This window comes from Acidobacteriota bacterium (genome assembly GCA_016703965.1).
In the GTDB taxonomy this organism is placed as follows: Bacteria; Acidobacteriota; Blastocatellia; order Pyrinomonadales; family Pyrinomonadaceae; genus OLB17.
Window position 1 is genome coordinate 171,416 of record JADJBB010000004.1, and the last position, 57,528, is coordinate 228,943.

The following is a 57,528-nucleotide window of genomic DNA, read 5'->3' on the forward strand; positions in this document are numbered from 1 at the left end:
AATATCACGGATCTGTTTCGCCCTCGGAGCAAAGAAGGATGGATCAACGGTGTTACCGACGAATCTTACGAGCCCCGGACGGTAGTTGAGGCTCACAGCCGTAAAATCGCCGCCTGCTATAACGCCGGCGGGCGTCTGCCGAATCACATGAACAGGTCCGTTGATCGAGACAATGAACGACGGGTCAAAAGCTCCGTTTGCCTGCAGCCTGATGAGGCCGCCATTAAAGCTCCCACCCACCATGACCTTGCCGTCACTGAGGGCCTTAACAGCTTCGAGTCCGCCGCTTACGATCTGTTGGGTCATTACGAATGATGCATCAAGATCGCCCGACGCCTCGAGGCGCGCGATCTTAGTCCGGCTGACGCCGTCAAACGCCGTAAAACCGCCGACGATCAGTATCCGACCGTTAGGATCAACATCGAAATAGCTAACGCCTCCATTTGGGCCGGCTCCGTCATTAAAACTCGTGTCTAATGAGCCGTCTGCGTTGAGTCTCGCGATGTATTTGACGGGTGATCCATTATATTGCGTGAAACCTCCGGCAATAAGTATCTTACCGTCCGCTAGCACTTCGACCTGGCCGATATCGGCGTTAGCGCCGATCCCTGAATTGAATGTCTGATCGATATTCCCCGAAGCTTCAAGGCGAACGATCTTCCGGCTCGGATATCCGACGGCGGTATTGAAGTAGCCTACCACGACCAGCTTTTCGCCCTGGAAAGCGACGTCGCGAACGATCGAGTCAAAGTCCTGACCCGAAATAAAGCTTTCGTCAACCTGCCCGTCGGCAGCCTGCACTGGCGCTTGAAGATAAACGCCTGTCAAAACAATCAGCGGAATGAAAAATGCTCTGCGTAGGAATTGGGAAGTTAAAAAGTTCATAACTCAGTGCTTTAAAGCAAAATGCGAGTTAGATGGGATGAGTCTGCCCAGCCAAAAGTTGTGAGGAATCGGTCTCAACAACGGTTGGTTCCATGCCCCAAAGGGTTTGGCGGCCTAAACCGGCGAATCGATCAACATGATCCTGGTAAAAAATCTGCTAAAAAGCCAGCCCTTCATTAAAACGGTGCAAGAATTTCTGGCCTCGATCATTCTTGTGCTAATATCTCCAAATATTTTCGCACTCCGATACTCAGACTGCGAAACTGTGGAGCATATTTTCTGAACCTAGACCATCACTAATCATGGAGATAAACGACTGACTATGAAAAGACTTTGGATGTTGGGACTATTTTGTTTTGCATTTACGCTGGCAGCCGCTTGGGATGTTAAAGCTCAGCCGTCTGAGGCCCAGATCAAGAAAGACATGTCCGGCGAACGGACCATTTCAATTACATTTGGCAAACCGGGAACAAGAACGTGGGACACATCTTCGCAAAAATGGATATGGACGCGTGACTACACGACGAAGCTAAAAACCGAAGATCCAGCCGTTACCCAGATCGTAACAGGCTATGCCGCATACAACGCAAACGGTGCCGCTTACACTTTCTGGCGAACCTTTCCAAACTCGAGCAGATTCGAGGGAATTCCGAACCCCACCACGCAAGAGATCCAGGCTTTGATCGACCGATTCACCGTACAGGAGATCTTTGGCAGTTTCAATTACGGCAACGTCGTCGGCAAGATCGAATCTTTCGGCCCGCCTGCCGATCCTAAATTCGACTGGCACACGATGAATTCCGTCTCATTCGACCTCGTCGGGGTTTATACCCAAAAGACGAACGGCATCGGCGGCACCGAACGCGGGCAGAGAACCTTCCGGATCAGACTCTATCGTGACGACAGAAAATCACCATGGAAAAAATTCCTGACCACCAGTTCCAAAGATTGGAAAGCTTTGTAGCCGATACCTCGTATCATCAAATATCAAACGGCGAACCACGTTAACGGTTCGCCGTTTTTTTTAATTCCGACCGGGCAACAAGTGAGGCTAATCACTCACCTCGATCCCCAGTTCCTTCAACTGTGATCCATCCACTTCGCCCGGCGAATCCATCATCAGGTCTTGTGCTGATGCAGTTTTAGGGAATGCCATGACGTCGCGGATATTTTCGGTGCCGCAGAGGATCATGCAAGTTCGTTCGATGCCGGCGGCGAAGCCTCCGTGCGGCGGCGTACCGTATTCGAGAGCGTCGAGGAAAAAGCCGAAACGCTCGCGCGCCTTTTCGACCGACAGGCCGAGGGCTTTAAAATTGAGGGCTTGAATGTCCTTTTGATGAATTCGGATCGAACCGCCGGCGCATTCGTAGCCGTTGATGACCGCGTCGTATGCCTTCGCTCGAACTTCACCGAGCAGATGATGCTGGCTGTCGTCGTTCACCGCCGTCTTAAATTTCTCCAGATCCTCGTCCATCGGCGACGTGAACGGATGATGCGCGGCAGCATAGCTGTCCGTCTCTTCATCATGCTCGAACATCGGGAATTCCGTCACAATCAGAGGCTTGTAAGCCGAACGGTCGATCAAATTTTCCCTTTTGGCAACCTCGATACGCAAAGCTCCGAGCGAAGCGGCGACTACAGATTTGCGGCCCGCGACAATGAGAACGAGATCGCCCTTTTCAGCTCCGGCTGCCGAAACGAGCTGGCCGATCTTCTCTTCCCCAAGCACCTTGAGCAGCGACGAGGTAGTCTCGTCGCCAACCTTGATCCACGCCAACGCCCCAGCGCCATAACGTTTTGCAAATTCCTGCAGATCGTCGAGCTGTTTACGTGAGTAATCGGCCTTGCCCTTCGCAACGATACATTTGATCTCGCCGGAACGCAGGCTGCCAGCCTGCCCGCCTGAATTCAACACCTGCGCAAACGGAGCGAAATCCGTATCTCGCAACTCATCCGAAAGATCGACCAGTTCCATCTCGAACCGCAGATCCGGCTTGTCCGAGCCGTACCGACGCATCGCTTCGGCGTAGGTCATACGCGGCCATTCGGTGGGCAAGTCAATGCCGCCGACCTTGCCGAGGACGTGATTGAACATGCCCTGGATCTCACGATACGCCATTTCCTGATGGGCGAACGTCATCTCCATATCGAGCTGCGTAAATTCCGGCTGCCGGTCCGCGCGGAGGTCTTCGTCACGGAAACAGCGCGCGATCTGGTAATACTTGTCGAAGCCCGAGATCATCGTGAGCTGCTTCAATATCTGCGGCGACTGCGGCAGGGCGAAGAATTTCCCCGTGTGAATTCGCGAAGGCACGATAAAATCTCGAGCACCTTCCGGGGTCGATTTGAGCAAGATCGGCGTCTCGATCTCGATAAATCCACGCGTGTCAAAATACTCACGGATAGCTGAGACCGCCTTCGCACGCATGCGGATATTGTGCTGCAATTGCGGACGGCGCAGGTCGAGATACCGATATTTCAAACGCGTGTCTTCGGCCGCGAGATTCTCAGACCCCGCGACTTCGAGCTGAAACGGCAGTACGTTAGCGTCGTTCAGGATCAGGATCTCGCTCACCTTGACCTCGATCTCGCCGGTCGGCAGCTTCGCGTTTTTGGCCCCTTCGTCACGCTTGACGACCTCGCCTTTGACGGCGATTACGAATTCGCCGCGCAGGTTTTTAGCCTTCGCATGAGCTTCCTTCGCGTCCTCTTCGCTCACCACAACCTGCGTCACACCGTCGCGGTCACGCAAATCGACAAACGTAAAAACGCCAAAATCACGCTTCTTCGCCACCCAACCCATCAAAACAACCTGCTTGCCAACATCGCTGTCACGCAATTCGCCGCAAGTATGTGTTCTCTCTAAAGTTCCAAGTACATCCAACATAAAATTAAAATTAATAGGGATTCAGGGGATGAAGGAGTTAAGACAAATTCAAATTCATCCTTTGCATCCCCTTCATCCCTGTTTATTCACTTCCAAAAACAAAAAACGCCTTTCGATTTGCGACAAACGAAAGGCGGAGCGTCAAACCTAATTAACACTCTCGCCTACGTATTATTATTGTCGTCAAATCGAACTGCGTCCATAACTTCAATCGCGATGATACAAGATTGTGCCGAATCAGTGCAAACTATGTTTCAGCCTTTCTCATTCTATGACTTGATGTAACATAAAAATATGAACATTCTCGTACTAAATTGCGGCAGTTCATCGTTAAAATTCCAGTTGATCTCAACGAGCCTCGAGCAGATCGAGCGTCGTGACGATCGAATGCTCGCGCGCGGTCAGATCGAACGCATCGGCGGAGCGGCGGTCTTAACTTTTCAAACGGCGGGGCATGATGCCGTCCGTTCGGGCAAGCCGATACGTGATATGCGCGCCGCACTGGACGCCATCCTGCAATGGATCGGTAGTGAAGATACTAATATCGACGGGATCAGCGGCCTGTCCGATATCGATGCGGTCGGACATCGCGTTGTACATGGCGGCGAGCGTTTCATCCAGTCCGCTCTGATCGATGACGACGTGCTGCGAGGTATCGATGACTGCATTGAGCTCGCCCCGCTTCACAATCCGGCCAATGTTCTGGGCATCCAGGCGGCAAGGTCGATCCTAGGTAAAGGCATTCCGCAAGCGGCGGTTTTCGATACGGCGTTTCATCACACTATGCCAGAATCGTCCTATCTCTACGCCATTCCCTATCAATTTTACAGACGGCACAAAATACGCCGTTACGGCTTTCATGGGACATCGCACCGTTACATCGCGTATCAATACCGGACGCTTAATCACATTCCCCGCGAGGAAGTAAAGATCATAACCCTGCATCTCGGCAACGGAAGCTCTGTAGCCGCGATCAAAAACGGCAACTCTTTCGACACTTCGATGGGTTTCACGCCGCTCGAAGGCCTTGTGATGGGCACGCGTTCCGGCGATCTCGACCCCGCGATTATCGAATTTATCTGCGAAAAAGAAGGCATGACGGTTCACGAGGCAGATCTGATGCTAAATAAGGCGTCAGGCTTGCTCGGCATCTCGGGCCTGACCCACGACATGCGCGAACTTATCGCCGAAGCGGAGGATTCCGGCGACCGACGGGCGCGGCTCGCCATCGAGATATTCTGCTATCGCATCCGCAAATACATTGGCTCATACCTGGCCGCAATGGATGGAGCCGACGCGATAATTTTTTCGGGAGGGATCGGCGAGAATTCAGCTCTCATTCGGTCTAAGATCTGCCAGGGTCTGGAATGGTTTGGAATTGCTGCGGATGAAAACAGGAATGCAGAATTAGTATCCGGAGTAGAAGGCTTTTTTAACCAAGAAGACTCCCGCGTCAAACTCGGCGTTATCCCGACCAACGAAGAGCTCCTCATAGCCCGCGATACGGTCAGGCTGATCAAGGGCGTGATCTAGTTAGGGCCGGGGATCAGAAATAGAACCGTGCGAAGTAATACAGTATCGGTGCCCCAAAGAGCAAACTATCGAGCCGGTCGAGGAATCCGCCGTGGCCGGGGATGATCGAGCCGGCGTCTTTTGAGCCAGAGCCGCGTTTCATCGCGCTTTCGCAGAGGTCACCGAGAACGCCGACGGCGGCGAGAACGATGGCCAGCGGGATCGAGAATTGGTAACGCAGTTCGGGAAAGAATGTCGCGGTCGAAACAGCAGCGAATGCTGCGGCGGTGATCAGGCCGCCGATGAGGCCTTCGACGGTTTTGCCGGGCGAGATCGCCGGGGCGAGTTTGTGTTTACCGAGGGCTCGTCCGGCGAAGTATGCACCGGCGTCGGAACCGAAGATGATCAGGAAGAAGAAGCCGAGAAGTTTTGTGGAAAGGCCCGGTATCGATTCGAAACCTACGCGTGTAGCAACAAGAAATCCGCCCAAAAACACGACGTAAAATATCCCGAGCAGCGTTACGCCGATACCCGTGAGCATTTTTGAGAAATCCTTTTGAAAACGAAATGTCTGTGAGATCAGGACCGCGATGATGATCGCCGCGAGCGTCGCCACCAACAGATCCGGAGCCTTCGCAGGAGCATCGAAAAGGAAGCCAATAAACAGCGCCGCCGATGCGAGATAACCGATCGACGCATCAGCCTTTAGCTCAAGTTTTTTCGTAAGCGAATAAAACTCGAACAATCCCGCCGCCAACGCAAACCCCGCGATCGCCACAAACAGCCAAACCAACTGCGGAACCCACAGCGGCAGAATGATCGCCGCGATCACGATAGGCAGAGCGATAAGGGCTGTAAGAATTCTCGTTTTCATAGTCTTAAACGCAATTTAACAGGGATGAAGGAGATAAAAAGGGTATGCAAAAACTATTTTCTCATCCCTTTCATCACCTTTATCCCTGTGAATAAACTACTTAACTCCGCCGAAACGCCGGTCCCGTTTCTGGTAGTCCAATATTGCCTCAAATATCCCAGGCCGGCGGAAATCGGGAAACAGCGTCGGCGTTATGTAGATCTCGCTGTACGCTAACTGCCAGAGTAGAAAGTTCGAGATGCGAAATTCGCCGCTGGTTCGGATCAGCAGATCGACCTCCGGCAGGCCGTGGGTATATAGGTTTCGCTCTATGTCGGCCTCGGTCAGGTGGTCGATCACGTCATTTCGCCGCTCGATATCGGCAAAGGCGAGGCGTGCAGCACGGACGATCTCGGCTCTGGCTCCGTAATTAAGAGCGACGTTCATGACCATGCCGGTGTTTTCGGCGGTCATCTGCTCGGCTCTGGAGATCTCCTTACGGACGTTTTCAAACAGTCCGTCGATATCTCCGATCGCTCTGAATCGAATATTATTTTGGTGAACTTCTTTGAGATCGGTGCGAATGTAGCGAATAAGCATCCGCATCAGCCCTTTGATCTCGTCCTGCGGTCGCTTCCAATTCTCAGTGGAAAACGCGTAAAGCGTCACCGCCTTGATCTCAAGCCGCGTACACGTATCGATGATCGCCCGAACCGATTTAGCTCCTTCGCGATGGCCGAATATCCGTGGCCGGCCCTGATGTTTTGCCCACCGGCCGTTGCCGTCCATGATAACAGCGATATGCCGGGGCATCCGCGCCGGATCGATCCCCGCCAAAAGACGCTCTTCGGCAGAATTCGGTTTAATTATCCCGGCAAAATTCTCGTGCATCGTGCATTTCTTAACAACGGATTTACGCGGATTAGCACGGATTTAATGAAATTAATCTGTGTAGATCCGTGTTAATCCGTTGTTCAAATCCTTTTCTCGAACGTTCGAATAATTGCGTCTCGATTTATCGGCCCGTAAATATGCGGATAGATCCCGCTATCGGTTGACGGTTCCTTTATCATCCGCGACATTAGCCGGTCGCTCTCGATCTCGAGTATAACCACGCTTTCGACGCCTGAGTAATATCGTCCGATCACGCCGTCGAGCTGTTCCTCGAAGCTGCAATGAATAAACCCTTCAACAGCCAAACTCGCGTGCCGGTAAAGCCCCGTATCAAAAGCCGCCCAAACTTCCGGTAAAACTATGTGGTAAATGAGCATTCCGTCGGAACGCAGGCTGCCAGCCTGCGTGTGTCCGGTTCGCCGATCGCGCGTTGCCGGCAATTTCCTTTGCGTGAAACGCAGGCTGGCAGCCTGCGTTCCGGCACTTAATCGTACTCGACCTTATGCAGCGTCAGCCCCTGTGCCGATGCCGTTTTGCCTGCCAGGTCGCGGTTGCCGGTGACGATCGCCGTCTGAATTGTATCACTATCTTTTTCGCCACGCCCGACCTCGAGCATCGTGCCGACGATCGAGCGGACCATGTACCGCAGAAAACCTGTCGCTGATATGCGAAACTCGATCATCACGCCCTGCGCCTGATCGTTCCACCTCGATTCCACGGTAAAATCGAGCACGTTTCGGACCCGCGAATCGCCGTCGGATTTCGCTGATGCGAACGCCGTCCAGTCATGCTCGCCGAGGAACAAACGAGCCGCTTCGTTCATCCTAGCCACGTCGAGCGGCCTTGTTTCGTGGTGGGCAAACCGCCGCCAAAATGGTGACATCACCGGAGCATTCACCACGCGGTAAATATACGTTTTGCGCTTCGCCGAGAATCGGGCGTGAAACTCGTCCGGAGCCTTTTCTGCTTTCATTATCCTGATGTCTCGCCACAGATTGCCGTTGATCGCGTGCTTGAGCCGCTCGGGCGTGAATTTGCTGTGCAGATGAACATTCGCAACCTGTCCCTCAGCATGAACACCTGCGTCCGTTCGCCCTGAGCCAACAACCGCGACATCCATGTCAGCGATCATTCCGATCACACGCTCCAGTTCGCCCTGGATCGTCCGGTCGTTTTCCTGCACCTGCCAGCCGTGAAAGTCGGTGCCGTCGTATTGAATGAGAAGTCTGTAGTTCATTTAAGGATACAAGAGCTTAAAACGCTCGCAGCAAACGAGTGATGTTTCGTCAAAATCGATCTCGAGCTGGGCTGCCTCCTGCGAGAAATACTTCCAGTGGACATCACGCCAATATTCCAGCGTCTGATCACCCTCGCCTTCATCTGATGCAAATTGCGGATCAACATCATTGAACGGCAGATGCCTGATCTCCGTTGTTTGGATCACACACATCGGAGCTCCCGCAAGATCAGTGACAACGCTGTAACCATCAGCGATCGGAGCCTCGTCCGGTATTATCTCATTTACCGCAACGAGGCTCGCGGTCGCAAATTTCTTGCCGGAAATGACCAATTCAGCAAGCTCCCTCGCCATTTCCGCCGTGTTACCAAAGCACCAAACTTGAAAAGGCTCGGCCCTCGGTATCGACGGGTTTAGTAAAAGAAAGTCGTTCCAGAATTTCTGAACCTCAGATGTCATGACTTGCGGCTACCGGGTTTTACAGCTTCAAGCCCGTCGGCACACATCGGACAGCTGTCTGTAGAAAAGCTAGGAACATCGAGACTGACGAGCGAGATCCGCGGCACGCCGACATCTGCGGTTCTATTTGAGCGATCAATTATCGAAGCGGCAGCGACAACCTTCGCTCCGCAACTTTGCAGTGCCGCGATGCATTCACGCGTTGATCCGCCGGTCGTGATGACGTCTTCGACGACGAGAATTCGTTCTCCGGGCGAAACAGTAAACCCTCGCCGAACTGTCATCACACCTTCCTGACGCTCTGTCCAGATGAATCTTTTTCCTAGTGCCTGAGCAGTCGCAAATCCGATCACGAGCCCACCGATCGCCGGCGACGCGACCGTGTCGATCTCGTCTGCCGAATAATGTGCCGCTATCTCTTTACCGAACGCGGCCGCATCGTCAGGATGCTGCAGGGCAAGAGCACATTGCAGATATTTCGGGCTGTGCAGGCCGCTCGATAAAATAAAATGCCCATCGAGCAAGGCATTGGTTTCCGTGAAACGTTTGAGAACATCCATTCGATATAGACTAACTCAACACTCCTTCCGACTCAATAAACTCAGGAATTTCTGCTAGACTTTTAATCAATGACGCCGTACCCGAATCTGATCTCTGAGTCGCTCCTGATCAACGAAACCGTCGCTCTGCTCCGCTCGTTCGGCGGTAAGGCTTCGGCTGTCAGCGTGGTCGATTTTGTTATGAAGATCCGCAAGCCCGACCGCAATCTTGCCAGATTACTCGCCGCGGACATGATCGCGGGCGATCCTCGCTTGAGGATCGATGGCGACATGGTCGAGCTTTGCGATGACGAATTCGAGGGCCGGGAGTTGATGGAGACAGAATTTGTCGTTTTCGATCTCGAAACCACCGGAGCCAAAGCTCCGCCCTGCCGCATCACGGAGATCGGTGCGTACCGAGTAAAGGACGGTAAGGTTCAAGAGGAGTTTCAAACGCTCGTAAACCCGGAGACACCGATCCCGCCGTTCATTACTTCGCTGACAGGAATTAGCGACGAAATGGTTCGCCATGCTCCGTTGTTTGCGGATGTAGCGTACGATTTTCTTGATTTTATCGGTGATTCGATACTTGTCGCCCACAATTCGGGTTTTGATATGCGGTTTCTGAATCACGAGATCAGTCGCATTTTCGGCAAGTACAAGCTTCGCAATCCGTGCCTCTGTACAGTGCAGCTTTCCCGAAAACTGCTGCCCGACATCCTGAATCACAAATTGAAGACCGTCGCCGAGCACTACGAGATCGAACTGGTAAATCATCACCGCGCCAGCGCCGACGCCTATGCGACCGCCCATATTTTCGTGAATCTACTAACAAAACTGAACGAGAACGGCGTTAACGACCTCGCCGCGATAAGAGGTTTGGGCTCGCGAAAGCATCGGTATGTGAGATAGCCGGGCTCCACCGCAGAGCGGTGTGATGAATTTAGCCGTGGGTTTCAACCCACGGTCGGACGCATCGAAGTTCGCTGTCGCGTCAGCGACAATTGAGATTCAACCGTCGCTGACGCGACGCGGTTATTTTTTCCGCTTTCCGTGGGTTGAAACCCACGGCTAAATTCGTTAAATCGCTACGCGATGAAGAGTTAAAACTCCGAATTCTGAAGGTGGAACTCCAAACTAGAAAATTATGTTAGACGAAAGAATGCCTGAGGGCGTCAATAAACAGCAATTAGACATCCGCCCTACTCCGCGTGAGGAAATGGGCTTGTTCCCGCTCGACGCGTTTCCGTATGAGTTTGTGGGTAAAGAGATCTGGGTCGAATTCGATATGCCGGAGTTTACGGCGATCTGCCCTTTCTCAGATTTCCCGGATTTCGGCGTGATCAGGCTCAAATACGTGCCGAACAAGCTCTGCGTCGAGCTAAAAAGCCTCAAGCTTTATATCAATTCATTCCGCGACGTAAAGATCTTTCACGAACACGTCGTCAACGTCATCCTCGAGGACTTCGTCGCCGCCTGCGACCCGCTAAAGGTCGAGATCGAGGGCGATTATCACGTGCGCGGCAATATCAAAACGGTTGTGCGTGCGAGTTACACAAAGCCTGCTTAATTCGCCGCGATAAATCCATAACAAGTGCAGGCGAGGCCTTCGAGCGTTTTGCGGTCGATGACCGTTACATGGCCGCGGACGTAGCTGATCAGCTTCTGCTTTTGCAGTATCCCGGCGGCCTTGTTTACGGCTTCGCGTCTAACGCCGAGCATGTAGGAGAGAAACTCCTGCGTAACCTGAAAGTCTTCGGACCGCATGCGGTCCTGCGTCATCAGCAGCCAGCGGGCAAGGCGCGATTCGATGGAGTGAAATCGCGTACACACAGCCGAACGCGATATCTGCATTAGCATCGAATACGTAAACAAACGCATGATCCGCGGCAGTTCATCGCTGAAAGCGCATTCTGCGTTAAAATTCTTCGCCGTCATCCTCTGAGCATTCCCGCTTCCCTGCACTACGGCTCGATTGTTTGACAGTTTGATCCCAAGAAAGACACCCAAGGCGGCCATGCCTTCGTTACCGACCATGGCGATCTCCATTGTTGTGGTCGGGCTCGTTGCAACCAATATCGAGATAATGCCGGTTTCGACAAAATAGACGTGCTTCATTTCCTCACCCTGATCGTAGACATTCTCGCTGTACTTCAGCTCGTAAGGTTCGAATTGAGGCCGGACGCGGTCGTAGGCAATTATCGGCAGAGCTGCGAGCAGCTTATTGGAAGATCTGGTGGTTTCTGGCATCGGGCACTCCTTGTTCGGGCCATGTTGTAAAAACAACAGACGGCACAAGAAGTAGATCGTTAGTTCATTTCCGATGTCGAATGGTGAAATTTTCAAAGTTGACTGCTTGAACGCTATCAACTTGCGCAACCATAACAGGTGTTAACCGTTTTGTCTGTATACCTATACGAAAGAGCGAGATATTCCCCGGCCGAGCAGGCGATTGTATTCGTCGTTGACGACCTTGTAACACTCGCAAACCGCATTTTCGAGGCCCGGGCGGTCTATGATGGTCATTGTTCCCCGCACACTTTGTATTAGTTTTCGAGCCACAAGCTTTTGCGCGGCAAGCGTAACGCCCTCCCGGCGCACTCCGAGCATATTTGAGATCAGATCGTGGGTCATCACGAGCTTGTCAGAATCCAAACGGTCGTGGCTCAGCAGAAGCCAGCGGCAAAGCTGCTGTTCGACGGAATGCAGACGGTTGCAAACGGCAGTTTGGGAGATCTGTGCTATCAAGGCCTGCGTATAACGAAGCAACAACCTCTGAAACGGGCCGCCAAGCGTAAATTCGGCCTTCATCTCGTTCGCCCTCATTCTCAGCACATTGCCTGCGCTCTGGACGATAGCACGGTTAGTCGTCGTCTCGCCGCCCATGAACAGTTCAATTCCGAGAATGCCGTCGTTACCGACAACGCCGATCTCGGCCGTTGCCCCGTTTTCCATGATATACAACAGCGAAATGATCGCCGTCGTAGGAAAATACGTATAGTCCATCTTGGCGCCCGACTCGTGCATCACCTTGCCCAGAGTAAGCGGTACGATCTCGAGTTTAGGCAGGATCCGTTCAAATTCACCTATCGGCAGCGAGGCCAACAAGTAGTTCTTTAAGGCATCGGTTCTTACGGCAGTCGGCATTTTTCCCTCTTTGTTCCGGGTCGAGTTCAGCAGCTAAATTACCTGAACGAGTTTAACTTTGTTGGAACAGGGCCAGAATACCATACCTATCCATCTTATGTGTGCGATATCGCACACCCGTTAACAGCCGGCCAAATTGCCGGAACGCAATTATGTTTTAAGAGTGTTCGCAAGCGCACATACACGGCCGATCTTCTTTGTTTAACTAAATACATCAGCCGGAGCCGCAAGGATGAAAATTGAGTGCCATACCTTACTTGCACTCAGATAACGCTCTCGTGTTAACCAAATTCGCTAGGCGAAGGCTGTTTTGGACAAGGGTCTTATACTGGCAGTAACGCTGCGTGGAAGGACGGTAGATCTTACAGGAAGCCGTCCTTCGTTTTTTTCCGCTGGAGGTTCTGAGATGAAAATGATCCAGTTTTCAATGTACTACGTTAAGCTGCAGTTCACCGTTGCGTTCGGCCTGTATCGAACCTCACTCCCGATGGATGTTAACTGGCGTTGGCGCTTCTGGCAGCAAAGGAACAACGCGCAGCACCGGCCGAATTATTAGAATTACTGGAGAAAATCATGCTGATCGCCGCTAATAGCCAGACTAATGGCATTCGACCTGAACGAATGAGGGGCGATAGGGCAACGAGCTACAGCAATTTTATTTCGGCGCTGGCGAAAAGGATCACGGCCAGCCGCGAGGAATCGGAGGCGGCAAAAAAGGAGATCTTTGCGGATATAAGGCGATATGCATCGAAAAGCACGGTCGCGACGACCACAGATAGGTTCGAATCATTGATCGCTCGCCGCCGGCTGGTTCGGTTTCTGAGCATATCAGATTCGATATGCTGAATCATTTTGTACTGATCGTACTGACAAGGGGTGGAAAAGGCAGGCGTTTAGGATTAACTAAACGCCCGCCTGATCCAATTTTGGGTGGGACTGTCCAAATGAGTGCGGACAGCGTTATATGGCATGTGATGGTGCCGTAAACGGGAATGCCCGGGAACTAAAAGGCCCGGGCATCTCAATATATTGTCTATTGGCCTGTTGTCAGTGGATGGCTGCCATGACAGCGGGCGATGCTAACGAACGCTTTGAACAAGCTCGCTCGACGAGGCTGACTATTTCGCTTTCTGCCGGTGTACTGCCTTTGGGGTCGGCGTTGGATATTTCGGAGATGATCAGGAATTTCGATTTCTCAAGCAATGTCTGCTCACGAAACGATAATTTCTTTTCGTGGCTCAGGAATGTGAGCATTTTGAGCACTTCGGCGGTCTGAAAAATGTCGCCCGTTCGCAGCTTTTCCGTGAACTCACGCGAACGCGTCTTCCAATCACCGGCGTACGGCTCAAAATCCTCGCCAAGCATATCGATCAGTTGCCGGCACTGCGACCTCGAGATCAGCGGGCGCAGGCCGACGCTGTCCGCATTGCATTCGGGAACGAATATCGTCGAGTTGTCGTGTAAAACGCGAAGAGTGTAACCGCTGATCGAGAGGGCCCCGAAAGCGTGCACGCTAAACTCCTCGACCTGGCAAACGCCTTGGTTCGGGTAAGCTACCTTTTGACCTATCGTTAATTGCATGACCGCTTCTCTCCCAATAACTTGAGAACGACGCGATGCGTATCGGACCAAAAACTGGAGTCCGGCGCAGGGTTGGTCTGTCAAGATTAACGCCATTATAGCATGTCTCGCCCAAGACTGGAACAAAAATTTCCGTGCAAGTCCGATGCAAAAGCCCGCGCGTCAGCAAGGGTGAATCTGCAAAAAAGATCCCACATCTGTCACAAACCTCACCGTCGTGGTGTTTTCATTTCGTAACGCGATAAGCGAACAAAATATCTTACAAAAAACCGGAGGTTTCAATGCGAAACAATTTCAGATCCCTGGCTCTTAGCCTTTTATCTCTAGCATTCATAATCATAGTTATCGGAAAGGTCGTGATCGTCGCCCAGGCACCGATCACGGGCAAATGGACGGCAGATGCCCGGCCGGGCAAACGCGACGACGGCAAGATCCAGCTCAATCTCAGCCGAACCACCCAAGGCGATCGCCGAAATGAATTTGGTTCGAGCTTCGCCTATTCTGAACTGCAGGGCCTGAGCCAGGCGCAGACGGAGAACGGCGGCGTGAATTTCAAGCTCGCCCGCGAGGCCGGCACCGTCAATTTCGAGGGCTCGTTCTCGAACGGCAAAGGCTCGGGCACGTTCCGTTTTGATCCTGACTATCGTTATTTCAGTGCGATGAAGCAGCGTGGTTTTGATTTTGAAAAGTCGAACAGCAGGAACAAAGGTGAAAACGATGTCGAAGGCCGCATGCTCTCGGCCGCGATGCTCAACGTCACGACCGCTCTCGCCGATGATCTCAGATCGGTCGGTTTCGGCGACCTCGATGTCGATGACCTATTCAAAGCCACGATCTTCAAAGTCGATTCCAAATTCATGGCAGAGATGAAGGCCACCGGCTTTCCAAACCTGACGATGGAAGACCTCGTAAAGGCACGCATCTTCAAGATCGACGCCGATTTTGTCAGAAAGGTCACGGAAATGGGCTTCGGCACCAAAGACTTCGAACAGCTCGTCAAATACAGCATCTTCAAGGTCACGCCCGAGTACCTCGCCGAAATGAAAGCCGCGGGATTCGACAACCTCTCGTCCGAAGAGGTCGTAAAATTCCGCATCTTCAAGGTAACGCCCGAGCTGCTCACCGATCTCAAAGCGGAAGGCTACGGCAAACTCTCCGCCGAAGAAGTCGTCAAATTCCGCATCTTCAACATCGACCGCGACTTCATCCGCCGAGCCAGAGCCGAAGACCCGAACATCTCGGTCGAAGATCTAGTCAAACTAAAGATCGGCGTCCGCCGCATGAAGACCAACTAAAACCTGTGATCTTTCCTCAATGATCCTAGATCCCCGGCTGTCCGCCCATGCGGACAGCCTTTTTTGACTGGAGGGCGAGCATCCTACTCGCCGCTAAAAACCAGAGGATCTAAGGTCATTTCCCAGTAAGCCAACACAATCAAAAAAAGACGGCGAGCATTCTCACCGTCTAAAAATATCCTCCATATTGGTCATTACGCGACCGCCGTGAAGATCAATGAATCGTTCTGCCGGATCATTGTAACCCAACAAAATCAACATCGCTGAGCGAATCGGTCACGTTAACAACCCGCGAGTTAAAGCGGTAACGGCTTGAGCGGACGGCGATGACATAGCTCTGGCCGCCGGTTACGTCCTCGAAGCGGTAGATACCGAATGAGCCCGTAACGAACGTCCGTCTGTTTCCGTTCGGATCGGTCATCGTCACCGTTGCTCCTCTCACGCCCTGGCCGGATGCGTTCAGGACGCGGCCCGAGACCGCCACACCGGCCGCAGTTGTTCCGATGACGACGTTGCCGCTTTGGTAGGTGGTCGTGAGCAAAGCTCCCTGGGCACTCGAAACGCTTTGAGCGGTCGGCGTCGATGAGAAGCTCACGGGGTACGTTCCGGCCGCAGCGTTGGCAGGAACTGCGAACGTCACGGTGATCATCTGCCTTGCTCCGGCCGCGTAGGTGTTGGTCGAGTCGACCAGCACGCCGAGGCGTCCGGCTGCCGTCTGGCTCGTGTTCAGTCCGAGATTCGAACCTGTCGGAACACCGCCTCCGATTGCAGCACTGACGTAGGTCAGGACCGACGCCGGATAGTTCACCGTGTAGCTGGCGGATGCTTCGTTACCGAGCGAATCCAGCATGAACGAGACCGTCACTTGCTGTCCGGCGATCGCCGAAGCATTGACCGCACGGATCACGCGTCCGCCCGTGCCCTCGGCCGTCTCGCCGCGGGCCGCAGCCGGAGCGGTCGGGCCGCAGACTGGTTTGGTGGTGATCGGTACGCCGTTGAGTACTCCGAGGTTGTAGCCGCGGATGACGGTCACGTCGCCGGCCTCGATCTGGGCGTTTCCGCAGGCTCCCGGAACGTCGAGATTGACGTCCGCTGCCTGGAACTGAGCTCCCGCCGGGATCGCCGGCAGGTTGCCGAGAACGACCTGTCGGATGTACGAAACGTCGTTCGACAGGACCTGATTGTCGCCCAGCGGGCCGCCGCTGCCGTCGACCACGTCGCCTTCCGGCCGCGTTGGAAGCGGTGTCGGTGTCGGCGTCGGGGTTCCGGCCGGAGTTGGCGTCGGTGTCGGCGTTATTCCACCGTCGTCGTTGACGATCGTTCCGGTTCCGGTCGCTCTGCCGATGATGCCGTTCGAAACGGTCGTCATGTCGACGAGGAACGTCTCATTCGGCTCGACAGCGGTGTCGCCGTTAACCAGAACGGTGACTGTTTTCGACGTCTCGGTCGGTAAGAATGTGACCGTACCGTTCGAGACCGCCGTGTAATCGCCAGGTGCCGTTGCCGTCTGGTTCGCCGTGGAATAGGTCACCAGCGAACTGAACGAAGTCGGATTGCCCGAACGAGTGATCGTAAACGTGAACGGCGTCGTTCCCGCATTACCTTCGTTCGCCGAAACATCATTGATCGAGAACGAAGGTTCAACGTCGTCGTTAAAGATCGTTCCAACCCCGTCGCCGCCGATAATGCTGCCGCCGACCGGATTCGAGAGTCTCATAAAGAACACTTCATTTGCCTCGAACGTGATGTCGCCGTTAACCGTAACGGCTATGGTCTGAAGCGTCGGCGAATTCGAAGTGAAGGTGATCGTTCCGGAACGCGGCACATAATCGTTGTTAGCGGCTAATGCGGTTCCGTCAACAGTGGTGAAATCAACCGTTCGAGCCGGTTGTCCGAGACCCGGCAACTGAGTGATCGTGACCTCAAAGATAAACGCGGTCGTGCCCGAATTCGTCTCGTTACGCGTGACCGAGTTAACCGCAAACAGAGGCCCAACAGGGATCGGCGTCGGAGACGGCGTTGGAGACGGCGTCGGCGTCGGCGTCGGCGTCGGACTTGGAGTCGGACTTGGAGTCGGCGTCGGCGTTGGCGTCGGAGTCGGAGTCGGCGTCGGCGTCGGCGTCGGAGAAGGCGTCGGTGTCGGCGTCGGTGTTGGCGTAGGCGTCGGCGTCGGCGTCGGCGTCGGAGTTGGAGTTGGAGTTGGAGTTGGAGTCGGCGTTGGCGTTGGCGCGACACCTTGAACTTCGAACGCACCGATATCCGAGCCATTTCCGTTCGGAGCGTTTGCAACTAGGGGATCATCGACCGGACGAGTCAGATTTCGTTGGTCAGAGGATACATCAGGAGCGGTGGCTCCTTTATCGATAGCCGGACTTCCGGGACTGAGGCTATGAGTTAATGTCGGCCCGCCGTTATCTGCCAAAGGCATAAGGAGCGGGTCGATCGGGGGTTTGTGGAGTACCAACGATGTCGTTGGTACCACTGGAGAAACCAATCGAACTGCCGGCATTGCCGATCAGGTTATATCCGAGCGAATTGAATTGCCCTGCGACGTCAGACGCACCGTTACCGTTTTTAGCAATTAGCGACGTACGAACGTTCGGCCCTAAGCCTGTTACATCACCGCGGTTCATTAGGTTTTCAACATAGACACCTCCACCAACTGATCCGCCAAAGTTGTCGGTAATGGTCGAGTTGGTCAGCGATATCTGGGATCCGGGACCGCCGTAGATACCGCCACCCAGTCCGGCGTTGCCGCCGTCTCCACGAGCCGCACCATTGGTCGAGTTTCCGGAGATGGTCGAATTGACCACGTTAAGCTGGCTAGCAATGGCCAGGTCCGGGCTATCTGGACGGCTGAGGATCCCACTAAGGTATATTGCTCCCCCGTTGCCGCCGATCGTTGTGTTGTTGTAAAGGGTGGAACGCGTGACATTTGCAGTTCCCAGAAGGAAAATAGCTCCGCCACTGAAGCCGTTAGAGTTGCTGTTCTCGATCGTTGATTCGACAAGATTGAGGGTCGAGTTAAAGTGCACGAAGATCGCTCCACCGCCCGAGAAACCTGTCGGGGCATCTGCGCCATCAGGCCGATCCGGGAGCGGGCTCCGGCAAACACCCAACAGCGATCGGGTGATCGTCAAACTCGTGCCGACAGATGTGGCAATACATCCGCCACCGTATTCAAGTCCGTCGAGTATCCTGAGCGACCTTAGATTTACATCCAGGGTTGGTTCGCCTTCAGGTGATTCACCATCCCTCAAATTCGAACCGATGTAGAAGATGCGGCTCCTGCTATTACCGTTGACAATTACCGAATTTGTCTCTCCATCGATGGTCAACGGCTTATCGATCGCGATCTCACCTGATGTCAGGAGGATCTCAAAATTCCCGCTAAACCTGATCGTGCTGAAAGGACACGCATCAATTACCGCCTGACGCAAGCTGCCTGGGCCGCTGTCGTTCGCATTTATAACGACCGGGTCAACCACACATCCAGCCGGCGTCGGCGAAGGAGTCGGCGTCGCTGTCGGTGCCGGAGACGGAGTAGGCGTCGGAGTAGGCGTAGGCGTCGGCGTCGGCGTCGGCGTTGGTGTCGGCGTTGGCGTCGGCGTCGGTGTCGGTGTCGGAGTTGGTGTCGGCGTTGGCGTTGGTGTTGCAACCGTACAAGTAGAACAAACCAACGAGTTCATCACCATCGTTATAGTATCGATCCGCCAGTTTGGATTCGCGTTTACAGCCGAGCTATCCCACCCGGCTCTCCATCTCAACCTCACTGTCTGACCGTTGAAAGCCGGAGGAAGATCAAGAGTCGAGGTGATATAAGTTGCTTGAGCCCCAGACCACGCGGATTGACCGGCAATAGGATTACCAAATCCAGTATCGATCGTAGAATTGTATCCGCCAGCGGAAAACACGCCGCCAACGCTTGTTACATTGCTGTAATTTGTTCCACCATCAGTACTGATCTCGAGAATTCCACCGTCAAAAGTAGATTCGAAGTTTCTAGTCTGTCTGAAACTGATCTGCGAACCACTTCCAGCCGGAATAGCGATCGCCGGCGAGATCAAACTATTTGATGCTACAGTAGAAACACCGTTGGTAAATGCCGCATTAGGTGCAGTGTCAGGCGTCGTCGCGGTCGTCGCAAACAACGCTGGCGGTGTGCCAGTCTGCGCAGTTGTCCATCCGGCTGGCAGAGCCGGAGCCGTTACTCCATCGAAATTCTGCGAGAAAATATTGGTCGTTACAGTGGTACCTGTTGGAATTGTATAAACGACATTTCCAAGATTAGAGGCTCCATCCTGATGGGATACGGTTGCCGTGATGCTAGTTCCACAAACCAGAGATGGATTTGCCGTGAAGGTAAAGTTGCGTGAGACCGCTGCTCCGCCCGCAACGATAGCTCCGTAGGTTTGTGCACCTGACGGCGAAAGGACACCGCCCGAAACCAGGAGAGTGCCGACATCATTTGCAGTATCAGAGGTTCCGACGTTCGAGACGGGGAACGCCATAGTAACGGTTTCGCCAGGGTCGACCACGCCGTTCGCGGGCAGACAGCTTTCCGAGATCAGAGTTGCAGTTCCCCCGGAAAGTACGGGAATAGCAGCGACCGCTACGTTTGAATTGAAAACAACGAGTGCAAAATTCTGGTCGGTGGTATCCGCATTACCCAATACGCCATCGCCATTGATGGCTGTGCCGATAACACGAACAGTGATCGGCCCGGTTGTTCCGGCTGGCAGAAAAACGTTCTCTACGTTATTCCGATTGTCTGCTGCTCCGCCGGTTGTAGACGATCCACCCGCGAGGACATTTCCTTTATAGGTATTTCCACCGACAAGAACTTCAAGATCAAGATTGTTGACGAGAGACGGGTCAGCCGTTCCCGGCGGGTCGGTCCAAACCAGTGAAACGCGCACCGGGCGTGCGCCGTCAGCAACGGTACCGGTATAAATGTAGCTATTTCCAGTCGAGGGGATAACTAGTGATTGATCGACATACGTGATCGTGGCTCCGGTACTCAAAACGTTCTTTAGATTTATCCGGCCCCAACCTTCCGATCCGTTGGGGCGTGCCGCGGTCGCTCCGGTTCCGGACATATCAACAGTACCATTGATGAGAGCGGCCTTTACCATAGCAGGGCTTGGATTGACGCCACTATTAGAGGCTTTCCACGACTGCGTAAACAGTGCGGCTGCACCCGCAACCTGCGGTGAGGCGTGCGAGGTCCCGCTGCTGATACGGTGGAAGGTGTCGATATTTCCGAAGAGAGAATCAGGACCAGACCGTCCGCCGGTAACCGCATCGCCGGGAGCTGTGATATCCGGCTTGACGCGTGTGTCAGCGGCAGGCCCGCGGCTCGAGAAATCGGGAAGCTGTTCTAGATTATCGGCCGCTCCGGTACTACCGCCGGCACTTGGCGATCCTGAACGCACGTTTTCCGAAGCCGCGACCGAGATCATGTTCTTCGCAACCTTCGGACGGGTTAGGCCGGTAGCTCCCTGATTACCCGCTGAAAAAACAACCACGAGCGGATCGATGGTTCCGGCACTCGAAGAATCGCGGACAAAGCCATCAAACTGAGCTGCAAACGAATCGTAAACATTACCATTAGTTCCAGAACCCCAGCTGTTATTGCTGATGTATCCTTTGACGCTGTTGGGCCCGTTAGTCGTAACTGTGTCGTTCGCAGTGTCGGCCTCGGTTCCTGTGTATCCGGCCCGCAAAAGCGGGATGTTTATAATATGTGATTTGGGTGCAATGCCGAGGCCGTAGTTGTAGCCGAGCGGATCCAGGACCGAGAAGGGAGCGTCACCCGCGATGATCGATGCTTGTAAATGTCCATGTCCGGCAGCACCTGCTGTTGCACCGCGAAGTGGGCCATTAACCGAATTACTGGCAGTTACGTAAAACCCTCCGTCTCCAGGAATTCCAACGCCGTCATCAACGACCGAAACAGTAACGTTAGAACCGTTTGCTCCGAACTGCGTGAGCGGATCATAGCCTGGTCCCGAAATGGTCGTCGGTCCAGTGTAGTTTCCGGCAACGATCTGCGCGGCACGCTCGTCTTCCTTAGTTGGCTTGCTGTAAGACTCGACGGATACAACGCCAGAGATATTTGCGAGGTCTAGCGCGCTTTCGACAGGAACCTCAACTCTGACAACATTGAAATAGTTGTTTGGCAACTCGATAAAATAAGGATTCCTACCGCGGTAGGATGAGGAGATCTCATTGGTGATTCCCTCCCGCCCGGCACGTTTGAAAATAGCAACATCAAAAATTGCGGTTCCCGCATCCGAAACCTGCAGCCTCGATATTCCAGGCTGCGTTGCCGTCGCGTTTCTCGCACTGTTAACCTGGTCTTTTACGGCTTCGGAAAGCTTGTCCTCGGGAAGAAGGCTGCCAACCCACCGCACCATTGAATGGTTGGCGACCCGCTGAATAGCCTCGCCGCTTCCATACACGAAATAAGCTTGGTGCGGAACGTACTGAAGCACTTCAACGCCGGCTTCCCTGATGCTGTCTAGCAGTTGGTCGCTCGAAGTTGTGCCAAACTGAACAATATAATACCCGCTCTCATTCGATTCAGGTGTCCCGTCTGGCGAGATCGTTCCACGCGGCTGCTCAGCGATCGGGTCAAACTTTCTTCCTGGCGTGTTGATCGTAGTTTCAAGTAGCTGGCTCTCGAGACCCGCTGAATCAAGCGAAGTTCCTTTATCTGCCGCAATGACAACGAAAGAACCGTAATCACCAACAACGCGGCCGAAGGAAACAGCAAGTTGACGGTCATCGTCACTATTGACTCTCACACGGACGAGATCTTTGGAGGCATCGCGAATATCACGGGTTACTCCCCGGCCGATACCAGCACCTGCGGTCGAGTTATCAGCGTCATTGCCTCTTCGGCTCTGCGCATCTGCCTGCCAGGCGATAACAGCAAAGGAAAAGATCCCTAAAAGCACGCCAATTGATAACAATAAATTACGATTCGAGGCTAAAAACGACCCTGATCTCATTTCCATTTAGATTCCATCTCCAGAAGAATTATCCCGACGATCCATCCATGTGCCTTTACTGAACGCCAGTCGAGTTCCACGAACCGAAAGTTTGAACTTGCCAATATTGTTTTGCGGGGATTATGCTCCTAAATTCATCTAAAGTCAAGACTTAAGTATTCAGAGGAATAGTGGAAAACGATATCATCGAATATCGTGGAGACTTAGCCGAAAAGGCAGTTTGTGTTGATCAACAATTGAGCCAATGTGATTTTCGGCTAAAAGGGGTTTGAGACGGGCTGGGCGCGCGGGTCGATCAGCCAGACCACTTTGGCCGGAGATCTTACTGCTTTTCTACTTTGACCAATGTGGCAAAGCCGTTCGACCAATCTTAGCTTTTTGTGTGACCAATCGGGCAAAGTCCTTTGACCAAAGTCAGTAACGACGGCGGTTTGGCGGGAAGCGGGGTTAAATTCGAAAAATTCGGTGCTGGACAAAAGTTTTCACAAAAATCTCGGCCGAAAATAGCGCGGTTTTGCGCTCTTCCCGCCTACTCGAACTGCTTTCGAAATTCCTCGAAGGTCTCCTTCAGAGTATCGATCTCAGCTCTGAGGGTGGCGACTTCTTCTTCCAGCTTTTCGACCCGCTCGGTGTCGGCTCCGCCGCGCGAGGGTCGGGCAGCGTGGGCGACGGCGAGCGCCTCAATGTCGATCGGGCCGGAGAGCAGATGGGCAAAGCGGGCCTCTTTCTGGCCGGGCTGGACCGGTAGTTTTACAACCAGCGGATCGTCACGGCGGATCAGCCCGTCAAGCGTTTCTTGTATCTCGCCAAGGCCCGAAAACGAGTACAGCCGCTCGGTGCGGGTCCGCAGCTCGCCCAGTGTTTGCGGGCCTCTCAGCAGCATTATATCCACCACCGCCGTCTCGGAAGGCTCGAGTTCGTAAACCGTCGGCAGCATGTGTTTGTACTTCGGCACACGGCTCGTACTTCCGTAAAAAACGTAAACCAGATTACGGTCGCGCAGGGCTTCGAGACATTGCGTGACGGTGGTCTCGTCATAGTGGACGACCGGCTCGCGGTTGTTTTTTTGATTACAGGCGTTGACCAGCGCGTTAAGCGTCAGCGGGTAATATTCCGGCGTCGTGAGCTGCTTTTCGACCAGCGAACCGAGGACGCGGGCTTCGATCTCATTGAGTATTTCGGGCATGTGATGAGTTAACTTCCTAACGTGTTTTCTCGTTTATATCTAGTAATTTACAATTAAAGGCGTGGATATTCTAGTCGCACGAACAAAGGATGAGATGCAGACTGCTTTTGATAAGCTTTCGAGTGCCTCAGTGCTAGGCTGCGACACCGAAACCTCAGGCCTTGGAGCCCGTACCGGACGGCTGTTTTCCGTGCAATTTTCCGACGGCGAATTCAACGTCCTGGTTCCCGTCAGCGAGGGCATCGAGCTTGGGCTATTTGCTGCAATACTTACCGATCCGGCGATAGTTAAGATCTTTCACAACGCCAAATTCGATCTGGATTTTCTGCGGGAGAATGGCTATTCGGTCGAGAATGTTTACGACACCATGATCGCCGAAAAGGTGCTGACACGCGGTGCCAACCAGTCCGCTTCTTTGGCAGAAACGCTGTATAGATATTTCGCGATCGATCTTGATAAATCTCAGCGGGCAAAGTTCAATCGCAACTGGGACGGCGTTTGGACTGACGAACTCGTGGACTATGCCTTATCGGATGTCGTGCATCTGCCGCAGCTTCGGGCTGAGCAGCTGGCCTGGATGGAAAGGCTCGGTTTGCAAGATGTACTTGCCGAGCATTTGGCCCGTGTTATTGCGACGCCAACTTTTCAAGATTCTGCTCGGTGTGGCGACGGTGATGCTCGCCGTGATAGATCGTAAAATAAAGCATTTCGCGAATAGTCAGTTTCCCAAGCAGCGGATGCGGAAGTACGAGTTTGTCGAGCTTTTCTTCGTCATACTTCTCAATACTTTTTGATAGACGTTCGATCTGCCCGCGAAGGTCCGCCAAAAGCTCGTCTTTTTTATTGTACAGGATCGCTTCGGGTCGAAACGGAGCGGGTGCTGATCCTCCGCCGGCTAATTCCGATTGGTATCGAGCAACGAGTTCGTCGTAGCTCGACGATGCATGGTCAGCCTTTCCGAACATAGCTATTAGAGCGAACTCGGGAGCCTTGAGCCCTTTGTTGAGCGGGGCGACGGAACGGCAAAGGTGATCGAGCTGCTGGCCCGGTGTCCATTTCGTTCCATCGGGCGAAAATGTGAATTCCGCTTCGGGCATTTCTGCGATAAGGTCTAAAAACGCCGAGTAATTTTCATTCAATTTATTAATTATCGTTGATCTATCCATTTAACCATCTCTCTTTGAAATTACCAGCGATGATACGCCGGATGCCCTTCTTTCACTGCGACAAAAGTACCGCGGCACGTGTCGCAGACCTTGCCGTTAGCGATCAATTCAGCCTCAACGGTCGCTCGGTCTTCGGACGAATCTACGACCCTCGCCTTCAAAGTTATCTCAGCATCCGCTGGGGTCGGCCTTAGCAATTTGACATGAAAATCCGCCGTTACGGTACAGTCCGGCTTATCCTTTCCGTCGCGTTTCATTAGAAAATACGTCGCTGCCCAATTTGAATGGCAATCGAGCAGAGCGCCGATTATTCCGCCATTAAGCATTCCGGGAAACGCCTGATGGTAAGTTTCGGCGTGCCAGGTTGCAACCAGCTCATCACCAACAGCAAAGCTGCGGACATGCAAACCTTTTTCGTTTGCCGGCCCGCAGCCGAAGCAGATGCTGTTTGGTGAATATTCCTCTTGCAGAGACCGTTCTGTTTCCATATCAGTCTCAGATTATCACAGACTTTATGTCTATTCGAGATCGAGTTTCTTTGGAAACATGATCGACAATACCGACGAGATCGCGATCGTTCCAATGATGATCCCGAGCGACCACGTTATCGGGAATTTACCGCCGAATGCATCGTTCAGCCAAACCATCTTAAGTCCTACAAAAACCAGCACTACGGCCAAACCGTATTTCAGTAAGTGAAACTTATCGATCGCACCCGCCAGCATGAAGTACATCGAACGAAGGCCAAGGATCGCGAAAATATTTGAAGTAAAAACGACCAGAGGCTCCTTCGTGATCGCAAAGATCGCCGGGACCGAATCTACCGCAAAGATCACGTCTGTCAATTCAAGAAACAGCAACGCAATAAAAAGCGGCGTTGCGTAGAGACGACCGTTCTGACGAGTAAAAAACTTCTTGCCGTCGAGATTCGGAGAGACCGGCATGAACTTCTTGAAGAGCCGGATAAGCAGGTTCTTCTCGGGTTCGATCTCCTTGTCCGAAGCGAATACCATCTTGATACCGGTGATGATCAGAAACGCTCCGAACAGATAGATAACCCAATGAAACTGCATCAACCACGAGCCCGCCCCGATGAACAAGGCTCTAAAAAGCAACGCTCCGACGATGCCATAGAATAGAACGCGATGCTGGTAGACAGCGGGTATCGCAAAATATGCGAAAACCATTACGAATATGAAAATATTGTCGACCGAGAGCGACTTCTCGACGACATACCCGGTAAAGAATTCAAGCGAGACATTCCACGCGGACGTCGATGGATCGAAGCCCGGAACGCTCATCAGCCGCTCGTCCTGGGGGAATTTCCAGGCGGCGTAATAATAAAACAGCGTGTTAAAAACGAGGGCCAGCGAAACCCAGACGCCGCTCCAGGCGGCGGCTTCTTTGAAGGAAACAGCATGCTCTTTGCGGTGAAAGACACCCAGGTCAAGGGCGAGCATGCCAAGGACAAAAACGGTGAAGGCGGCGTAGAACCACCAATATTCAGCAAACGGAAACAGTATCATTACGTGAAACTCCTATCAGTCAATAGTTCACGCCCGCAAAAGAAAAAAACCTCGCGCGGACAACAAATGTCGCGCAAGGTCTCGATACTGTTGCCAATGAGCCGGAACGCTACTCGGAACGTTCGTATTGACGGCTTCACCGGACCTCGATAAGGGCTATCTACTCCCCCTGCCTGCTTTAGATAATACCAAACTTTGAGAAAATCGCAAACCCTTCTTTTTGCCCATTATGCCGCTTGCAAAGATAGCTGTTTGCCCATAGTATATTGCGAGAAACACAGCATCCCCGAAATAATATGGAGCAAATTACCGTTCCGAAACAGCGCACCGTTCTGGACATGAACGGCTATCAATGGACTGTCCTCTTTGCCGCATGGCTCGGCTGGGGATTCGATATTTTCGACAGCCTGCTCATGAACTACGTGGCCCCCAGTGCCGTTCCAACTTTGCTTGGGCTGCAGATCGGCACACCCGAGGCTCAATCCGCAACCTTGTGGTGGACCGGGATATTCACGTCGATCTTGCTGATCGGTTGGGCGGTTGGCGGAATTATTTTTGGCAAAGTCGCGGACCGAATTGGCCGCACAAAGACGCTGCTTCTTACGATGCTGCTTTATTCTATCGGAACTGCGGCGTGCTCATTTGCGCCAAATATCTGGGTATTGCTGCTTTTCCGAATTGTCGCAAGCCTCGGTATCGGCGGTGAATGGGCTGCCGGAGCCGCTATGGTGGCTGAGGTCGTACCGGAAAAACGGCGAGTTGAAGCCGGTGCGTTACTATATACGGCAGCTCCGTTCGGGCTGTTTCTGGCGACATTTGTCACATATCAGGTGACCGGAGTTTATTTTACTGATCCCAGCACGTCATGGCGGTACGTCTTTCTTTTCGGTCTACTTCCTGCGGGTGTCGCGTTTATCGTTCGGCTTTTTATTAAGGAACCTGAACGCTGGAAGAAACTTGAGTCCGGTGCCCACGCGAAGATCAGCGAGCTGTTCTCAGCAAAATACCGAGCCCTGACGATCAGCGGATTCTGCATGGCAGTAACGGCTCTCATCACTTGGTGGAGCGGCAACGCTTTTATCCCGATCGTCGCCAAGGGTCTCGCCCAAAGGGAATGGACCGAACTGACCGCGGCAGGAATTACCTCGCTGCCCTCGATGGAAGTAATGGGCCAGCAATGGATCAGAACTGCGACGAACGCTTTCAATCTGGGCGGACTGATTGGAACACTTTTGACAATTCCAGTTGCGAAAATGCTCGGCCGAAAGAAAATGTTCTTTATCTTTTATCTGGCTGCGGCCGTGTCAATAATGGCGGCATTCGGGCTCAACCTTGCACCGCACACACGGCTGTATTTCTACTTTCCCATCGGTCTGTCGGTGTTCGGGATATTTGGAAGCTTTACGTTTTACCTTCCGGAGCTCTTCCCGACGCGGCTGCGAGCGACGGGTGCAGGATTCACGTATAATGTCGGGCGATTTATTGCAGCACTTGGCCCCTTTCTCGTCGGCAGTATTGCCGCGAGCGGAGCAAATGCCCTTGATAGTGCTATCACCGTTCTTTTTTGGATCGGTCTCGTACCCCTTGCCGGCCTTGCCGCATTACCGCTCGTGATCGAGACAAAAGGCCGCGAGCTTATCGACTGACCGAGCGGTCAAAGCTCAGTTAGTTTCTACCCGCTTGACCGGAATCTTATCTAGCGTTTTGGTTGTGTGGTCGGTTACGCTCGATACAGGAGTCCGGAACTCTTCGAGCTGAGCTGTTGTTCGGGGATTCAGTAGTTGCTGTTCCGGCAGATCAGTGGCCGAGTATCCTGATGCCTTCAGGCGAGCGTCGATGAGTTTGGGCACTTGTCGAACCAGCGAAAAACAGATCCCAAAGATCGCGCCAAGATACGCGATAACGATCATAACGACAACTTCTGTTTTAACGGCATTCCCCAGCAGAACTGCAACGAGCCCAACCAAGATACCCATCCCGAACATCACGATCAAAAAAAGCGTCGTCAGGATGTTGTCGAGCATTTTGCCGGGCGTACCGTCCTTGTCCTCAACCTCCGAGGAGAGCTTTGCTCCGCAGGAATTGCAGAACTTTAGAGCACTCGTCAATGAATTTCCGCATTTTGGACAGTACATTTCAGTTAATTCTTGTTTACGAGTGACGGGCTGATCTTATCGTCCAGCCAATTGGTAAGGTCGTCGATCGATTCGATATGTATCGGCTTTCCTTTCCACGCCTTGTACGCAAAGATACAGAGCATTACCGTGGTCACGATCTGAAAAGCGACGTTCCCGACCTCGGCAACGCCCGTAATATTTCCCACCATCCCAAGTATCGACGTAATAATTAGAATCGCAACGTGGGCCGCAAGACCTTGCGCCGCATGAAAACGAACCTTCGCCTCGCTCTTTGGAACCAAAAACAAGATCAATAAACCCGCTATCATCCCGATAAACCATGGAATGTACGGCAAAGCCGTCATCACGTTTTCCGGTAAGCCGATCTTTTCGACCTTTCGTGATAGCGACTGATGCATGTTAGCAAAACCAACGGTTTGGTACTGAGCATTATTCGGCGTTGAGTACCCGGACATCCTCGCGTTCTCCAGAATGCGGGTCTGCTCCTCGCTGCTCAGCGGCGGCGGGGCAAACTGGCGCGTTTCGCCGCCGTGATTCGGCAGTGTCTGTGTCCCCATCGGCTCAGCGGCCGCCCTCGCCTTTTCAGGAAAGTCGGGATCCAGCGGATTTGTGTCGTACTTGGTTGCCATCTCTTGGAATTGTTACGAAATAATAATGCTGATTGTTCGAAAAAAACAGTATTTGCGTTGTCTTACGCGATCTTTATACTGCGGTCGCCTTTGGCGACATGGCTGCGATAAATTCATCCCAGTGCCTGAGAGCTCTCTCAACCTGAAAAATATGCCGTTCCCGCTTATTGCGATATTTCTTTCGCAGCTCCGGCGGCAGTTCCTGGATCAATCCAAATGTTATGTTCACCGGCTGAAAATTCTTCGTCTCGACATTCGAAACATAGCGGCACAAAGCCCCGATCGCCGAAGTCTGCGGAGCTGTGATCATCGGCTGATCACGCAGAACTCTAACCGCATTTATTCCGGCGAGCCAGCCGGTCGCGACGGATTCGACATAGCCCTCGACCCCGGTGATCTGGCCGGCGAAAAAAAGCCGAGCGTTCGTTCGCGTTTCGAGCGATTCATTGAGTATCTTTGGGCTGTTAATGAACGTGTTGCGATGGATCTGGCCGAACTGCAGAAACTCGGCGTTCTCCATTCCCGGGATCAATTTCAGAACACGTTCTTGTTCGCCGTAACGGAGATGGTTCTGAAAGCCGACAAATCCGTACGCGTCCGCCATGAGATTTTCCTGCCTTAACTGTACGCAGGCGTAAGGCTCTTCGCCGGTTCGCGGATCGGGCAAACCTTTTGGCTTCATCGGGCCAAAACGCAATGTATCAACGCCGCGGCGGGCGATCTCCTCGATCGGCAGGCACGATTCGAACCAATGAGTCTCCTCAAAACGCTTTAACGGCACGGATTTAGCGTGGATCAGTGCGTCGTAAAAAACGTCGTATTCATCCGGCGTCATTGGACAATTGATGTAATCATCGCCCCCCTTGCCATACCTCGCCGCCTTAAAAGCGATCGTCATATCGATCGAATCCGCCGCCACGATCGGTGCGATCGCGTCGTAGAAATACAACTGATCGTCGCCGGTAAACTTCATTATCTCAGCCGTCAGGGCCTCGCTCGTCAACGGTCCGGTCGCGATGATCGTGATCGGATGGGGAGCATCCTGCTCGCCCTTTGGTATTTCCTTGACCTCCTCGCGGACGATCTCAATATTAGGGTGTGCCTCGACCCATTCCGTTATCAACTCTGAAAACTTCCCGCGATCAACCGACAGAGCCGCCCCGGCCGGAACCTTTGTTGCCTCGGCCGCCCTCAAAACCATCGAACCGCCCCGCCGGAGTTCCTCTTTCAACAGATATGGCGCCGAGCCCGGTTCGTCCGTCTTTAGCGAATTGGAACACACGATCTCGGCCAACTGATCCGTCCGATGCGCGGGCGTCTGCTGCACTGGGCGCATCTCAAACAGGCGAACCTTCGCCCCCAATTCCGCCGCCTGCCACGCCGCCTCAACCCCGGCAAGCCCGCCGCCGATCACATTTATTGTTTCACTCATTCTTAAATTATAGATCAATAAGCTGATCAGGTTTTGAACCCCGAATCATTCGGTCGCATCCAGTTCTTCTTCTAGCAGCTGCCGCTCATAGAGGTCGGCATACTCGCCATCGAGAGCGACCAGTTCGTCGTGGGTACCGCGTTCAATGATGCGGCCGCCAGAAAGGACGCAGATCAGGTCGGCGTCGCGGATAGTCGAGACGCGGTGCGATACGATTAGCGTCGTGCGGTTTTCCCGCACGTCGCGAAGGTTGTGGAGGATCGTTTCTTCCGTGTAGGTATCGACCGCGCTTAGGGAATCGTCGAGTATCAAAATACGCGGCTCGCGCATTACCGCACGGGCGATCGCGGTTCGCTGCTTTTGACCGCCGGAAAGCGTGATGCCGCGTTCGCCGACGAGCTGCTCGTAACCGCCGGGAAATTCGGAGATTTCGTCCGCGAGCCCGGCAATTCGGGCGGCCGTTTCGACGGTCATGCGAACCGGGCCGGAACCGCCTGCGTAAGCGGGCGGTAGATGCTGCAAATTTGTTGACGCTGTGGCCCCGTTCGCAATTGATCCGTCTGCTTTCGAGTTCGCTTCAACTTTCTTCGCTATTCCGTTCCTTCCGCCCGCTAACACAGGCGGTTCAAACCCTGATTCCACGCCAAAGGCGATATTTGCCGCCAAAGTATCGCTGAACAAAAACGTCTCCTGCGGCACAAAGCCGATCGCCTTTCTCAATTGCGCTAGCGGAAATTCACGTACCGGCTTTCCATCGACCATAACTGAGCCTTCCGGTGCGTCGAGCAGACGCGGGATGAGGCTCATAAGGGTCGATTTGCCGCTGCCGGTCTTGCCGACGAATGCCACGGTTTTTCCGGGCTCGATCGTGAGGTTGATGTCTTTTAGAACGAGATCTGCGGCCGCAGAGGATACAGAGGGAATGGAGACGGAATTATTGTTCCCAGCCCCCTCTGTGTTCTCTGTGGCCAACCTTTTATAGCTGAAATTCAAGCCCCGAAATTCGATGCGGCCTTCGACAGGAGCCTGTTCGCGGGCGTTTTCGCCGTCCTTGATCGTCGGTTCGGTTTCGAGGATCTTGTTAAATCGCTTGAGCGAAGCGGTGCCGCGTTGGTACAGGTTAACCACGTAGCCGAGGGCGATCAGGTACCAGATCATTCGCTGCAAATACAAGATGAATGCCGTGAAATCGCCGGCCGTGATGTCGCCGCGAACTGCCATCGGGATCCCAACGGCAACAATTATCACGAATCCCAGCCCGATAAAGAAAAACAGCAGCGGCCGCATTGCCGCCGCGTATCTCACGAGCCGCAGGTTTTGGGCGGCGTATTCGCGGTTTAAAACCTGGAACTGCTCGATCTCTGAATCTTCCTGAGCGTATGCACGAATTACGCGGACGCCGGTCAGATTTTCCTGGGCCCGTGCCGAAATATCGGAAAAATATTCCTGTATCTTCTCGAACCGCTTATGGATCCGCTCGCCGAGGATCTTGACGGTGATCGTGACGAGCGGCAGGGGGATCATCAGGAGCAGCGTGAGCTTAACCGAGATGTTCAGCATGATCGGCAAAGCGATCGCCAAAGCAAATATCGCCTGAAAGCTGTAAAGGATCATCGGCCCGACGATCTGGCGAATGGCCGCGAGATCGTTCGTAGCCCTTGCCATAAGGTCGCCGACGCGGTTCGACTGAAAATACTCGAGCGGCTGATCAACGAGCGACGCGTAAAAATCCTCACGCATATCAAATTCGATGTGCCGTGAAGTATTGATCAGCAACCGCCGCTGCAAGAACAGAAATATCCCGCTCATTCCGCTGATGCCGAGGATCACGAGCGGATAATAGATTACCTTTTGGCGTGTAACTTCCCGCCCGAGATCATCGACCGCCTGCCCAACCATGTACGGAATAAAAAGCCCGAACGCCATCGACACCAAGATACAAAGGATCCCAAGCAGGATCGTCCCCTTGTATGGCTTGAAATACTTGGCAAATTTCTTGAGCTGTTCCATGACTGGAGGGTGAGCATCTTGCTCGCCCGTTTTTTAAGATCTTTATCTAACTTCTAATTCGACGAGGGTGAACAAGATGCTCACCCTCCGGTCAAATACGAGTATGTGTTGATATTGCGGTCGCGATCAGATCGCCGTTTTCGTTGTGAACGTCCGCGGACACGGTGAAGATGCGTTTTCCGGCGCGAACCACCTTTGCGGTACAGATGAATGTTCCATCGATGTGCGGCCTAAGATAGTGGACGGTCAGGTCAATGGTCGCCGTTCTCTCGTCCGGAGCAACGCGGGTTCTAACGGCATACGCCATTGCCGTGTCGATCAGCGTCGCGGTGACACCGCCGTGCAGAATGCCGCCGGGATGGCGGAGGTCGTCGCGCATGTCGATCTTGATGACTGCGAGATCAATCTGCAGAGCGACCAGCCTCATGCCCATCAGTTTGGCGAACGGCAGATCGTGCAGCGTTTTTGCCGCCCGCTCACGCTGCTCGGCGGTAATACCGGTGTTTTGAGTTCTTGACATCTCTAATTACGGCTTACGTCTCACCGCCTACTACTTTGCTCCGGTCAACAGCTTTTTCATGTCTTCGACCGAAACTTTCTTAAAGTCTTTCGGGAAAGCGAAAAGCGTTGGATCGACCTCATTCTTAAAGCCGGAAAGTTCGATCGTTCGGTCGAGTAGCCGATTTGCTCCGTCGTTCTTGAACAGTTCTTTTTTGACCGGCCGTCCGAGCTTTTCGTCAAAATGGATCACGGTCTCGATATTCTTTGGCGGCGCCGGAGCGATCCGGTATTTTGTGATCCCATTTTCAGTTCCCATTTTCTCGTAAGCGGCCTTTTCGCGTGAATTTATCAGCCCAAAACTGATCTCGGTGGCCATATTTTCACGCTCGTCGAATCCATGGCTCGCTGGGTACTCCGCATACGACTTTGAGGCGATCGATGCCACGTATTCCTTGTCGGTATGCATCGATGATACCTGCTCGGGACTGCCGTAAGCCGAATCTATCCGCCACCGGGCGCCGTCGCGAACGATAAAGAACTTTTCAACGCCGGTCGCCGATGTCTGCCAAACCTCGGTCTGGTATTTCTCGGGTTCGGCATTTTGGAACGGAGGCTCAGTCATCACGGCACCAGCTGTGTTTAGCTCAGTGTTCTCGCCCGTCGAAACTGTCCTGCACCCCTGGAAAATGAACGTGAAAGTAAGGGCCAAAACGGCAATACTGGCCGGCTTTATAAAATAAATTCGCATACCTGGATTTTAACACGGCAGGCAGCATTTGTTGCCCCGCTTCACGGCAGCGGCTTTCGAAATGCGTCGAGAGTCACCAATTTGTATCCGGCCGGAATGGAGAAAACGGCATCATTGACCTCAAATTTCAGATCGCGAAGCTCACACGTCACCTTCACCTGCAAACCCGACGCGTCCTGTACTCCAAGGAATTCCTGCTTCACCATCATCCCGCTTGCCTCATCAATGTAGATCAGGATCGAGCCCTTTGCCCCGGAAGTCTCTTTAACCTTGAACTTCCGAAACTTTCCATCGAGCCCGAGATCTTCGAACTCACGGTATTCCTTTGCGCGAAAGAAACTCACGGCGATCTCATCAGATCCGGTTGCTGCCGAACCGGCTTCGCTGTCCATAACGGCGTAAGTTTTCTTTTCGTGGTCGACGACATAGACCTTGTCGTTTCTGATCTTGCTTGATCTTGGAACATCGCCGGCAAATGTATCGAAGCGGCTTTTTTCACGATCTCGTGCAATGAACCAGCGGCTCTCAACACCGAAGCTTGTGACAACCATTTCGGCCTGATAAACCTCCGGCTCCTTTACCGGAAATGGGAACTCATTCTTCGTCTCAATCTTGATCTCAACTGGTTTGTTCTCATTTGTCGCGGCGGAGCCGCAAGCCTGCAGAAGAAATGCAAGCAAACCGGCGAGAATGAAGTATTTACGGGAATTTGACAAAAACATCTGGGTGGTTAAATTTTAACATATCAATTTTGGTGGACAATAACGGAGATAATCTAAGGCGTTGGCAACGAAAGTTCCTGCTCGGAGCGGCAATGATCGCTCCGATCGCTCCGTTTTTGCTGCTTCAGGGCCAGATCGTCCGTTGGAAGGTTGGAGTTTTACCCGATGCAGAGGGCGACAAATTTGGGAGATATGGTGAAGGTGAGAATGCCGCCAAACTTTTCGTCATCGGCGAATCGACCGTCGCCGGGCTCGGCGCTCGAAATCACAAACTCGCTCTCGCCGGACAGTTTGCCAAATACTTAAGCGAACATATTCACCGCCCTGTTGATTGGAATGTCATCGGTAAAAACGGGGTCACCGCGCGGCGAACGATCGAGGAGCTCATGCCGCACATGCCGGACGGAAAGTTCGACTATATCCTCGTCGGGCTCGGCGGCAACGATGTTATGAAGATCTCCAGCCCCGAGAAATGGCGACGAGACATGATCGAGCTGCTTGGCATTTTGCGGGAGAAGAGCCCCAACGCGATAATCTTCCTCTCGAACTGCCCGATGATCATCCATTCGCCGATCATGCCTTTCCCGATCAAGCCGATCTTGTGGAATCTCTCGCAGATGCACAACGATAATATTAAGGAATTTACCCGCGATATTGACCGTGTTTTTTACTATCCGCAGCCGGTCGATGTTCGCCTCGAAGGCTTTTTCGCCGACGGCCTGCATCCCTCCGAACAAGGCTACCGCGACTGGGCAGAGGCGATGATCCGTTACTTCGTAGCAAACTATAAATGGTGAACGCAGACGAGTTACGCGAAATGGTCAGCAGCCAGCACGAATGGCTGCTGGTGCGTGAACTCGGAAAGTCATTTCCGCTCGAAAGGCATGAGATCGAGGTCATCGATGACGGCGAAAAAGCGCACTTTGGCTTTCTTGACGACAACGGCTTTCATTCCTGGCGTCTCAACGGCTTTAAGCGGGACGCGGATGAGATCGAGATAGATGTCGCGGGTTCGTTCGCCAGAAACCGCGAGACGATGCGTCTCATTCCTAGAGTTTCTGCGTCGGTCCTCGCCGCTGAGATCGAGATTGCACGGCTCAAGATTGCTGATGAGATCGCGGGTCTGATTCCTGCCAATTTCCCCGGAACTAAGCTCGGCCGCGTTGCTCTGAATGAGGCAACTGGCCGCTTCGCTCAGATCAATTTTGATTTGCCCGACAAAACTCCGATGGCCGCGATCGCCGATGTAACTGCTTCGCTTACCGTAGAAACGATCTTCACCGCCGCGATGCTCTGGCTCGACAAACTCGGCCTGCGAAAGAAAAAACCGATTCTCGACATCTGGATCATCTGCGAAAAGCGTCAGGCGAGAAATGCACAGAAACTTCACGCCCTGCTTACCGAACGCTGGAAATCGAAGATCACCATCATCGAGATCAACCGAAAGGCCGATCCGCCAACTTTAGTTGAGTTGCCCAAACGCAAGATCCGCGAACTTTGGCGTGAAAAAGCCAATAAATTGACTCTGCCGAGCGGCCAGCCGCCGAGTAGAATTGCGGAAAGCATCGCCGAACTTTCGCCCAAAAAGATCGACATCATTTATTCCAAACACGGCGAAACGCTACGATTCTTTGGCCTGCCATTTGCCCGCGTCCGGACGATGATGGGAATCGAAAGAGCGTGGTTCGGTGTGGGGCGTGAGCGGCGGTCATTGACGAATGAGAATTGGGACGACTTCGCGAAATTCGTCGCCGAACTCGACCTCAACCGCTCCTTCGAGCCGCCGAACAAACGCCACGAATTCTACCGCACCGCTCCCGAAGCCTGGCTCGAATCGATCCTGCGCCGCGACATCACTTTGCTCGACGCCAATCTCGTTCTGTCGCCCATCTACAATCAGTTCCGCTCATCCGCCGACAAGATCGATCTCCTCGCCCTCCGCCGCGACGGCCGCCTAGTCATAATCGAGCTAAAAACCCAACCCGACCGCGAAATGGTCTTCCAGGCCGCCGATTACTGGCGAAAGATCGAACTCCAACGCCGCCGTGGGTTGCTCGCCGCCGCAAATCTGTTTGATGGCCGCGAGATCGCGGACGCCCCAGCGATCATTTATCTCGCCGCTCCGGCATGGAGCTTTCATCGGGATTTTGAGTATTTTGCGAGAGCCGTTTCACCTGAGATCGAGCTGTGGCGATTTGAACTGCACGAGAACTGGCGAGAGAAGGTAAAGATCGTCACACGACAGGATTATCGATAGAGGAGCCGAAAAGAATTTTGACCGCGAATTACGCGAAAAGACGCGAATAAGAAGAGATATATATTCGTATTTGTTTGCGAAATTCGCGGGCAAACACTCCTATCCGACAGGATTTACATACCGATAACCGACTCCCCGCACGGTCTGCACGATCTTAGGATTGTTCGGTTCGTCTTCTAAATGTTTGCGTAAGCGGACGATGAAGTTGTCGATTGCCCGGGTGTCGGTGTCTTCCTGGAGATGCCAGACGTCTTCGAGGATCTCTTTGCGCGAGACGGCCCGGCCTTCGTTGTCGATGAGATATTGGAGCAGTTTGGTCTCCATCAGGGTCAGCGGGATCAGTTCGGTGCCGTTGCGGAGTTCGAGATTTTCGAAATCGATCGTGCGGCTATTGACCGATATCTGGCGGCCCGTTTTCGCAGCCTTCGCTTCGTTACGCGACCATCGGCGGCGGCGGAGAAGTCCATTGAGACGGGCGATGAAGATGTTTAGATCAAATGGTTTCGGCAGATAATCGTCGGTTCCAGATTCAAATCCCTGCAATACATCCTCAGGCCGGCCGCGAGCCGTGAGCATCAGGATCGGCGTGTAATCGAGCCGTTCACGCAGAGTGCGAGCCACCTCAAATCCATCGACCGTCGGCAGCATCACGTCCAAGACGATCGCGTCAAAAACCTCCGTCTCGAGCAGCTCCAGAGCTGGAGCTCCGTCGCCAACGACCTCGACCTCATGCCCCTCGGCCTCAACATTAAACCGCAGCCCGTCGGCCAGGTGCTGTTCGTCTTCGACAATAAGAACTTTCATAAAATGGGTGATCGTTGATGGTGGGTCGTTGTTCGTTGTTCGTTGTTTCTGAAAAACAACTATCAAAGATCGGCGATCAACGATCAACTGATCGGCAACTGTACAAAAAAAGTCGTCCCTTTTCCCTCGCCTTTGCTTTGCGCCCGGACTCGGCCGCCGTGTTTGGCTATTACGGAACGCACGATCGCGAGACCAAGGCCCGTGCCCTTGACGGCTCCAGTAGATTTGTTGGGGACGCGGTAAAACCGTTTGAAAATGCGTTTCAGGTCGGCTCGCTCCATACCGATACCGCGATCGCGGATGTAAACTTCCGCTTTGTTTCCTCTCGATGTTTTTATTCTGACGGAGATCCTCGGTTCGGTGCCTGAGTATTTTACTGCGTTGTCGAGTATGTTGGCGAAGGCGGTCTGCAGTTCGCTGCGGTCGCCAACGACTTTTACCGCCTCGGCCGGTTTTGAGAATCTGATCGCTGATTCGGCGAGGTGTTTCCGGGAACGCACGATTCCAATAGTTTCTTTTAGCAGTTCAGAGATATCGATCTCCGCGAGATTCATAGCCCGCTGCTTCTCTCGCGTGCGGCTCGCCTGCAGGACCTGTTCGACGGTACTCAGCAGACGTTCGTTGTCCTCGAGCATTATGTCGTAAAACTCAACCTGTTTCTCTCTAGGGAGATCTCTAGCCTTCAATGTTTCGAGATAGAGCTTGATCGAGGCGATCGGCGTTTTGAGTTCGTGCGTAACGGAGTTTAGAAACGCGTCGTGCTGCTCATTTCTGCGTATCTCGCGCACCAAGAAAATAGTGTTCAGTATTAATCCCGTTATTATCAGCGAGAAAAAAACGACACCAAAAACCAACAGAGCGACTTCGCGGATACTAAGCAGGATCCAGCCAATATTCAGGGCAATCGCCAGCACGGACAGGCTGATGCCGAGTATCAAAAAGAATATAGCAGTTCCGCGCCGACGCATATCTTTAATGGTAATTGCAAAATGGTGAATGGTAAATGTCATCAGACATTCACCATTCACCATTTATCGCTAATCACTGTTAATTAAGCCGCTTTCCGCATCTCTTTCGGCGATTCCGATTGGGTAGCGAGATCATACGCATAAACGTTTGATATAAGGCCTAGCTTTTCCATGATCTGCAGTTGGTACCAGTTGATATCAAACTCCTTCCAGGTAAAGCCATGCTTCGCCGAACGCGGGAAAGCGTGGTGGTTATTGTGCCAGCCTTCGCCAAATGTGACAGCGGCGACAAGGCCATTGTTTCTCGAGTCGTCACGCGATTCGAACCGGCGGCTGCCCCAGATGTGCGTGACCGAGTTAACCATCCACGTGAAGTGCCAGCTAACAACGATACGCAGAACGACCGCCCACAAAACCATCGACAATCCGCCGAACGCGAACAATCCGCCCGCGAGGATCAAGGTCGAGACGTAATAATATTTATCGATGAACACCAAATATGGGTCTTTCATCAGATCGGGCGAGTAACGCTGACGTACTGCCTCAGGCTGATTCTGGCCGGTTCCCTGAAATATCCAACCTATATGAGCCCACCACGCACCTTTATTAGGGCTATGCGGATCTTTGTCGGTGTCGGTAAAGGCGTGATGCAAACGGTGCGTCGTCACCCAGGAGATAGGGCCGGACTGCAGTCCGAGGGTTCCACAAGTGGCCAGAAAACGCATCATCCATTTTGAGGTCGTAAAGCCGCGATGCGTCAGCAAACGATGGTACGCGATGCCGATTCCCCAGCTCGACGCGATCCACCAGATGATCAAGGTAGCGGCAAGATTCTGCCAGCTAAATGTAAACAACGCCGCGACAGCCGCAATGTGAAAGAGAGAAACGGCAATGATCGTATGCCAGTTGTATTTCCCGGCCCGCGACGGCTCAAATTCAATAACGTTTTGCATTTCGTAAAAAACCCTCAGTATGAAATTGTTCGATAGGCGGAGCTTTTCCGCACACTTTTACCTTAACAGGTTTGTTTTCCAGTGATTGTAAGAGTTTTGTAACAGTTATTATGGCAATAAGTGCTTTTGAATTATTAGTGTCGAGCATCTAAAGTATTTCTTGCCCGTCCTCGAAAAATGGCCCGAAAAAGTAAGCCCCAGATCTGGACCGAGTACGCACTTGCTAAGGCGATACTTGTTTTTCTCGGTATCCTGCCGCGAAAGGCGGCCGTTTCTTTTTGTTTTGGGATCGCTGGGCTCGGCTATCATCTTTTTAGCAAACTTCGCCGCGTCGGTCTGCGGAGTCTGGAACTTGCCTTTCCCGAAAAAACGGAGACCGAGCGAGAGGCGTTGCTAAAAGCCTCTTTTCTCGGTTTCGGCCGCACACTTGGCGTGGTCGCCGGATTTGCGCGTGTCTCGCGTGAAAATGTCGGTGATCTGATCGAAACCGACTTTGACCCCGAATTTGAAGCGGAGTTTGCACGGCTTCGGGAACAAAAACGCGGCATCCTTATCTTGACCGGGCATATTGGCAACTGGGAATTGTTTGCTTTGGCATATTCGATGTTCTTCGGCCCCGCAAATCTGCTATCGCGAAAAATGGACAATCCGAAGATCGACGCGATGGTCGAAAACCTTCGTTCTAGCTTTGGCAACCGGCAGATCGACAAGATCAACTCAGCCGGCCCGATCCTTCGAATATTAAATAAAGGGGAGACCGTGGGAATTCTGGCCGACGTTAACACTCACCCAAAAGAGGGCGTTTTCGTACCATTTTTCGGTATCGACGCGTGCACGACGGCCGGTGTTGCGATGCTCGCGCAAAGAGCGAACGCCGTGATCGTTCCGCTTTTTGCCGTCTGGAATGAAGAAAAAGGAAAATACACGATGATCAACGAAAAGATCATCGAGCCAGCAAATACCGGCGACCGCAAGACAGATATCGAGACCACGACCGCAGAATTCACTGCCGCTCTCGAACGCGTCATCCGTATATATCCCGACCAATGGATATGGATCCACCGCCGCTGGAAGACGCGACCACCAGGCGAACCGGAGCTTTATGACAACATCTGAACCGAAGATTTGCGGATCCTGTGGCAACTCGTTCGGCTGCGGAGCAAAAGCCGATGGCTGCTGGTGCGTGAACGTTTCGCTCCCTCCCGAAATTGCTGACGACCTGAAGCTAAAATACGAAGACTGCCTGTGCCCGGTGTGTCTGACGGCCCTCGAAACGCTGCCATCAATCGTCGTCACATATCCGAATGGTGCAACGGAGATCATAGCCGGAGCCGTTCGCGCTGACACGGAGAATTATCACGAAGGAATGTTCGATTTTTACGACGAACGAGGCACACTCTTGAAACAGATCAGTATGAGTGCGAATATCGATTGGAAATTGATCGGCCCGAAAAATTCCGAAAATACAATATGAAAATGAAAGCCCGCTTTACTCTCGGTTTTGCCGTTTTTGTTTTGCTGGTTCAGCTCGCAGCCGGACAGCAACGTCTCATGGTTGTCGGCGGCGGAACGCGTCCGGCTGAGGCCACTAAAAAATTCGTCGAATGGAGCGGAGGAACGAAGTCGAAGATCCTCGTTATCACGTGGGCGAGCGGTGAAGAAGATTCGAGTTATGACGGAACGCAAAAGGTCTTTATGGCAGCGAATCCAGGTTCGGTTGAGCATGCGGTCGTGAAGCCACTCGATGCGGAAAGACGGGCGAAATTCATCGAACAGCTAAAAAACGCCACCGGTGTTTATTTTGGCGGCGGCGATCAGAATCGGATCATGGATGTACTAAAAGATGAGGAGCTTCTAAAACTGATCCGTGCCAAATACGCCGCCGGGACACCGTTCGGCGGAACGAGCGCCGGAGCCGCAGTGATGTCCGATCCGATGATGACGGGCGAAGCAGATCTCAAGATCCTCGATGGAAAGAAAGTCGGTGTCCGCCCGGCCATCGGGTTTGTGCCCGATGTGATGTTTGACCAGCATTTTCTTCTTAGACAAAGGCACAACCGCCTCTTCGGCTTCGTAATGGAGAACCCTAGATACCTCGGCATCGGCATTAACGAAGGCATGGCCGTGATGATCGAAAACAACCGCGATCTCACTACAGTTGGTCCGACGCAGGTGATGTTTATCGATGCGAAAGACCGCAAAGGGGCGATGTTGGTCCACTTCCTTAATGCCGGAGAACGATTTGACCTCAAGAAGCGAAAACCGATAAAAAAGTAGATACCAGCATGCTGGTCTTTACGCCTTTAGTGTTGGCGTAAAAATTCTAAAACTTAGAGGTTAGTATGAAGAGCTCCTTTATTTTCCTGTTTCTTTTTTCCTTTCTTATCGGTCAGGTCGAAGTTTCAGCCCAGCAGCCGACCTCGCCAAAGAAGACCCTGAACAGCGACCCGAACATGGCTCAGATCGTCTCGTCAGATATCGATCTGTTTTGGAAAGCGTATGACAAGGCTAAACCCGAAAACAATATCAATGTCTTTCGCGATGAATATCTGAGAAATGGCAGCATCGGGCTCAAAGATTTTACCGAGGCAAGGATCGAATCCGCGTGTGAACTGGTCGCAACAATCGAGGCACGCCCTAAATATTACGCATCGCTTCGGGATGTTTCGCAAAAAGCCAGCACATTCAAAGAGCCCATGCGTCAAGCGTTTCGCAAACTCAAAAACATTTATCCCGACGCCGTATTTCCTGATGTTTACCTGCTGATCGGCCGAATGAACTCCGGCGGAACTTACACAGAAAACGCATTGCTCATCGGCGTCGATATGTATGGAATAACACCGGCTACACCCAAAGATGAACTGAGCGATTGGCACAAACAGGTGCTCAAGCCCATCGACGAAATTCCCTACATCGTCGCCCACGAACTGATACATTATCAGCAAAAATATCCGAAAGGCGACCGCACGCTTCTATCAGCCTCGATCGGCGAAGGAAGCGCGGATTTTATCGCTCAGTTGATCGCAGGCAATCATATTAATAAGCATCTTCACGATTTCGGTGACCCAAAGGAGCGTGAGTTGTGGCTGGAATTTAAGCAGTCAATGACGACAAACGACACGTCGCTCTGGCTCTATAACGGAAATAGGGCGAAAGACCGACCCGCAGACCTCGGCTACTATATGGGCTACAAGATCGCCGAGGCGTACTACAAAAATGCCGCTGATAAGAACCAGGCAGTGAGAGATATTCTTGAGATCAAGGATTTCAGCGCTTTTCGCGCGGCGAGCAAATATGAGGCAAAATTCGGATCCACGAACTAACTCCCCCACGTCACAAACATTGCGATCGCCGCCGCAAACATCCCCGAGTCGGCAAGCCATCCGACAATGTTTGTCCACAGCCCGTTCGTTCGATCTCCCATAACTTTCTTGTTGTTCGCAACGAGCATCACGACGACAAGCAGCGGCGGAGCGACGACGCCGTTGATCACCGCCGTCCAAAACAACGCGCTGATGGGATTGATCCCGGCAAAATCGATCAGCACGCCAACGAGTGTCGAAGCGGCGATAATGCCGTAAAATTTCTTAGCATGGCGCGGTTTCTCGTCGAGCCCTGACGGCCAGCCAAATGTCTCTGCAACTGCATACGCCGCCGAACCGGTCAAAACCGGGATCGCGAGCAATCCCGCGCCGACCAGTCCAATGCCGAACAAAACGGTCGCAAAATGTCCTGCGAGCGGGCGTAGAGCCTGAGCCGCCTCGGTCGCTGACTGAATATTTGTCTGTCCCGTGACATGGAGCGTTGCTCCTGCCGAAACGATCACGAAATAAAAAACAACATTGCAAAAGAGCATACCGACGATGGTATCGATCTTCTCTTTTCTAATTTCGACATCGGTCGCGCCTTTCCGCTCGGAGAGGTTCGCCCGGCCTTCGCTCTTCTCTTCCTCGACCTCCTCGCTTGCCTCCCAAAAGAAAAGATAGGGCGAAATGGTCGTACCGAGGATTGCAACTATCGTGGTGATGTATTCACTCGTGAATGAGATCTGCGGCAGGAAAGTGGCTTTTGCGACCGCGTACCAATCAGGTTTGGCAAGGAACGCGGCGATCACATAAGCAAAAAGTGAGAGTGTTAGCCACTTAAAGATCTTCATGATCAGCCGATACGAGCCCCATATCTGAAGAACGACGATCGCGATAGCGATAGGAATGACCATCGCCGCGATCGGGATGGGGACGAACATATTGATCGCTGCTGCGATAGCTGCAATATCGGCTCCGGCGTTGATCGTATTCGCGATCACGAGACCGAAAACGACTGGAAAAAGTAGCTTTTTCGAATAATACCGATTCAGTACGCCGGCAAGCCCCCGTCCACTCACCATACCGATCTTCGCACAAATATGCTGGACGACAACCATCAACGGCAGCGTCACGATCGCGGTCCACAGGGTTGCATACCCGAGCGCCGCCCCAGCCTGCGAATACGTCCCGATCCCCGAAGGATCGTCATCCGAAGCACCGGTGATCAACCCGGGACCGAGGCGGTCGATTAGACGCTTTACTGGATTGTCGTTTCGATCCATAGGTTTATTGACAAAGAATAGCAGAAAAACTATCAACCAACTTCTTGGTTCGCAGGTAAGATTTTTGGAATTGTTTTCGCGATATTTCTGTGATATAAACCCCGTTAATCAAGGGCAATATGGATCTTTGTCTTTTGGCGTGACTGCCAAAAGGTCTTCTTAAGGAGGGATCGTTAATGAACCGATTCTCCGACCGTATTTCATCACTAACTGTTCTTACGCTCATCTGCCTCGTTGCATTGACGTGTCTCTGGCATGACCGCAATGCGGTATCGGCCTCTTATCGGCCAGCCGACCGGATAAATTTCGCTGCGTTTTCAAAGAAGATGTCTACTGCGATCGAAACAGTAATGCCCGGGATGCCGTTCTATGGCAGTAGATTGCCGTCGAATCAAATGGTGATGCCGCTCAATTTTGCCTTTACATCCTTGGATATTCCTGCAAACCCTATAACTACAGATCCGATGTCAAAGACCAAGTTCATGGCCTCTTGGACGATCTATTTGAACAATGACGGAGAATATCTCAGAGTTACACCCGCAAATGGCTTGATAAAGGAGTTCAAGGATAAGAACGACCTGAGCAGGTGCCCGTCGGCAAGTATCGACGCAGGGATCTCACCCTTTGGCGAAGCGTCATGCAGCGCGTCGAGCAGTTCGGGCCAAACGGGAGCCTCATCGCTCATGGGGCCATTCTATTCCGGTTCGGCCTGGATCGCAGTCCGCAGGCCGTGCGGTCTTTTGGTCGTAACAGGGCAGCTGAATACGCATTCGCCCCCTACACGCGGTCGTGAACACAAACAGGATTCGGTCAACGAGATCAAGGCACTCGCGTCGAAATACGCGAAGGACATTATGGCGGATCTACTGATGGCGTTCGACCCCATTTGTTCTGGAACGGGGGCCGCTCCAATTCCGACACGTACGCCGCCGAGATCGACCACTCCAACGCCCGCTGCGACACCTACGAGAACGCCGTCCTTGCGAATGCAAAAACTGGTTACCTACTACAACGCCCAGCACAACGATAGCGTCACAGTTGTTTCCGATGAGGCGATGCGCGGAGCCGAGGCCGGAGGCTACCGACGTCTGCGCGATGCGGGCGGTTTTGTATTTGTTGACCCGGTTCCGGGCTCTATCGCCCTCAACCTTTGGTACAACTCCAGCATCGGCGACTATTGCCTGACAACCGCAACCGATCACGCTCCGCTAACAAACAGTGGTTATCAATATGTTCGCACTGAGGGCTATGCGTACCCAACCCGGCAGCCGCGTTCCATACCGCTCAAGCTTTTTTGGAGCACCGCTCGGGGAGACTATCTTACTACGGCATCGGCCGAAGCTGAGGCTGACGCGCTAAGGAGCGGCTATGTTTTCGTAAAAACCGAGGGGTATGTTGCTATACAGTGACGAGAATACTAAAACTTTCGAGCCTGCGATTGGACGGCGGTAATTGCAACCGCATCCACAATATCCTCCGCCTTGCAGCCACGCGATAGATCGTTGCAAGGTCGGTCTAAACCCTGAACGATCGGTCCGATCGCGGTTCCGCCCGTTAGGCGTTCGGTTAGTTTGTAGGCGATGTTGCCGGCGTTTAGGTCGGGGAAGATGAGGACATTGGCTCGGCCGGCAACTTCGGAGCCGGGGGCTTTCGAAGTGGCAACGGACTGAACGAGAGCTGCATCGGCCTGAAGTTCGCCGTCGATCGCGAGGTCGGGCATTCTAGCTTTTACGGTCTTTGTGGCTTCGACGACTTTGTCAATGAGCTGATGCTTTGCACTTCCTTTCGTCGAGAAAGAGAGCATCGCGACACGCGGTTCTACCTGCAGCAAGGCTCGGCACGAATCGGCCGACGCCATTGCGATCTCGGCGAGTTCGCTGACATCAGGGTCGATCACGACGCCGCAATCGGCATAGATCATCGCCCCGTTCGCACCGTATTTTTTGTCCGGCACGACCATCAGAAAAAAGCTCGACACCGTCTTAAAGCCCGCTCTTACGCCAATGCATCTGAGAGCTGCGGCGACTGTGTGCGCGGTAGTGTTCGTCGCCCCCGCAACCGATCCGTCAGCTTTGCCTTCGCGAACCATCAGATTTCCAAAATATAGCGGATCTTTGACCGCCTGCTCGGCTTCCTCAAGCGTGACGCCTTTCGCCCGCCGAATCTGATGATAAAGCGTCGCGAGCTTGCCAAAATCACTCGATTTTCGGTGATCGATGATCTCGACGCCGTTGAGATTTGAACCAGTTTCAGATGCCAGCGAGCGGATCTTCTCTTCGTTCCCTAAAAGAGTAATTTTCGCGATCCTCTCCGCCGTGCATATCGCTGCGGCTTGAACGGTCCGAGCGTCTTCGCCCTCAGGCAATATAATGTGTTGTAGATCGGCGGCGGCCCGTTGGCGAATTTGTTGAAGGATCATAGGGGTTGGTTCGTTGATCGTTGTTGATTGTTTGTTGTCAGCCGAGTTTTCTCGCAACGAACAACGATCCACAAACAACCATCAAGCGACAAATTTACCATACAACCATTCTGCGCGAAACTTGCTCAAACATCCGCTATTCTTTAAACTTCGGGAAAGGCAAAAATATGAGCAAGAAAGAGCCCAAAAACAAGCTGCAACGTCGCGAAAAGTCTGAATTGAAGAGCCGTCTGCATGGCTTTCTTATGTTCCTGCCGAACATGGTCTTACTCCTCGGACGGCTTCTTAAGGACGCTCGGGTGCCGATCGCTGAAAAGGCCCTGTTTGCTGCCGCGATCGTTTATGTGATCTCACCGCTCGATTTCATTCCAGATGTTTTCCCGTTCATCGGGCAGGTTGATGATCTGTATGTTGTTGCATTAGTTCTGCTTAGGCTTGTGAATCGATCCGACGAAGCGGTCGTTCGCGAGCATTGGTCAGGCGGCGGCGACATCGTTGCATTGTCCGATCAGATCGCTAATATCGCTCCCAAATTCTTGCCGAAACGCGTGTCGCGAGTTCTGACATCCCGTGTTGAACTTGCTCCGGCAGGACAGATCCTGCGCGGCGTTTCAAAAAAAGAAGGGCCGCTTGTTCGCGAGATCGCCGTTGACGAGAAGATCGAGATCGACGCCCGTTCGCGGATGGCAAATTAGGTTCAAAAATGTTTTTTCGATTTCGGCGTAAATAGTTGATTTTTCTGTGGATTCCCGACCTCTTTGTACATATATTCACTGAAAGCTCGTATTTCATTGAGTTGAAATAAAGTGACACCGCCTGCTGGATTTTCGCTATACTATTTTAAATAGCGAAAGCCCGGAAGAAGAATTCTATGTTTGAACGCTACACGGAGAGGTCCCGCAGGGTGATCTTTTTTGCCCGATACGAAGCCCTCCAATATGGTTCGCAAGTAATTGCGCCGGAGCACATCCTGCTCGGCCTCATGCGTGAGGATAAGACATTGTCTGCCCGCTTCTTCCCGTTTAGGCATGTACTTACCGTTGATTCGATCCGCCGCGATGTCGAGGAACGGATCGTCCTGAGGGATCGCATTCCGCAGTCCTCCGAACTTCATCTTTCACCCGCGACCAAACAAATTCTATTTTATGCTAACGACGAAAGCCGTCAGCTAAAGAACCGTCACATCGGCCCTGAGCATCTGCTGCTCGGCATTGTCCGCGAGGAGAAAAGTGTCGCGGCTGAAATACTTTTTGGTTACGGGCTGCGCTTAAATGACGTTCGCGACGAGATGACGCGGCAGAGCGGGGTTCCGGGCGTTTTAACCGGCAAGCCGGAGAATCCAAAAACGCCGAGCCTCGCGGAATTCACGCGCGACCTAACCATCGACGCCGCCGAAGGCCGTCTCGACCCGCTCGTCGGGCGCGAACAGGAACTCGAACGCATCATCGAAATTCTATGCCGGCGCACAAAAAATAATCCCGTGTTGATCGGCGAATCCGGTGTCGGCAAAACCGCCATCGTCGAGGGCCTCGCTCAGCGGATCGTTGATAAGAACGTTCCGACCTTTCTCGAAAACAAACGCATTCTTTCGCTCGACCTCTCGCTCATAGTAGCCGGAACAAAATACCGCGGCCAGTTCGAAGAACGGTTGAAAAAAATAATGGCCGAGCTGAAGGAAAGCGATGAGAATATCGTTTTCATTGATGAGCTGCACACGCTCGTCGGAGCAGGTTCCGCAGAAGGCACGCTTGATGCGGCAAATATTCTGAAGCCCGCTCTGTCACGCGGCGACATTCAATGCATTGGGGCAACGACGCCTGGCGAATATCGCAAGACGATAGAAAAGGACCGTGCTCTGGAACGCCGTTTCCAATCGGTCAAGGTCGAGCCACCAACAGAAGCCGAAGCCATCGAGATCATTCAGGGTGTCGTCGAGCGGTACGAAGCGTTTCATCAACTTCGGTATTCCAAGGACGCTCTCATTGCGGCTGTTACTCAATCAAATCGTTATATTCCCGACCGTTTTCTGCCCGACAAAGCGATTGACGTTCTAGACGAAGCCGGGGCTCGTGCCAAATTGCGATACCAGCACGAAAATCGTGGCGAACCATCGTGGAAAGAAGCGGTCGAGAACTGGAAACGTGCCGCCGCGAGCGAAGATCAGCTGATCTCCCTGGAATTACGCTCGCTCGAAGATTCGTTCTTCGCGGTCGAGGTTTCTAAGGATGATGTCGATGAGGTGATCGCTCGCTGGACCGGCGTTCCGGTATCATCCGTAAAGCAAAAAGAAGCTGAAAAGCTGCTCACCATCGAAACGGCCCTGCAGGAGCGGATCATTTCGCAGCGTCCGGCAATTTCTGCCCTTGCGCGCGCTATCCGTCGCTCACGAGCCGGACTCAAGAATCCGAGCCGTCCGGTCGGTTCATTTCTTTTCCTTGGCCCGACCGGCGTCGGCAAAACTGAGGTTGCCCGCTCGATCGCTGAATATTTGTTTGGCTCCGAACGAGCTCTGATCCGCTTCGACATGAGCGAATTCATGGAGAAACACGCGGTATCAAAATTCATAGGCTCGCCTCCGGGATATGTCGGCCATGAGGAAGGCGGACAGCTTACGGAAAAACTTCGCCGCTCGCCTTACGCGGTCGTGTTGTTTGATGAGGTCGAAAAGGCTCATCCCGATCTGTTCAATGTGCTGCTTCAGGTTTTTGAGGATGGTATTCTAACCGACGCCCTTGGGCAAACCGTGGATTGCAAGCACGCGATCTTCATCATGACCTCAAACCTGGGTGCACGTGTTATCCAGAAACGCACTTCGCTCGGCTTCCAGGCAAATGCCGCCGCAACCCGCGAGCAGATCGAAGACGAGGTAATGTCGCACGTCAAACAGACATTTGCCCCTGAATTTATCAATCGTCTCGACGAAATCATTCTCTTTGACGAGCTGAACGACGAAGATCTTTTCCAGATCCTCGACCTTCAGATCGGCCGTCTCAACAAGATCGTTGAGAATCGGGAACTGAAGATAATTCTCACCGATGACGCCCGAAAGTGGCTCATCCACAAAACCTGCGGTGACCGCAAATACGGCGCCCGTCCGCTCAAACGAGCCCTGCAAAAATACGTCGAAGACGAACTCTCGGAGGCACTTATCCAGGGCGAAGTCACCAGCGAAAGTACCGTCGAGATCTACGCCGCAACAGACAAACTTGCCTTCCGCGAAGTCCGTGCGAAAAAGGCCGCAAAAGAACTTACACAAAAAGCCTAATTAAAGCGCGGGCATTCGTGCCCGCGCTCAATTCCGTTTTCCCTAATTTCCCTGTATAATTCGAAAGTTTGCTAGTCAGTTCTCGAGGGCAACCTGCGCGTTATCTCGAGAATCAAACTAGGCAAGTAAAATCCGACTTTGATACGCCGTTATTGTTGATTTATCTTATTATTCTGCAAGACTTTAGCGGCTAAATGAAAAGCCTTTCAGGGGCTTTGAAATTCGCATTAATAGGGAAGTTTCCGGTTTATGAACAATCTTCGCGCACTCGGATATGTCGTCTTGGTGTCGGCAATCCTGGCTTTTCCGGCAATTGCCAACACCAAAAGCAGTGCGAAAAAAGACATCGCTCCGGCCGCTGCTAAGTCTCAACAGATCGTCGAAAGCGTCGATATTCAGGGCAACCGCCGTCTTCGTGACGACGATCTGCTCTATTTTACCAAGGTCCGTGCCGGTGACGTTTACGATCCGGCCGCTCTCGAACGCGATCTCCAGGAACTACTCTCGCTGAACTTCTTCGATAAAGTTAAAACGCGTGTTCTCGTCGAAGACGGCATTCGCGGCGGCGTTAACGTGATCTTCGAAGTAGTTGAATTGCCTATCATTCGTGATCTTCAGTTCAAAGGGGCGAAGGCTTTAACGGAGGCTGACATTCTCAAAGAGTTCCGCGAAAAACGCGTCGGCGTTTCTAAGGAAGCCATCTACGATCCTGTAAAAGCTCAGGGAGCTAAAAGGATCCTTCGAGAAATGCTTGCTTCCAAGGGATTTCCGAATGCCAAAGTGGAGCTCGAGGAAGAGGCCGTATCTGCAACCTCGGTCGCTATCACCTTTAACATTGAACAAGGATATCGATCTCGAATTATCGAGATCGACTTTGAGGGAAACCAGAAATTTAAGGATGGCGAACTGAGGGATGCCCTGACGTTGGTAAAGGAAACCGGCTTGATCTCGAGAGTTAAGGGTATGGACATACTCGACCTGCGAAAACTCGAGTATGACCTGCAAAAGAATGTCCGTGCTTACATGTGGTCGAAAGGTTACTTCCAGGCTCGTATCGGAGAACCTGAGGTCGTTGGCCTCGGCTATAAAAGAACCGGATTCCCGCTGTTGAAAGCCTTCCCGCTGCCACTTGTCACTTCAAAAGACGACACCCTCAAGATCAGGATCCCGGTCACGGAGGGCAAGGTTTTCCGCGTCGGTGACCTTAAGGTCGAGGGCAATTCGATCTTCTCCGAGCAACTCATCCTCGCGTATGTCGGACTTAGAAAAGGCGAGATCGCTGATGGAAAAAGACTCCAGGATGCGATTTATGAAGATCTGAAAAAAGCCTATGGCCAGCAAGGCTTTGTTCAATACACGGCAGAATTTGACCCGCAATTCAAAGACAATCCGGCAAAGCCGGATGAAGGTATTGTCGATATCACGATCACCATCGAAGAAGGTAAGCAGTTCACGCTTCGACGTCTGGAGTTCACAGGTAATACGTTTACCCGTGACAAGGTTTTGCGTCGTGAGGTTCTTATAAATGAAGGCGACATCTATAATCAGAATTACCTCGATATCTCGGTCGCCCGCCTCAACCAAACTCAGTATTTTGACCCGATCGACAAGGACCAAGATGTCGAGATCCGCACGGATGAAGAGAAAGGCGACGTCGACCTGATCGTAAAGGTCAAAGAAAAAGGCCGTCAGCAGATCTCGTTCAACGGCGGTTTGTCGGGCATCGGCGGTTCGTTCTTCGGCCTCGAATATTCAACCAACAACCTCGCTGGAACGGGTGAGATACTGTCATTCAATATGGGAGCTGGCAACCGTCAGCAGAGCCTGCAGTTTACGTATCAGCAGCCTTATTTCCGCGATCGTCCAGTCTCAGTTGGTTTCTCGGTATTCGCGAGCCGCTATAAGTTCTTTGGCGAAGGCACATACCTGACACAGAACCAGGACATCTTGAATGATCTCTACAATCCGTATGGAACTGTCACTACGGACGAGAGCAACCTCTTTACCCAAACAACGTATGGCGCAAATGTGTTTGCTACTGCACCGTTGTCGGAGTTGTTCTTTAAGAAACGACGCTTTACGCAGTTCTCACGAGTTGGCCTGACTTATCAGTTGTCAGCGACAAGCATTGCCGATCCTGAAGTCAATGCGAGTGCTGATCCGGCGGCTACCATTCCGGTCATCTATCGCCAGCCGAATATCATCACGAGCCGCATAACTGGAACGTTTGCGTACGACACGCGCCAGCCAGCAGCCAACGGTATTGACACGCTTAACGGTAAATCGCTCTCGATCACGGCCGCCTTCGCTGGGCTCGGCGGTGACGTCAGAACGTACCAGCCGAATATTACCTATTCGCAGTTTATTCCGGTCAGAAATAAACGGTCCAAGAATCCGCACATCCTTGCCTTCAGAATTCAGGCCGGAACTATCGGAACCTGGTCCATCACGGACAAGATACGAAATGCTAACTCGATCTCGTTCGTCGGCGGCGTCCCGGCATATGAGCGTTATTACTTAGGAAGTGAGAATGATATTCGCGGTTACAATTCGCGTTCTATCGGGCCCGTCGCCCCGTTTGATACTTACGTAACGAGCCGGAATGTTGTACTTACGACAAACTCCTCGGGAACTCATGATACAAACACCGGCTTGCCGACCCGAGACGTTAACGAGCTCATCACACTGGGACAGGTAACAGGAATCAGCGGTGCGAATCCGGCCTTGTTCTCGAAAAATTACCGCTTCATCGGTGGTGACACGCAGCTTTTGACCAACGTCGAATATCGTTTGCCGATCTTCGGGCCAGCCACGCTCGCGTTTTTTGCCGACGTTGGCTCAGTTTTTAATTTACGAAAATCAGGCTCGCAGGGCATCAACAGCGAATTTCTGCCGGACGAGACTTTCCTTGGTGCCGGGCGTCTAACCGCTCTCGGCCTGATCAATACGCCGGTATTGGAAAGCAGCTTCGGCAGTATCCTTTACTATCGTGGGCGCGTAATGACCAAGACGGATTACATTAACGAGTTTTGCCGCGGAAACCGGTTCGGATGCCCAACGAGTCTTTCGCCGCAGGTTCAGCAGCTATTCCTTCGCGGCGACGTGCAGCAGAATTCACTGCTCGACGTCGATAATGCTAAGTTCAATAAATTGAAAGATTTCAAGGCGAGCCTCGGTGTCGAATTTCGCATCCAGGTACCGATCGTTAACGTTCCGTTCCGCCTGATATACTATTACAATCCGAACGCGAATCTCGGTTTCACCGAAGAACTGCCAGGTATATTCTTGCCGGGCAAACGGAGTGGATTCAGATTTACTGTCGGACGGACATTCTAGGTTATGGTTCTGCCCCAAGGCGGAGCACCGGTCAAATTGATTTTAACAACGGTTTTCGATAACATTGCTATTCTTTTTTAGAAACCGTAAGCAACAGTTTTCGTAAAATAGGTTTCAAAGAAATATGAAGATTAGAGGGGCGATTAGGTCTTTCTGTCAGATTAAGGAGTTTCACAAGATAATGAAAAGATTTACTACGTTTGCCCTCAGCTTTGTTTTCGCAGCGGTGTTTGCCGTTTCTGCATTTGCTCAGGCTGGTGCTCAGCCTGCAATGACCAAGATCGGATGGCTCGACACTGGTGCATTTGCCGATCCAAAAGAGGGCGTCACCAAATACAATACCGCCCTCACGGCGCTTGATAATGAAATGAAGCCCCGCGTTACCGAACTGCAGAGTATTCAGACCAAGGTTCAGACGATCGCCAAGGACCTCGAAGCTCTCCAGAAGCCGGGCGTACCGGTCGACCAGAAGGCAATTCTGGCAAAACAGGATGAGGGACAGCGTCTGCAGCGTGAGTTCGAGTTCAAGAAGAAGGAATACGACGCAGCAGTTGAAAAACGTAGCGGCGAAGTACTAGGCCCCGTTTCCGCTGACATCAGCAAAGCGATCCAGGATTTTGCGAAGGCCAAAGGCTACGCCGTCGTTCTCGACATCGCTGCTCTGGCGAGTGCAAATGCGATCCTTGCTCTTGATCCGGGTGCGAACATCACTAAGGAATTTATCACTTATTACAACGCTCGCCCGGCAGGAACCGCCACGGCCGTTGCACCTAAATAAGGTCTTCTCAGACAGTTTCTAAGGCTGAAGGTCAGACGAGACACAGATCTCTCTGGCCTTCAAACATTTACGCAGGAGTATTTTGCACTATGTCCGTCACTCGTTCTTTCGTTTTTAGTATTCTTTTTGTGGCTTTTTCGAGCATTTGCATTTCAGCCCAGGCTCAGTCGGCGTCGGCTCCGAAGATCGTTGTCATCGATACTGCGGTCTTTTTTAATGAAAAGCTCGGTATCACAAAGATAGTTTCCGCCTCGAAGACCCTTGCAAACGAGCTTGCTCCGAAGCGCAATTCCGTTCAGCAGCTCGTTGCTCGAATTGATGCTCTGAACAAGGAGATGGCGACATTTCAGGCGAACGCCTCGAAGGGCATTCCGATTGACGAGAAAACGGTCCAGAGCAAGGTCGATGAGCTTGACCGCCTGAAACGCGAAGGTAAGTATCAGGAAGACGAATTCAATGCCTTGGCTCAAAAGCGCCAGAACGAGATCGTAGGCCCGGTATATTCCGAGGTTCTGAAGACGCTTGGTGAATACTTAAAATCAAAGGATTACGGCCTGGTGTTCGACGCATCAAAGGATCAGAGTGGAATACTGATCTATGCGTCCGAAAAGTACGATATCACGAAGGAATTTATCACCTACTACAACACACGTCCGGTAACGGCCATTGCTCCGGTCCCCCGGTAGATAGGGATTTGCCTCCGGCAAAATTGCCTTTTGCCAGCTTTTTTGATTACATTTCGTGTAAAGATTATGTCAATCCTTGATTCGGTCGCGATACAAAATATTCTTCCGCACCGCTATCCATTCTTGCTGGTCGATAAGATCATCGAACTCGAACCGCGGGTACGGATCGTCGGCATTAAGCAGGTAACGGCAAATGAGCAGTTTTTTCAGGGCCATTTTCCGGGTGCTCCGGTAATGCCGGGTGTTCTGCAGATCGAAGCTCTGGCTCAGGTGGGGGCGATACTTGCTCTGCGCGAATTCGAAGACCGCGATTCGAAGATCCCGTTCTTTACCGGTATCGACAACTGCCGGTTCCGCCGTCCGGTTGTACCAGGCGACACGCTCCGTTTAGAGGTAACTGCCCTTCGTATTGGAAGCAAAGTTCAAAAGATGCACGGCGTCGCGAGCGTCGACGGCCAGATCACGGCCGAAGCTGAGATACTGTCGATCATCGCGAACAGATCGTAGGGAGAAAATCGTATGGATCAGGCACAAATGCAGGAGCTTTATCAGCAGTATTTTTACTACATTTTGGCTGCGGGGATAGTAATCGGGCTGATCTTCGGCACGATCCCTCTAATTCTCGGGATAAAACGTAAAAAAAGGAATATGGGCCTTGTCGGGTTTATTCTTGCCGGCGTTGCCGGAGCATTTTCACCATTGATCGCGGTTGTCCTTACGATAGTATTTACCGTACTTATTTTGAGAAAAAAGGGCACCGATCCGAAAGTAGACGACGACGCCGTAGTTTTCTAACTTCCGCAATGACTTTCTATAAGCACGAAACTGCGATCATTTCCGACGGGGCGAGAATCGGTGACGATTCTTATATTGGCCCTTTCTGTTCAATTGGAGAAAACGTCGAACTCGGAAACGGCGTCCGTCTGGAATCGCATGTCGTCGTCGACGGTCGAACAACTATCGGCGATGAAACCCACGTTTTCCCGTTCGTCTCGATCGGACTTGCTCCGCAGGATCTGAAATACTCGGGCGAACCTACGGGAACCGAGATCGGTAAACGAAATCACATTCGCGAATTCGTCACGATCCATCGCGGTACCGAGGGCGGCGGCGGAATGACCAGGATCGGCGACGGCAATCTACTGATGGCTCAGGCCCACGTCGCACACGATTGCCAACTTGGCAGCGAGATAATCATGGCCAACGCTGCAACGCTGGCCGGGCACGTCGAGGTCGCGGACCGCGCCAGCGTCGGAGCATATTCCGGGGTCCATCAATTCTGCCGCGTCGGGCTCGAAGCCTTTATCGGCGGCTATTCGGTCGTCGTAAAAGACGCGATGCCGTACGCCACGATCCAGGGCAACCACGCCAAATGCTACGGCCTCAATAGCGTTGGCATGCGCCGCCGTGGCTACGCCAAAGAAACCATAGACCACCTAAACCACGCCTTCCGCCTGCTGCTCTCATCAAAGCTAAACACCACCCAGGCCGTCGAAAAGATCAGCGAGGAGATCACCGGCTGTAAAGAGGTCGACCTGCTGCTCGACTTCATCGCGAACGCGAAACGCGGTGTCGTAAAATAACCGGGAGATCAGTTTTTGGGGGGTGAAAAAAGGTGAATTATTTGCCTCCGAGAAAACTGGGTCTCAAAAAGTGTGAATCGTTTCACACTTTTCACAAAACGCCCTGTTTACGGCTTTATCAAACGCGAAACGACCGGATTGGTCACAGGAATAGGCCGGCTTGTCGGTCACAAATGCCCCGATTGGTAGAGGTATCCGGCAGATTGGTCAAAGGTCTACTAGGGCAAAACTGCTCTACCTAAACGCGTCACAGAATTCCGAATTCAGACCTCGTCGTTCATTTTCGTCGCCCATCCAACTCCTCGATCACATCACCAATCGAAACGCCCTTCGCCCGTAGAAGTACCAGATAGTGAAACAACAGATCCGCCGCCTCTGACCTAAACCTGTCAGCGTCGTTATCCTTTGCCTCGATCACCAGTTCGACCGCTTCCTCGCCTACTTTTTGTGCGATCTTGTTAATTCCCTTTGCAAAAAGGCTGGCGACATACGAGTCCTCGGGCTGCTCACGACGCCGTTCGTCGATAGTGTTTTCAAGCTCTACCAATAGGTCGATCGGCTGCTGCATTACATTCGCCGCCCCAAAACAAGAGCCTGCTCCCGTATGACAAACCGGCCCAGCGGGCCGAGCGGTTATTAGCAGAGTGTCTTCATCACAATCGGCTGTTATCGAAACAACGTCCAGGAAATTCCCGCTCGTTTCGCCTTTGGTCCAAAGCTGCTGCCGCGAACGCGAGTAGAACGTTACCCGGCCTGTTTCCCGCGTCAGCGTCAAAGCCTCGGCATTCATGAAGCCGAGCATCAGAACCGTTTGCGTATCCGCATCCTGAACGATCGCCGGAACCAATCCATCGGCGTACTTTTGATAATTCAAATTCATATCCGCACCTCGATCCCCCTCATTTCGAGGAATGCTTTTAACTCTGGAATTTCGATCTCGCCGTAGTGAAACACGCTCGCCGCGAGTGCCGCATCCGCATTGCCGATCGCGAAAACATCCGCAAAATGATCCATCGTTCCGGCTCCTCCCGAAGCGATGACGGGAACGCTGACAGCATTGGAAATATCACGCGTCAGCCCGATCTCAAATCCGTCCTTTGTGCCGTCGGCGTTCATTGACGTAAGTAATATCTCGCCCGCACCGAGTTCAACACCGCGTTTTGACCAATCGACAGCATCGAGATCGGTCGGGACTCTGCCGCCGTTCAGAAAGACCTTCCAGCCGTCATCAGTTTCCTTTGCATCAATAGCGAGAACGATGCATTGTGAACCAAAATTCGCTGCCGAATCGCTCAGGATCGAGGGTTCTTTCACCGCTGCCGTATTGATCGAAACCTTATCAGCTCCACAATCCAGCAACGCCCCGATGTCTTCCACCGTTGAGATACCGCCGCCGACCGTGAACGGAATATTGATCTCCGCCGCCACACGACGCACGATATCGGCAAAGGTCTTGCGGCGTTCGTTGGTGGCTGAGATGTCGAGCAGGACGAGTTCGTCGGCGCCCTCAGCCGAATACCTCGCCGCC

55 protein-coding genes (2 of these 55 only partly in view) are annotated in these 57,528 nt (G+C 52.7%); 24 read left to right on the forward strand and 31 right to left on the reverse strand.

All coding sequences use genetic code 11. The features are described from left to right. Positions 1-885, reverse strand: partial view of a hypothetical protein gene (locus IPG22_03550; GenBank protein ID MBK6587378.1) — the beginning only. It extends 1,593 nt beyond the left edge of the window; only the first 885 of its 2,478 coding nucleotides appear in the window; it begins with the start codon at positions 883-885; the stop codon falls past the left edge of the window. 322 nt (positions 886-1,207) lie between these two features. Here IPG22_03550 and IPG22_03555 point away from each other — a divergent pair, with 322 nt between their 5' ends. Then, on the forward strand, positions 1,208-1,849 hold the full coding sequence (locus tag IPG22_03555; GenBank protein ID MBK6587379.1) for a hypothetical protein: 642 nt from the start codon (positions 1,208-1,210) through the stop codon (positions 1,847-1,849). Positions 1,850-1,936: 87 nt separating this feature from the next. On the opposite strand, the gene aspS is transcribed toward IPG22_03555, so the two are convergent. Then, positions 1,937-3,772, reverse strand: coding sequence for an aspartate--tRNA ligase (aspS, locus tag IPG22_03560; protein ID MBK6587380.1), 1,836 nt, complete (start codon positions 3,770-3,772; stop codon positions 1,937-1,939). A 294-nt stretch (positions 3,773-4,066) separates the two neighbouring features. On the opposite strand from aspS, the gene IPG22_03565 reads away from it, so the two are divergent. Further along, positions 4,067-5,305 (forward strand): acetate kinase, encoded by a 1,239-nt coding sequence (locus tag IPG22_03565; protein ID MBK6587381.1) that lies wholly within the window; start codon positions 4,067-4,069, stop codon positions 5,303-5,305. A 13-nt stretch (positions 5,306-5,318) separates the two neighbouring features. Here IPG22_03565 and IPG22_03570 read toward each other — a convergent pair whose 3' ends face one another. The 6 genes from IPG22_03570 to IPG22_03595 form a co-directional block, all read right to left on the reverse strand. Continuing rightward, on the reverse strand, positions 5,319-6,158 hold the full coding sequence (locus tag IPG22_03570) for a phosphatidate cytidylyltransferase (protein ID MBK6587382.1): 840 nt from the start codon (positions 6,156-6,158) through the stop codon (positions 5,319-5,321). Positions 6,159-6,254: 96 nt separating this feature from the next. Beyond that, a complete protein-coding gene (locus IPG22_03575; GenBank protein MBK6587383.1) occupies positions 6,255-7,028 on the reverse strand; it encodes an isoprenyl transferase in 774 nt (257 codons plus the stop codon). Positions 7,029-7,111: 83 nt separating this feature from the next. Further along, entirely contained in the window at positions 7,112-7,471 is a 360-nt protein-coding gene (locus IPG22_03580; GenBank protein MBK6587384.1) for a DUF952 domain-containing protein, read from the reverse strand. A gap of 44 nt (positions 7,472-7,515) precedes the next feature. Further along, a complete protein-coding gene (truA, locus tag IPG22_03585; protein ID MBK6587385.1) occupies positions 7,516-8,268 on the reverse strand; it encodes a tRNA pseudouridine(38-40) synthase TruA in 753 nt (250 codons plus the stop codon). After that, positions 8,269-8,727 carry an ASCH domain-containing protein gene (locus tag IPG22_03590; protein ID MBK6587386.1) on the reverse strand — a complete coding sequence of 153 codons (459 nt, stop codon included), beginning with the start codon at positions 8,725-8,727 and terminating at the stop codon, positions 8,269-8,271. Then, the gene (locus IPG22_03595) at positions 8,724-9,287 is read right to left on the reverse strand and encodes an orotate phosphoribosyltransferase (protein MBK6587387.1); all 564 of its coding nucleotides are present in this window, start codon (positions 9,285-9,287) and stop codon (positions 8,724-8,726) included. Before IPG22_03595 ends, IPG22_03590 begins: the two co-directional genes overlap by 4 nt. Before the next feature lie 69 nt (positions 9,288-9,356). Here IPG22_03595 and IPG22_03600 point away from each other — a divergent pair, with 69 nt between their 5' ends. Both IPG22_03600 and queF read left to right on the forward strand, forming a co-directional pair. Continuing rightward, positions 9,357-10,178, forward strand: a complete 822-nt coding sequence (locus IPG22_03600) for a hypothetical protein (GenBank protein MBK6587388.1) — start codon at positions 9,357-9,359, stop codon at positions 10,176-10,178. Between the two features lie 250 nt (positions 10,179-10,428). Beyond that, positions 10,429-10,836: an NADPH-dependent 7-cyano-7-deazaguanine reductase QueF gene (gene queF, locus IPG22_03605; GenBank protein ID MBK6587389.1), complete on the forward strand. Its 408-nt coding sequence runs from the start codon at positions 10,429-10,431 to the stop codon at positions 10,834-10,836. Here queF and IPG22_03610 read toward each other — a convergent pair. Both IPG22_03610 and IPG22_03615 read right to left on the reverse strand, forming a co-directional pair. Continuing rightward, positions 10,833-11,516, reverse strand: coding sequence for a Crp/Fnr family transcriptional regulator (locus IPG22_03610; GenBank protein MBK6587390.1), 684 nt, complete (start codon positions 11,514-11,516; stop codon positions 10,833-10,835). The two genes, queF and IPG22_03610, sit on opposite strands and share 4 nt — an antisense overlap. Before the next feature lie 162 nt (positions 11,517-11,678). Continuing rightward, entirely contained in the window at positions 11,679-12,413 is a 735-nt protein-coding gene (locus IPG22_03615; GenBank protein MBK6587391.1) for a Crp/Fnr family transcriptional regulator, read from the reverse strand. Positions 12,414-12,819: 406 nt separating this feature from the next. Between IPG22_03615 and IPG22_03620 the strand changes: the two genes are divergently transcribed. Next, a complete protein-coding gene (locus tag IPG22_03620; GenBank protein ID MBK6587392.1) occupies positions 12,820-12,969 on the forward strand; it encodes a hypothetical protein in 150 nt (49 codons plus the stop codon). A 17-nt stretch (positions 12,970-12,986) separates the two neighbouring features. Beyond that, on the forward strand, positions 12,987-13,259 hold the full coding sequence (locus tag IPG22_03625; GenBank protein MBK6587393.1) for a hypothetical protein: 273 nt from the start codon (positions 12,987-12,989) through the stop codon (positions 13,257-13,259). A 201-nt stretch (positions 13,260-13,460) separates the two neighbouring features. Here IPG22_03625 and IPG22_03630 read toward each other — a convergent pair whose 3' ends face one another. Continuing rightward, positions 13,461-13,994, reverse strand: coding sequence for a CarD family transcriptional regulator (locus IPG22_03630; GenBank protein MBK6587394.1), 534 nt, complete (start codon positions 13,992-13,994; stop codon positions 13,461-13,463). A gap of 281 nt (positions 13,995-14,275) precedes the next feature. On the opposite strand from IPG22_03630, the gene IPG22_03635 reads away from it, so the two are divergent. Further along, entirely contained in the window at positions 14,276-15,289 is a 1,014-nt protein-coding gene (locus IPG22_03635; GenBank protein MBK6587395.1) for a hypothetical protein, read from the forward strand. 235 nt (positions 15,290-15,524) lie between these two features. Here IPG22_03635 and IPG22_03640 read toward each other — a convergent pair whose 3' ends face one another. From IPG22_03640 to IPG22_03650, 3 genes are all read right to left on the reverse strand, one after another. After that, positions 15,525-17,717 carry a carboxypeptidase regulatory-like domain-containing protein gene (locus IPG22_03640; protein ID MBK6587396.1) on the reverse strand — a complete coding sequence of 731 codons (2,193 nt, stop codon included), beginning with the start codon at positions 17,715-17,717 and terminating at the stop codon, positions 15,525-15,527. Next, complete coding sequence (locus tag IPG22_03645) at positions 17,701-22,311, reverse strand: S8 family serine peptidase (GenBank protein MBK6587397.1); 4,611 nt, start codon at positions 22,309-22,311, stop codon at positions 17,701-17,703. The genes IPG22_03640 and IPG22_03645 overlap by 17 nt, the downstream gene beginning before the upstream one ends. A gap of 523 nt (positions 22,312-22,834) precedes the next feature. Further along, positions 22,835-23,491 carry a YceH family protein gene (locus IPG22_03650; protein MBK6587398.1) on the reverse strand — a complete coding sequence of 219 codons (657 nt, stop codon included), beginning with the start codon at positions 23,489-23,491 and terminating at the stop codon, positions 22,835-22,837. Between the two features lie 61 nt (positions 23,492-23,552). Here IPG22_03650 and IPG22_03655 point away from each other — a divergent pair, with 61 nt between their 5' ends. Continuing rightward, a complete protein-coding gene (locus IPG22_03655) occupies positions 23,553-24,188 on the forward strand; it encodes a hypothetical protein (GenBank protein MBK6587399.1) in 636 nt (211 codons plus the stop codon). On the opposite strand, the gene IPG22_03660 is transcribed toward IPG22_03655, so the two are convergent. From IPG22_03660 to IPG22_03670, 3 genes are read right to left on the reverse strand one after another with little or no spacing between them, the layout of a single operon-like run. Then, positions 24,118-24,657, reverse strand: coding sequence for a DinB family protein (locus tag IPG22_03660; GenBank protein MBK6587400.1), 540 nt, complete (start codon positions 24,655-24,657; stop codon positions 24,118-24,120). The two genes, IPG22_03655 and IPG22_03660, sit on opposite strands and share 71 nt — an antisense overlap. A 20-nt stretch (positions 24,658-24,677) precedes the next feature. After that, positions 24,678-25,145, reverse strand: coding sequence for a PaaI family thioesterase (locus tag IPG22_03665; GenBank protein ID MBK6587401.1), 468 nt, complete (start codon positions 25,143-25,145; stop codon positions 24,678-24,680). A gap of 30 nt (positions 25,146-25,175) precedes the next feature. Further along, a complete protein-coding gene (locus tag IPG22_03670) occupies positions 25,176-26,183 on the reverse strand; it encodes a TerC family protein (GenBank protein MBK6587402.1) in 1,008 nt (335 codons plus the stop codon). Positions 26,184-26,479: 296 nt separating this feature from the next. Between IPG22_03670 and IPG22_03675 the strand changes: the two genes are divergently transcribed. Then, positions 26,480-27,829: an MFS transporter gene (locus IPG22_03675; protein ID MBK6587403.1), complete on the forward strand. Its 1,350-nt coding sequence runs from the start codon at positions 26,480-26,482 to the stop codon at positions 27,827-27,829. A 15-nt stretch (positions 27,830-27,844) separates the two neighbouring features. Here the strand turns inward: IPG22_03675 and IPG22_03680 are convergent, their stop codons facing one another. From IPG22_03680 to IPG22_03710, 7 genes are all read right to left on the reverse strand, one after another. Beyond that, a complete protein-coding gene (locus IPG22_03680; GenBank protein ID MBK6587404.1) occupies positions 27,845-28,318 on the reverse strand; it encodes a zinc ribbon domain-containing protein in 474 nt (157 codons plus the stop codon). Positions 28,319-28,323: 5 nt separating this feature from the next. Then, positions 28,324-28,950: a hypothetical protein gene (locus IPG22_03685; GenBank protein ID MBK6587405.1), complete on the reverse strand. Its 627-nt coding sequence runs from the start codon at positions 28,948-28,950 to the stop codon at positions 28,324-28,326. Between the two features lie 73 nt (positions 28,951-29,023). Continuing rightward, positions 29,024-30,382, reverse strand: a complete 1,359-nt coding sequence (gene trmFO, locus IPG22_03690; protein MBK6587406.1) for a methylenetetrahydrofolate--tRNA-(uracil(54)-C(5))-methyltransferase (FADH(2)-oxidizing) TrmFO — start codon at positions 30,380-30,382, stop codon at positions 29,024-29,026. Positions 30,383-30,427: 45 nt separating this feature from the next. Beyond that, complete coding sequence (locus tag IPG22_03695; protein MBK6587407.1) at positions 30,428-32,392, reverse strand: ABC transporter ATP-binding protein; 1,965 nt, start codon at positions 32,390-32,392, stop codon at positions 30,428-30,430. A 91-nt stretch (positions 32,393-32,483) separates the two neighbouring features. Then, positions 32,484-32,912 carry a PaaI family thioesterase gene (locus tag IPG22_03700; GenBank protein ID MBK6587408.1) on the reverse strand — a complete coding sequence of 143 codons (429 nt, stop codon included), beginning with the start codon at positions 32,910-32,912 and terminating at the stop codon, positions 32,484-32,486. A gap of 30 nt (positions 32,913-32,942) precedes the next feature. Beyond that, positions 32,943-33,641, reverse strand: coding sequence for a hypothetical protein (locus IPG22_03705; GenBank protein MBK6587409.1), 699 nt, complete (start codon positions 33,639-33,641; stop codon positions 32,943-32,945). A gap of 41 nt (positions 33,642-33,682) precedes the next feature. Beyond that, entirely contained in the window at positions 33,683-34,363 is a 681-nt protein-coding gene (locus tag IPG22_03710) for a hypothetical protein (protein MBK6587410.1), read from the reverse strand. 32 nt (positions 34,364-34,395) lie between these two features. Between IPG22_03710 and IPG22_03715 the strand changes: the two genes are divergently transcribed. Together IPG22_03715 and IPG22_03720 are read left to right on the forward strand one after the other, a co-directional pair. After that, positions 34,396-35,160 (forward strand): SGNH/GDSL hydrolase family protein, encoded by a 765-nt coding sequence (locus IPG22_03715; GenBank protein MBK6587411.1) that lies wholly within the window; start codon positions 34,396-34,398, stop codon positions 35,158-35,160. Beyond that, positions 35,154-36,620, forward strand: coding sequence for a hypothetical protein (locus IPG22_03720; protein ID MBK6587412.1), 1,467 nt, complete (start codon positions 35,154-35,156; stop codon positions 36,618-36,620). Before IPG22_03715 ends, IPG22_03720 begins: the two co-directional genes overlap by 7 nt. Before the next feature lie 99 nt (positions 36,621-36,719). Here the strand turns inward: IPG22_03720 and IPG22_03725 are convergent, their stop codons facing one another. The 3 genes from IPG22_03725 to IPG22_03735 form a co-directional block, all read right to left on the reverse strand. Next, entirely contained in the window at positions 36,720-37,424 is a 705-nt protein-coding gene (locus IPG22_03725) for a response regulator transcription factor (protein MBK6587413.1), read from the reverse strand. Positions 37,425-37,507: 83 nt separating this feature from the next. Further along, on the reverse strand, positions 37,508-38,392 hold the full coding sequence (locus IPG22_03730) for an ATP-binding protein (GenBank protein MBK6587414.1): 885 nt from the start codon (positions 38,390-38,392) through the stop codon (positions 37,508-37,510). A gap of 83 nt (positions 38,393-38,475) precedes the next feature. Further along, entirely contained in the window at positions 38,476-39,345 is an 870-nt protein-coding gene (locus IPG22_03735; protein MBK6587415.1) for a fatty acid desaturase, read from the reverse strand. A 177-nt stretch (positions 39,346-39,522) separates the two neighbouring features. On the opposite strand from IPG22_03735, the gene IPG22_03740 reads away from it, so the two are divergent. The 4 genes from IPG22_03740 (at position 39,523) to IPG22_03755 (ending at position 42,668) form a co-directional block, all read left to right on the forward strand. Continuing rightward, on the forward strand, positions 39,523-40,461 hold the full coding sequence (locus tag IPG22_03740; protein MBK6587416.1) for a lysophospholipid acyltransferase family protein: 939 nt from the start codon (positions 39,523-39,525) through the stop codon (positions 40,459-40,461). Further along, positions 40,448-40,819, forward strand: a complete 372-nt coding sequence (locus IPG22_03745; protein ID MBK6587417.1) for a cysteine-rich CWC family protein — start codon at positions 40,448-40,450, stop codon at positions 40,817-40,819. Before IPG22_03740 ends, IPG22_03745 begins: the two co-directional genes overlap by 14 nt. After that, positions 40,816-41,622: a cyanophycinase gene (locus IPG22_03750; protein ID MBK6587418.1), complete on the forward strand. Its 807-nt coding sequence runs from the start codon at positions 40,816-40,818 to the stop codon at positions 41,620-41,622. Before IPG22_03745 ends, IPG22_03750 begins: the two co-directional genes overlap by 4 nt. Positions 41,623-41,687: 65 nt before the next feature. Beyond that, positions 41,688-42,668, forward strand: coding sequence for a hypothetical protein (locus IPG22_03755; protein MBK6587419.1), 981 nt, complete (start codon positions 41,688-41,690; stop codon positions 42,666-42,668). On the opposite strand, the gene IPG22_03760 is transcribed toward IPG22_03755, so the two are convergent. Next, entirely contained in the window at positions 42,665-43,933 is a 1,269-nt protein-coding gene (locus tag IPG22_03760; protein MBK6587420.1) for an Nramp family divalent metal transporter, read from the reverse strand. The two genes, IPG22_03755 and IPG22_03760, sit on opposite strands and share 4 nt — an antisense overlap. Positions 43,934-44,109: 176 nt before the next feature. On the opposite strand from IPG22_03760, the gene IPG22_03765 reads away from it, so the two are divergent. After that, entirely contained in the window at positions 44,110-45,342 is a 1,233-nt protein-coding gene (locus IPG22_03765; protein ID MBK6587421.1) for a hypothetical protein, read from the forward strand. Positions 45,343-45,350: 8 nt separating this feature from the next. Here IPG22_03765 and pta read toward each other — a convergent pair whose 3' ends face one another. Then, positions 45,351-46,352, reverse strand: a complete 1,002-nt coding sequence (gene pta, locus IPG22_03770) for a phosphate acetyltransferase (protein MBK6587422.1) — start codon at positions 46,350-46,352, stop codon at positions 45,351-45,353. Positions 46,353-46,519: 167 nt separating this feature from the next. Between pta and IPG22_03775 the strand changes: the two genes are divergently transcribed. From IPG22_03775 to lpxA, 8 genes are all read left to right on the forward strand, one after another. Further along, positions 46,520-47,047: a DUF1232 domain-containing protein gene (locus IPG22_03775; GenBank protein MBK6587423.1), complete on the forward strand. Its 528-nt coding sequence runs from the start codon at positions 46,520-46,522 to the stop codon at positions 47,045-47,047. Between the two features lie 176 nt (positions 47,048-47,223). Further along, positions 47,224-49,617 carry an ATP-dependent Clp protease ATP-binding subunit gene (locus IPG22_03780; protein ID MBK6587424.1) on the forward strand — a complete coding sequence of 798 codons (2,394 nt, stop codon included), beginning with the start codon at positions 47,224-47,226 and terminating at the stop codon, positions 49,615-49,617. A 249-nt stretch (positions 49,618-49,866) separates the two neighbouring features. After that, positions 49,867-52,953 (forward strand): outer membrane protein assembly factor BamA, encoded by a 3,087-nt coding sequence (gene bamA / locus IPG22_03785; protein MBK6587425.1) that lies wholly within the window; start codon positions 49,867-49,869, stop codon positions 52,951-52,953. A 181-nt stretch (positions 52,954-53,134) separates the two neighbouring features. Next, a complete protein-coding gene (locus tag IPG22_03790) occupies positions 53,135-53,731 on the forward strand; it encodes an OmpH family outer membrane protein (protein ID MBK6587426.1) in 597 nt (198 codons plus the stop codon). Positions 53,732-53,820: 89 nt separating this feature from the next. Beyond that, positions 53,821-54,417, forward strand: coding sequence for an OmpH family outer membrane protein (locus IPG22_03795; protein ID MBK6587427.1), 597 nt, complete (start codon positions 53,821-53,823; stop codon positions 54,415-54,417). A gap of 72 nt (positions 54,418-54,489) precedes the next feature. Continuing rightward, positions 54,490-54,924: a 3-hydroxyacyl-ACP dehydratase FabZ gene (fabZ, locus tag IPG22_03800; protein MBK6587428.1), complete on the forward strand. Its 435-nt coding sequence runs from the start codon at positions 54,490-54,492 to the stop codon at positions 54,922-54,924. Between the two features lie 12 nt (positions 54,925-54,936). Then, a complete protein-coding gene (locus IPG22_03805) occupies positions 54,937-55,212 on the forward strand; it encodes a hypothetical protein (protein ID MBK6587429.1) in 276 nt (91 codons plus the stop codon). A gap of 8 nt (positions 55,213-55,220) precedes the next feature. Further along, the gene (gene lpxA, locus IPG22_03810) at positions 55,221-56,000 is read left to right on the forward strand and encodes an acyl-ACP--UDP-N-acetylglucosamine O-acyltransferase (protein ID MBK6587430.1); all 780 of its coding nucleotides are present in this window, start codon (positions 55,221-55,223) and stop codon (positions 55,998-56,000) included. A 277-nt stretch (positions 56,001-56,277) separates the two neighbouring features. On the opposite strand, the gene IPG22_03815 is transcribed toward lpxA, so the two are convergent. Next, entirely contained in the window at positions 56,278-56,880 is a 603-nt protein-coding gene (locus IPG22_03815) for a bifunctional phosphoribosyl-AMP cyclohydrolase/phosphoribosyl-ATP diphosphatase HisIE (GenBank protein MBK6587431.1), read from the reverse strand. Next, a protein-coding gene (gene hisF, locus IPG22_03820; protein ID MBK6587432.1) for an imidazole glycerol phosphate synthase subunit HisF crosses the window boundary here: on the reverse strand, positions 56,877-57,528 show its 3' portion. Its footprint extends 104 nt past the window's final position; only the last 652 of its 756 coding nucleotides appear in the window; its start codon lies off the right edge, out of view; it ends in the stop codon at positions 56,877-56,879. Before hisF ends, IPG22_03815 begins: the two co-directional genes overlap by 4 nt.

Coding starts and splice junctions, on each gene's coding strand:
- IPG22_03555 (MBK6587379.1), top strand. CDS start 1,208: ATGAAAAGACTTTGGATGTTGGGACTATTTTGTTTTGCATTTACGCTG.
- aspS (MBK6587380.1), bottom strand. CDS start 3,772: ATGTTGGATGTACTTGGAACTTTAGAGAGAACACATACTTGCGGCGAA.
- IPG22_03565 (MBK6587381.1), top strand. CDS start 4,067: ATGAACATTCTCGTACTAAATTGCGGCAGTTCATCGTTAAAATTCCAG.
- IPG22_03570 (MBK6587382.1), bottom strand. CDS start 6,158: ATGAAAACGAGAATTCTTACAGCCCTTATCGCTCTGCCTATCGTGATC.
- IPG22_03575 (MBK6587383.1), bottom strand. CDS start 7,028: ATGCACGAGAATTTTGCCGGGATAATTAAACCGAATTCTGCCGAAGAG.
- truA (MBK6587385.1), bottom strand. CDS start 8,268: ATGAACTACAGACTTCTCATTCAATACGACGGCACCGACTTTCACGGC.
- IPG22_03590 (MBK6587386.1), bottom strand. CDS start 8,727: ATGACATCTGAGGTTCAGAAATTCTGGAACGACTTTCTTTTACTAAAC.
- IPG22_03595 (MBK6587387.1), bottom strand. CDS start 9,287: ATGGATGTTCTCAAACGTTTCACGGAAACCAATGCCTTGCTCGATGGG.
- IPG22_03600 (MBK6587388.1), top strand. CDS start 9,357: ATGACGCCGTACCCGAATCTGATCTCTGAGTCGCTCCTGATCAACGAA.
- queF (MBK6587389.1), top strand. CDS start 10,429: ATGCCTGAGGGCGTCAATAAACAGCAATTAGACATCCGCCCTACTCCG.
- IPG22_03610 (MBK6587390.1), bottom strand. CDS start 11,516: ATGCCAGAAACCACCAGATCTTCCAATAAGCTGCTCGCAGCTCTGCCG.
- IPG22_03615 (MBK6587391.1), bottom strand. CDS start 12,413: ATGCCGACTGCCGTAAGAACCGATGCCTTAAAGAACTACTTGTTGGCC.
- IPG22_03620 (MBK6587392.1), top strand. CDS start 12,820: ATGAAAATGATCCAGTTTTCAATGTACTACGTTAAGCTGCAGTTCACC.
- IPG22_03625 (MBK6587393.1), top strand. CDS start 12,987: ATGCTGATCGCCGCTAATAGCCAGACTAATGGCATTCGACCTGAACGA.
- IPG22_03630 (MBK6587394.1), bottom strand. CDS start 13,994: ATGCAATTAACGATAGGTCAAAAGGTAGCTTACCCGAACCAAGGCGTT.
- IPG22_03635 (MBK6587395.1), top strand. CDS start 14,276: ATGCGAAACAATTTCAGATCCCTGGCTCTTAGCCTTTTATCTCTAGCA.
- IPG22_03640 (MBK6587396.1), bottom strand. CDS start 17,717: ATGCCTTTGGCAGATAACGGCGGGCCGACATTAACTCATAGCCTCAGT.
- IPG22_03645 (MBK6587397.1), bottom strand. CDS start 22,311: ATGGAAATGAGATCAGGGTCGTTTTTAGCCTCGAATCGTAATTTATTG.
- IPG22_03650 (MBK6587398.1), bottom strand. CDS start 23,491: ATGCCCGAAATACTCAATGAGATCGAAGCCCGCGTCCTCGGTTCGCTG.
- IPG22_03660 (MBK6587400.1), bottom strand. CDS start 24,657: ATGGATAGATCAACGATAATTAATAAATTGAATGAAAATTACTCGGCG.
- IPG22_03665 (MBK6587401.1), bottom strand. CDS start 25,145: ATGGAAACAGAACGGTCTCTGCAAGAGGAATATTCACCAAACAGCATC.
- IPG22_03670 (MBK6587402.1), bottom strand. CDS start 26,183: ATGATACTGTTTCCGTTTGCTGAATATTGGTGGTTCTACGCCGCCTTC.
- IPG22_03675 (MBK6587403.1), top strand. CDS start 26,480: ATGGAGCAAATTACCGTTCCGAAACAGCGCACCGTTCTGGACATGAAC.
- IPG22_03680 (MBK6587404.1), bottom strand. CDS start 28,318: ATGTACTGTCCAAAATGCGGAAATTCATTGACGAGTGCTCTAAAGTTC.
- IPG22_03685 (MBK6587405.1), bottom strand. CDS start 28,950: ATGGCAACCAAGTACGACACAAATCCGCTGGATCCCGACTTTCCTGAA.
- trmFO (MBK6587406.1), bottom strand. CDS start 30,382: ATGAGTGAAACAATAAATGTGATCGGCGGCGGGCTTGCCGGGGTTGAG.
- IPG22_03695 (MBK6587407.1), bottom strand. CDS start 32,392: ATGGAACAGCTCAAGAAATTTGCCAAGTATTTCAAGCCATACAAGGGG.
- IPG22_03700 (MBK6587408.1), bottom strand. CDS start 32,912: ATGTCAAGAACTCAAAACACCGGTATTACCGCCGAGCAGCGTGAGCGG.
- IPG22_03705 (MBK6587409.1), bottom strand. CDS start 33,641: ATGCGAATTTATTTTATAAAGCCGGCCAGTATTGCCGTTTTGGCCCTT.
- IPG22_03710 (MBK6587410.1), bottom strand. CDS start 34,363: ATGTTTTTGTCAAATTCCCGTAAATACTTCATTCTCGCCGGTTTGCTT.
- IPG22_03720 (MBK6587412.1), top strand. CDS start 35,154: ATGGTGAACGCAGACGAGTTACGCGAAATGGTCAGCAGCCAGCACGAA.
- IPG22_03725 (MBK6587413.1), bottom strand. CDS start 37,424: ATGAAAGTTCTTATTGTCGAAGACGAACAGCACCTGGCCGACGGGCTG.
- IPG22_03730 (MBK6587414.1), bottom strand. CDS start 38,392: ATGCGTCGGCGCGGAACTGCTATATTCTTTTTGATACTCGGCATCAGC.
- IPG22_03735 (MBK6587415.1), bottom strand. CDS start 39,345: ATGCAAAACGTTATTGAATTTGAGCCGTCGCGGGCCGGGAAATACAAC.
- IPG22_03740 (MBK6587416.1), top strand. CDS start 39,523: ATGGCCCGAAAAAGTAAGCCCCAGATCTGGACCGAGTACGCACTTGCT.
- IPG22_03745 (MBK6587417.1), top strand. CDS start 40,448: ATGACAACATCTGAACCGAAGATTTGCGGATCCTGTGGCAACTCGTTC.
- IPG22_03750 (MBK6587418.1), top strand. CDS start 40,816: ATGAAAATGAAAGCCCGCTTTACTCTCGGTTTTGCCGTTTTTGTTTTG.
- IPG22_03755 (MBK6587419.1), top strand. CDS start 41,688: ATGAAGAGCTCCTTTATTTTCCTGTTTCTTTTTTCCTTTCTTATCGGT.
- IPG22_03760 (MBK6587420.1), bottom strand. CDS start 43,933: ATGGATCGAAACGACAATCCAGTAAAGCGTCTAATCGACCGCCTCGGT.
- IPG22_03765 (MBK6587421.1), top strand. CDS start 44,110: ATGAACCGATTCTCCGACCGTATTTCATCACTAACTGTTCTTACGCTC.
- pta (MBK6587422.1), bottom strand. CDS start 46,352: ATGATCCTTCAACAAATTCGCCAACGGGCCGCCGCCGATCTACAACAC.
- IPG22_03775 (MBK6587423.1), top strand. CDS start 46,520: ATGAGCAAGAAAGAGCCCAAAAACAAGCTGCAACGTCGCGAAAAGTCT.
- IPG22_03780 (MBK6587424.1), top strand. CDS start 47,224: ATGTTTGAACGCTACACGGAGAGGTCCCGCAGGGTGATCTTTTTTGCC.
- bamA (MBK6587425.1), top strand. CDS start 49,867: ATGAACAATCTTCGCGCACTCGGATATGTCGTCTTGGTGTCGGCAATC.
- IPG22_03790 (MBK6587426.1), top strand. CDS start 53,135: ATGAAAAGATTTACTACGTTTGCCCTCAGCTTTGTTTTCGCAGCGGTG.
- IPG22_03795 (MBK6587427.1), top strand. CDS start 53,821: ATGTCCGTCACTCGTTCTTTCGTTTTTAGTATTCTTTTTGTGGCTTTT.
- IPG22_03805 (MBK6587429.1), top strand. CDS start 54,937: ATGGATCAGGCACAAATGCAGGAGCTTTATCAGCAGTATTTTTACTAC.
- lpxA (MBK6587430.1), top strand. CDS start 55,221: ATGACTTTCTATAAGCACGAAACTGCGATCATTTCCGACGGGGCGAGA.
- IPG22_03815 (MBK6587431.1), bottom strand. CDS start 56,880: ATGAATTTGAATTATCAAAAGTACGCCGATGGATTGGTTCCGGCGATC.